At 67.7% G+C, this 57,671-nt stretch carries 35 protein-coding genes (2 of these 35 running past the window's edge); 22 read left to right on the top strand and 13 right to left on the bottom strand.

Translation table 11 applies throughout. From position 1 onward, the window contains the following. The 7 genes from R5W23_RS22155 to R5W23_RS22185 form a co-directional block, all read left to right on the top strand. On the top strand, positions 1 to 946 hold the 3' portion of the coding sequence (locus tag R5W23_RS22155; protein ID WP_320688168.1) for an AAA family ATPase. Its footprint begins 35 nt before the window's first position; 946 of the gene's 981 nt are visible here — the last part of the coding sequence; the start codon falls outside the window, past its left edge; it ends in the stop codon at positions 944 to 946. A gap of 94 nt (positions 947 to 1,040) precedes the next feature. Then, on the top strand, positions 1,041 to 1,397 hold the full coding sequence (locus tag R5W23_RS22160) for a four helix bundle protein (protein WP_320688169.1): 357 nt from the start codon (positions 1,041 to 1,043) through the stop codon (positions 1,395 to 1,397). 57 nt (positions 1,398 to 1,454) lie between these two features. After that, the gene (locus tag R5W23_RS22165; protein ID WP_320688170.1) at positions 1,455 to 2,825 is read left to right on the top strand and encodes a DUF58 domain-containing protein; all 1,371 of its coding nucleotides are present in this window, start codon (positions 1,455 to 1,457) and stop codon (positions 2,823 to 2,825) included. 72 nt (positions 2,826 to 2,897) lie between these two features. Continuing rightward, entirely contained in the window at positions 2,898 to 3,827 is a 930-nt protein-coding gene (locus tag R5W23_RS22170) for a UbiA family prenyltransferase (RefSeq protein ID WP_320688171.1), read from the top strand. 128 nt (positions 3,828 to 3,955) lie between these two features. Further along, positions 3,956 to 5,611: a M2 family metallopeptidase gene (locus tag R5W23_RS22175; RefSeq protein ID WP_320688172.1), complete on the top strand. Its 1,656-nt coding sequence runs from the start codon at positions 3,956 to 3,958 to the stop codon at positions 5,609 to 5,611. 195 nt (positions 5,612 to 5,806) lie between these two features. Next, positions 5,807 to 6,523, top strand: a complete 717-nt coding sequence (locus R5W23_RS22180) for a DUF1264 domain-containing protein (RefSeq protein ID WP_320688173.1) — start codon at positions 5,807 to 5,809, stop codon at positions 6,521 to 6,523. A gap of 157 nt (positions 6,524 to 6,680) precedes the next feature. Beyond that, positions 6,681 to 8,426: an SMP-30/gluconolactonase/LRE family protein gene (locus tag R5W23_RS22185; protein ID WP_320688174.1), complete on the top strand. Its 1,746-nt coding sequence runs from the start codon at positions 6,681 to 6,683 to the stop codon at positions 8,424 to 8,426. A 302-nt stretch (positions 8,427 to 8,728) separates the two neighbouring features. On the opposite strand, the gene R5W23_RS22190 is transcribed toward R5W23_RS22185, so the two are convergent. Beyond that, a complete protein-coding gene (locus R5W23_RS22190) occupies positions 8,729 to 9,031 on the bottom strand; it encodes a YciI-like protein (protein ID WP_320688175.1) in 303 nt (100 codons plus the stop codon). Positions 9,032 to 9,715: 684 nt separating this feature from the next. Here R5W23_RS22190 and R5W23_RS22195 point away from each other — a divergent pair. Then, on the top strand, positions 9,716 to 11,704 hold the full coding sequence (locus R5W23_RS22195; RefSeq protein ID WP_320688176.1) for a protein kinase domain-containing protein: 1,989 nt from the start codon (positions 9,716 to 9,718) through the stop codon (positions 11,702 to 11,704). 189 nt (positions 11,705 to 11,893) lie between these two features. On the opposite strand, the gene R5W23_RS22200 is transcribed toward R5W23_RS22195, so the two are convergent. Then, the gene (locus R5W23_RS22200; RefSeq protein WP_320688177.1) at positions 11,894 to 13,699 is read right to left on the bottom strand and encodes a hypothetical protein; all 1,806 of its coding nucleotides are present in this window, start codon (positions 13,697 to 13,699) and stop codon (positions 11,894 to 11,896) included. 464 nt (positions 13,700 to 14,163) lie between these two features. Between R5W23_RS22200 and R5W23_RS22205 the strand changes: the two genes are divergently transcribed. Then, positions 14,164 to 14,571 carry a VOC family protein gene (locus R5W23_RS22205; RefSeq protein WP_320688178.1) on the top strand — a complete coding sequence of 136 codons (408 nt, stop codon included), beginning with the start codon at positions 14,164 to 14,166 and terminating at the stop codon, positions 14,569 to 14,571. Positions 14,572 to 15,904: 1,333 nt separating this feature from the next. Beyond that, entirely contained in the window at positions 15,905 to 17,251 is a 1,347-nt protein-coding gene (locus tag R5W23_RS22210; RefSeq protein ID WP_261186602.1) for an excinuclease ABC subunit UvrC, read from the top strand. A 466-nt stretch (positions 17,252 to 17,717) separates the two neighbouring features. On the opposite strand, the gene R5W23_RS22215 is transcribed toward R5W23_RS22210, so the two are convergent. Then, on the bottom strand, positions 17,718 to 18,185 hold the full coding sequence (locus R5W23_RS22215; protein WP_320688179.1) for a macro domain-containing protein: 468 nt from the start codon (positions 18,183 to 18,185) through the stop codon (positions 17,718 to 17,720). 277 nt (positions 18,186 to 18,462) lie between these two features. On the opposite strand from R5W23_RS22215, the gene R5W23_RS22220 reads away from it, so the two are divergent. Further along, positions 18,463 to 20,283 carry an efflux RND transporter permease subunit gene (locus tag R5W23_RS22220; RefSeq protein WP_320688181.1) on the top strand — a complete coding sequence of 607 codons (1,821 nt, stop codon included), beginning with the start codon at positions 18,463 to 18,465 and terminating at the stop codon, positions 20,281 to 20,283. 179 nt (positions 20,284 to 20,462) lie between these two features. Further along, positions 20,463 to 21,095, top strand: a complete 633-nt coding sequence (locus R5W23_RS22225) for a hypothetical protein (RefSeq protein WP_320688182.1) — start codon at positions 20,463 to 20,465, stop codon at positions 21,093 to 21,095. An 85-nt stretch (positions 21,096 to 21,180) separates the two neighbouring features. Here the strand turns inward: R5W23_RS22225 and R5W23_RS22230 are convergent, their stop codons facing one another. The 3 genes from R5W23_RS22230 to R5W23_RS22240 form a co-directional block, all read right to left on the bottom strand. Then, complete coding sequence (locus R5W23_RS22230; RefSeq protein WP_320688183.1) at positions 21,181 to 24,480, bottom strand: hybrid sensor histidine kinase/response regulator; 3,300 nt, start codon at positions 24,478 to 24,480, stop codon at positions 21,181 to 21,183. 141 nt (positions 24,481 to 24,621) lie between these two features. Beyond that, entirely contained in the window at positions 24,622 to 28,509 is a 3,888-nt protein-coding gene (locus R5W23_RS22235) for a PAS domain S-box protein (RefSeq protein ID WP_320688184.1), read from the bottom strand. A 271-nt stretch (positions 28,510 to 28,780) separates the two neighbouring features. Further along, positions 28,781 to 29,548 (bottom strand): TIGR02996 domain-containing protein, encoded by a 768-nt coding sequence (locus R5W23_RS22240; RefSeq protein ID WP_320688185.1) that lies wholly within the window; start codon positions 29,546 to 29,548, stop codon positions 28,781 to 28,783. A 97-nt stretch (positions 29,549 to 29,645) separates the two neighbouring features. On the opposite strand from R5W23_RS22240, the gene R5W23_RS22245 reads away from it, so the two are divergent. The 4 genes from R5W23_RS22245 to R5W23_RS22260 all read left to right on the top strand — a co-directional run bounded on the left by R5W23_RS22245 (position 29,646) and on the right by R5W23_RS22260 (position 34,859). Further along, positions 29,646 to 29,990, top strand: a complete 345-nt coding sequence (locus R5W23_RS22245; protein WP_010036333.1) for a hypothetical protein — start codon at positions 29,646 to 29,648, stop codon at positions 29,988 to 29,990. 531 nt (positions 29,991 to 30,521) lie between these two features. Next, complete coding sequence (locus R5W23_RS22250) at positions 30,522 to 32,312, top strand: serine/threonine-protein kinase (RefSeq protein ID WP_320688186.1); 1,791 nt, start codon at positions 30,522 to 30,524, stop codon at positions 32,310 to 32,312. Between the two features lie 372 nt (positions 32,313 to 32,684). Further along, complete coding sequence (locus R5W23_RS22255; protein ID WP_320688187.1) at positions 32,685 to 32,837, top strand: hypothetical protein; 153 nt, start codon at positions 32,685 to 32,687, stop codon at positions 32,835 to 32,837. 36 nt (positions 32,838 to 32,873) lie between these two features. Further along, positions 32,874 to 34,859: a class I SAM-dependent methyltransferase gene (locus R5W23_RS22260; RefSeq protein WP_320688188.1), complete on the top strand. Its 1,986-nt coding sequence runs from the start codon at positions 32,874 to 32,876 to the stop codon at positions 34,857 to 34,859. A 184-nt stretch (positions 34,860 to 35,043) separates the two neighbouring features. Here R5W23_RS22260 and R5W23_RS22265 read toward each other — a convergent pair whose 3' ends face one another. The 4 genes from R5W23_RS22265 to R5W23_RS22280 all read right to left on the bottom strand — a co-directional run bounded on the left by R5W23_RS22265 (position 35,044) and on the right by R5W23_RS22280 (position 41,590). Beyond that, complete coding sequence (locus R5W23_RS22265) at positions 35,044 to 35,706, bottom strand: response regulator transcription factor (protein WP_320688189.1); 663 nt, start codon at positions 35,704 to 35,706, stop codon at positions 35,044 to 35,046. 5 nt (positions 35,707 to 35,711) lie between these two features. Then, on the bottom strand, positions 35,712 to 37,085 hold the full coding sequence (locus tag R5W23_RS22270; RefSeq protein WP_320688190.1) for a response regulator: 1,374 nt from the start codon (positions 37,083 to 37,085) through the stop codon (positions 35,712 to 35,714). A 384-nt stretch (positions 37,086 to 37,469) separates the two neighbouring features. Next, positions 37,470 to 40,967: a WD40 repeat domain-containing serine/threonine protein kinase gene (locus R5W23_RS22275; protein ID WP_320688191.1), complete on the bottom strand. Its 3,498-nt coding sequence runs from the start codon at positions 40,965 to 40,967 to the stop codon at positions 37,470 to 37,472. A 23-nt stretch (positions 40,968 to 40,990) separates the two neighbouring features. Next, complete coding sequence (locus R5W23_RS22280) at positions 40,991 to 41,590, bottom strand: RNA polymerase sigma factor (protein WP_320688192.1); 600 nt, start codon at positions 41,588 to 41,590, stop codon at positions 40,991 to 40,993. Between the two features lie 335 nt (positions 41,591 to 41,925). Between R5W23_RS22280 and R5W23_RS22285 the strand changes: the two genes are divergently transcribed. Continuing rightward, entirely contained in the window at positions 41,926 to 42,882 is a 957-nt protein-coding gene (locus tag R5W23_RS22285) for a DUF1559 domain-containing protein (RefSeq protein WP_320688193.1), read from the top strand. 494 nt (positions 42,883 to 43,376) lie between these two features. Next, positions 43,377 to 43,832 (top strand): hypothetical protein, encoded by a 456-nt coding sequence (locus R5W23_RS22290; RefSeq protein WP_320688194.1) that lies wholly within the window; start codon positions 43,377 to 43,379, stop codon positions 43,830 to 43,832. Between the two features lie 39 nt (positions 43,833 to 43,871). On the opposite strand, the gene R5W23_RS22295 is transcribed toward R5W23_RS22290, so the two are convergent. From R5W23_RS22295 to R5W23_RS22305, 3 genes are all read right to left on the bottom strand, one after another. Continuing rightward, complete coding sequence (locus R5W23_RS22295) at positions 43,872 to 47,282, bottom strand: efflux RND transporter permease subunit (RefSeq protein WP_320688195.1); 3,411 nt, start codon at positions 47,280 to 47,282, stop codon at positions 43,872 to 43,874. 322 nt (positions 47,283 to 47,604) lie between these two features. Beyond that, complete coding sequence (locus tag R5W23_RS22300; RefSeq protein ID WP_320688196.1) at positions 47,605 to 49,860, bottom strand: efflux RND transporter periplasmic adaptor subunit; 2,256 nt, start codon at positions 49,858 to 49,860, stop codon at positions 47,605 to 47,607. 69 nt (positions 49,861 to 49,929) lie between these two features. After that, complete coding sequence (locus R5W23_RS22305) at positions 49,930 to 50,775, bottom strand: hypothetical protein (RefSeq protein WP_320688197.1); 846 nt, start codon at positions 50,773 to 50,775, stop codon at positions 49,930 to 49,932. 1,371 nt (positions 50,776 to 52,146) lie between these two features. On the opposite strand from R5W23_RS22305, the gene R5W23_RS22310 reads away from it, so the two are divergent. The 4 genes from R5W23_RS22310 to R5W23_RS22325 all read left to right on the top strand — a co-directional run. Next, positions 52,147 to 54,447, top strand: a complete 2,301-nt coding sequence (locus tag R5W23_RS22310; RefSeq protein ID WP_320688198.1) for a HAMP domain-containing methyl-accepting chemotaxis protein — start codon at positions 52,147 to 52,149, stop codon at positions 54,445 to 54,447. A gap of 237 nt (positions 54,448 to 54,684) precedes the next feature. Beyond that, the gene (gene purU / locus R5W23_RS22315) at positions 54,685 to 55,539 is read left to right on the top strand and encodes a formyltetrahydrofolate deformylase (protein WP_320688199.1); all 855 of its coding nucleotides are present in this window, start codon (positions 54,685 to 54,687) and stop codon (positions 55,537 to 55,539) included. A gap of 74 nt (positions 55,540 to 55,613) precedes the next feature. After that, complete coding sequence (locus R5W23_RS22320; protein ID WP_320688200.1) at positions 55,614 to 57,116, top strand: APC family permease; 1,503 nt, start codon at positions 55,614 to 55,616, stop codon at positions 57,114 to 57,116. Further along, positions 57,113 to 57,671: the 5' portion of a phytanoyl-CoA dioxygenase family protein gene (locus R5W23_RS22325; RefSeq protein WP_320688201.1), read on the top strand. The gene runs 167 nt beyond the window's last position; 559 of the gene's 726 nt are visible here — the first part of the coding sequence; the start codon lies at positions 57,113 to 57,115; its stop codon lies off the right edge, out of view. Before R5W23_RS22320 ends, R5W23_RS22325 begins: the two co-directional genes overlap by 4 nt.

Raw genomic sequence — 57,671 nt, forward strand, 5'->3', positions numbered from 1 at the left:
CATCGCCAACATCGAGAAAGTCATCATCGGCAAGCGCCCGCAGCTCACGCTGGCCCTGGCGGCGTACTTTTCGGAAGGGCACATCCTCCTCGAAGACGTGCCAGGGGTGGCGAAAACGATGCTCGCCCGGGCACTGGCGCGGAGCGTGGGCTGCACGTTCAAGCGGCTCCAGTGTACGCCCGACTTGCTCCCCAGCGACGTCACCGGGGTGAGCATCTTCAACCAGAAGACGAACGAGTTCGAGTTCCGCGCCGGTCCGGTGTTCGCGCAAACCCTTCTCGCCGACGAAATCAACCGCGCGACGCCCCGCACCCAGGCCGCCCTGCTGGAAGCGATGGGCGAACGGCGGGTGAGCGTGGACGGCCAGACCTACGTTCTGAAACCGCCGTTTCTGGTCATCGCGACGCAGAACCCGGTGGACCAGGAGGGGACGTTCCCGCTCCCCGAGGCGCAGCTCGACCGCTTCCTGGTGCGCCTGACCCTGGGGTACCCGAGCCTGGAAGAAGAGGGCAAGATGCTCTCGCGGCTCCAGATGGGCCACCCCATCGACGACCTCAAGCCGGTCGTCAGTGCCGAGGATGTCATGACCTGCCAGGAAGCGGTTCGCGGCGTCCACGTCGACGACAAGGTCAAAAAGTACATCCTCGAAGTCGTCCACGCGAGCCGCAGTCACGAGGACATTTTGCTCGGCGGCAGCCCGCGGGCGTCGATCGCACTGTTCCGCACGGCCCAGGCCCTCGCGGCGATCAGCGCCCGCGACTTCGTCCAACCGGACGACATCAAGCGCGTGGCCCAACCGGTGCTGGCGCACCGGATCATCTTGAAGCCCGAGAGCCGGTTGCGGAAGCGCACGCCCGCGGCAGTGGTGAAGGACCTGGTGGACGACGCCCGGGTGCCGATCACCGACAAGATGAAGGCGACTCAGGTCGATTACTTCGACGACTGACGATCAAGGTAAAAGTAAAAAGTCAAAAGGCAAACAAGAGAAGGCGCCGAACGTAAGCAATTAAATAGAAGGCACCATCTACGCGTGATCGCCCATGCCGCCATTCGACATCTGCGAGCGGACGTTCGATTTCGCTGTGCGGATTGTGAATTTGTGTTCGGCCCTCTGTGAGCACCCAGGCCCCTCGCGGCGTCTCGGGGATCAACTGCTTCGTGCGGGTACCTCGATCGGCGCGAACGTTGAGGAAGGGAGAGCAGGCCAAAGTCGTGCAGACTTCATCAGCAAGAACGCGATTGCGCTCAAGGAAGCTCGTGAAGCTGCCTATTGGTTGCGTCTGATCAGCGCGACCGTATTGCCGAACTCGGACGAGGTTCGCGATCTCCACGAAGAAGCCCAACATTTAAAGCGAATCATGGGCGCGATTGTGGCGCGATCAGTTGAGAGTTTTTGAGGGGCGTTGTTGCGTGCAGAGCTTTTGCCTTTCACCTTTTTACTTTTGCCTTGCTCTATGAAGTGGTTCCTCATCATCGCGTTGCTCATTGGCGCGGCACTCGCGCTTCAAGCGGGGCTCGTCGCGTTCGCGGGGTACGTCCTGCTGGGCGTCTACCTGCTGTCGCGGTACCTCGCGCGGCGGTGGGTCCACGATCTCGAAGCGACACGCGAATGCGACTCTTCGCCCCGTGAGGTCGGCGAATCGACCGCCGTGACCGTCACTCTGAGGAACGCCGGGGCCATCCCGATCGCGTGGGTGCTGGTCGAAGACCTGTTGCCGGACTTCGCGGTGAAAGCCCGAACCCCACGCATCACCGCGAAAGGCAAACGGGTGCAGGTCGTGACGCTCGGCAGTCGAGGAACGAAGACGATCAGGTACAAGGTCACGTTCCAGATGCGCGGGTACTACCCGCTCGGCCCGACGCTCCTCGAAACTGGCGACGTGTTCGGATTGCACCGCCGGCACCGTGTCATCGGCAGACCGGTGTACGTGATGGTCTACCCGAAGGTCGTCGCGCTCCCGAAGTACAACTTCGCGTCGGAGAGGCCCATCGGAGAAGTGCGGCTCCAGAACCGGCTGTTCGAGGACCCTACCCGGACGGCGGGCGTGCGGCAGTACGTTCAGGGCGACCCCCTCCAGCGGGTTCACTGGAAGGTGACCGCACGCACCGGGCAGCTCCACTGCCGCATCTACGAGCCGACCACGCTTGCGGGCGCCACGATCCTCGTGGACTTCCACCAGGACGGCTACCACAAGCGCGGCGAGCCGTTCCGGTCCGAACTCGCGATCACCACCGCGGCGAGCCTGGCCTACTTGGTGTCGGTCCTAAACGTACAGATCGGGTTCGCGAGCAACGGGCGCGACGCCGCGGACCGCATCCGCGAGGACGCGCTGGCCGCCGAATCAGAAGAAGCACAGCGTGAGGGGCACACCACCCGCGAGGAGGCCCGCGACCGGTTCGAGCTGGCCGACGGTTCCGACCGCGTCCGGCCCGTGGTGGTGGACACGCGCCGCGGGTTCGACCAGTACCAGCAGATCCGCGAGGCGCTCGCCCGGCTTGAACTGTCGGACGCGCTCACCTTCGGGCAGCTTGCGCTGGAGATGGCGGGACGGATGCCGCGCGACGCGACCGTCATCGCTGTCCTGCCGCGGGTGCCGGCCGAAACCGCGATTGCTCTGGGCACGTTGAAGCGCCAGGGCTTCGCCGTCAGCGCGATCCTGATCGGGCTGGACGAGAACCACAAACTCGAGGCCCACGGGCGGTTGCTCGCCGAGACGATCCGCGACATTCGCTACGTCAGCACCGAAGAGGAGTTGGCACACCTCGGCGAGAACACAGCCGCCAACGCGCCGGCCGCGTACTCGGTTGACATCCCGCTGGGATGAGCGCTCTCTACCAACCACGGGGCGCCAGCGATCCCCGAAGCCCCAGCAGGTGCCCGTCGCTACGTTACCTTCATGACCCGTGACCGCATTCTCGCCTTCGCGCAACTCCTGCGCCTGCCCAACGTGTTTACCGCGTTCGCCGACATCGCGCTGGGCGCGTGCGTCGGGGCCGCCGTGCTGTCGTCCGCCCCGTTCGCCTTCTGGGGCGCGTACTTGGTTCTCGCCCTCGCGTCGGGGTGTTTGTACCTCGCAGGGATGGTTTGGAACGATTACTTCGATCTTGCCGAGGACAAGAAGGCGCGGGCGTTTCGGCCCCTTCCGTCCGGTCGGGTGCGGGTGGGCACGGCCGTCGCGCTCGGTGTGGTACTGATGGCAACCGGCGTCGTGTTCGCAGCCCTCGCGGGGGCGCTCGCCACGCCGGAATGGAACCACGAGCCACTCGTCTACGCCATCGGGTTGGTGGCGGCGGTACTGATCTACGACGGCGGTGCGAAGTACACCCCCTTCGGGCCGGTCGCGATGGCGGCCTGTCGGTTCCTGAACGTGCTGCTCGGGCTGTCACTCATCCCCGAAGACGCCCTCGACATCGAGAAGCGCGTTCACCTCGCCGGCGTGGTCGGGGTGTACATCGTGGGGGTGACCTGGTTCGCTCGCACCGAGGAGGGCACGAGCCGCAAGCGGGACCTCTCACTTGCGGCCGGCGTCCTGTTCGTCGCGCTCGTCCTCGCACTCTTACTGCGGGCAAAAATCCCCGCCCCGCTCGGCACAGTCGCGTTCCCCTACCTGCTCGTCGCGTTCGGGTTCCTGATCGGGCTGCCGGTAGCGCACGCCATCGACGCCCCAGGGGCACGAAACGTCCAGCGCGCCGTCAAGCGGTGCGTACTCGGGCTGGTGGTCCTCGACGCCGTTCTGGCGACCATGTTCATCGGGTTGCCCGGGCTGCTACTCCTTTTGTTGTTGCCCACCGCGCTGTGGCTCGGAAAATGGGTCTACTCGACGTAGCCCGCGTTCGGTATCGGCGTTTCGCATTTAGCGGTTGCGACGCGCCAACCGTTCGACCCGAAACACCCAAACCAGGGACGCTCATGTCGTTCGACCGTCGCCAGTTCCTGATCGCCGGAGGCGCAACCGTGGCCGCATCATTAACCCCCGACGCGCTCCTCGGGGCCGACCCCAACGGCGAGGCCGCCGCGGTCATCAAGGAACACGTCGAAAAGCTGCACCCGCTGGAGGTCGCCAGCGGAATCGCGTGGTGGAACGCCAACATCACCGGCAAGGACGAGGACTTCAAGAAGAAGGAAGAGGCCCAGAACAAGATCGACGCGGCCCTCTCCGACAAGAAGATGTTCGACCGCGTGAAGGCCCTCAAAAACGCGGCTGACGCCGGCACGATTAAAGACCCCGCGGTCGCGCGCCAGATCCGGCTCTTGCACCTCCAATACCTCGAAAAGCAGGTCGCACCGGACCTCCTGAAGAAGATCACCGCGAAGGCCAACGCGGTCGAGCAAGGGTTCAACGTGTACCGCGCCAAGGTGGACGGCCAGGAACTGGCCGACAGCAAGGTGCGCAACACCCTCAAGGAGTCGAAGGACTCCGCGCTGCGGCAGAAGGTGTGGGAAGCCAGCAAGGGCGTCGGCGCCGCCGTGGCGGCCGACCTCGCGGAACTGGTCGGGTACCGGAACGAGGCGGCCAAACAACTCGGGTTCAAGAACTTCCACGAGTTGCAGCTCACGCTCAACGAGCAGGACGGCGCGGAACTCATCAAGCTGTTCGACGACCTCGACACGCTCACGAAGGGGCCGTTCACGAAAGCCAAGGCCGACATCGACGCGCGGCTCGCGAAGAAGCTCGACGTGAAGGCCGCGGACCTGATGCCGTGGCACTACCACGACCCGTTCTTCCAGGAAGCGCCAGCGGTCTACGAGGCGAGCATCGACGAGCCGTACACCAAGGCCGACATCCTGAAGCTGTGCAGCACGTTCTACGCCGGGATCGGGTTGCCCATCGACGACGTGATCGCACGCAGCGACCTCACGGAGAAGCCCGGCAAGTCGCCGCACGCGTTCTGCACCGACATCGACCGCGAGGGCGACGTGCGGGTGCTCGCCAACATCGTGCCGAACGAGTACTGGATGGGCACCATGCTCCACGAGTTGGGGCACGCGGTCTACTCGTCGAAGAACATCCCGCAGAAGGTGCCGTACCTGCTCCGGGGCGAGGCCCACATCCTCACCACCGAGGGCGTGGCGATGCAGTTCGAGCGGTTTTCGAAGTCGCGCGCGTGGCTCGAAAAGATGGGCGTGACGGTGGCCGGCGGCGCCGCCTTCGACGAGGCCGCCCGGACCATCCAGCGGAACCAGCTCCTGATCTTCTCGCGCTGGTGCCAGGTGATGCTCCGGTTCGAGAAGGCGATGTACGAGAACCCGACGCAAGACCTGAACGGGCTCTGGTGGGAGCTGGTGGAGCGGTACCAGCAGGTGAAGAAGCCGAAGGGGCGAAACGCGCCGGACTACGCGTCGAAGATCCACATTTGCAGCGCGCCGGTCTACTACCACAACTACATGATGGGGCAACTGTTCGCCTCGCAGGTCCACCATGCACTCGCGCGCGAGGTGTTCAACGCGGACCCGAAGGCCGTGCTCTACGTGGGCGAAAAGAAGGTCGGCGCGTTCATGAAAGAGAAGGTGTTCGAGCCCGGGCGGTCGAAGACCTGGAAGGAGCTGACCGCGTTCGCGACGGGCGAGGAGCTGAACCCGAAGGCGTTCGCGAAGGACTTCGAAGGCTAACGCACCCACGCTGGCTTGTGGGGAATGGGCTGACGGTTTCGTGCTGCCAGCCCTGTCGCGTTCGGACCGCACCGGGGCAACCGACGGTGCGAATCTTGAGGCGCGAAAGTTTCCATACCTGACATTATGTCCAGTTAATTATCACTCACCAAGTCATAATTCACCCCTGGTTTCCCATCACTCGGGGGTGAAAGTATGGATCGTCGCGAGTTGTTCGGGGCGCTCACCGCTCTGGGCGTGGTGCCGGCTTGTGGCGCCGGCTCGGAAGCGTCGGCCGCAGACCACGGGAAGGCCGGCGGGCCAATGTCCTCGCCGCACTTCCACTTCTGCGGGATCCACATGGCCAAGACGAACCCGAAGCTCCAGTTCATCACGCAGCACTTCTGCGCGGCGCACACCGGCGGCCCGGATGGCGACGTATTCCAATGCACCCTGTACGACGGCACCGGTAAGAACGCGAAGCTGATCGGCGTCGAGTACCTCATCTCCGACGCCGCGTACCGCAAGTTGCCCGAGGCTGAAAAGAAGTACTGGCACGCGCACACCTACGAGGTGCTGGGGGGCGGGCTCATCGCGCCCGAGATGAGCCCGGAGGAAGAAAAAACGTTCATGAAGGCGGTGATGACGCTGTGGGGTAAGGCGTGGCACACGTGGCCCGACCCCTCCACCGCAGTCCCGATGGGCGAGCCGCTGCTGATCTGGTCGCTGATGGGTCCAGGACAAGTCGATCCGGAACTGGAGGCCAAACGCGACAAAGAGTTCAAGGTCGACACGAAGAAGATCAGCGCGGCCCGCGTAAAGGAATTCGGGCAGCAACCGCCGAACGTGGCGGTCCCGAAAGACATCAACTCAATCGGCCGTCAGTGGACGAACGAGGGCGACGACAAGCCCTCTACCACCCCGAAGAAGTGAACCCGATTGGTCGCACAGGCCCCCTGCCCTGTGCGACCGACCACGGCACGCTAGCCGGCGCCGATCACATCAACGCATGTCGCATCCGGGAACATTTGACCCGGGGGAGCGTTCCGGGAACAATGGCGGCTCGTCCTTCCCCTCCCGGTGGTCACGCATGTTCCGCACCCGTTTACTCTCAGCGCTGGCGATCGCGCTGGTCGTTCCGCTCCTCGCACGGTCCGCTGAACTGCCCCCGGTGGTCACCGTGTGGCCCCAGACGGCGCCGGGCGAGAAGGGAGACATTGGCGAAGAAAAGGCCACGCCCGCGAAAGGTCGCGACGCGATCACATCTGTCACCAACGTCTCGAAACCGACTCTGACCATCTATCGCCCGACGAAGGAGAAAAGCACCGGCGCGGCGGTCGTGGTGGCGCCCGGCGGCGGGTACAACGTGCTCGCGTGGGAGCACGAGGGCACGATGGTGGGCGAGTGGCTCCAATCGATCGGCGTGACCGGCGTCGTGCTGAAGTACCGCGTGCCGCGGCGCCCGGGCGCCGCGAAGGGCGCGCCGCCGCTCGGGGCGCTCCAGGACGCGCAGCGCGCGCTCAGCCTGACGCGGAGCAAAGCGAGCGAATGGAACATCGACCCGCAACGGGTGGGCATGCTCGGGTTCTCCGCTGGCGGGCACCTGACCTCGTGGGCCGCAACCAACGGCGACCGCCGCTCTTACGAGCCCGTTGACGGGGCCGACAAGCTAAGCTGCCGGCCCGACTTCGCGGTGCTGATCTACCCCGGCGGTGTGGTGGACCGTGAGAACAAGGAGCAACTGGCACCGGAGATCCGCGTTTCGAAGGACACGCCGCCGTGCTTCTTCGCGCTGGCGTACAACGACAACGGACCGCTCGACGGCAGCCTCAAGATGATTGCGGCGCTCAAGAAAGCGGGCGTTCCCGCCGAGTTGCACGTCTACTCAGCAGGGGGGCACGGGTTCGGGATGCGCGCGGCCGAAAAACCGCACGCGACTTGGCCCGCGCGGTGCGCGGAGTGGATGCGCGCCGAGGGCTTCTTGACGGCCAAAGCCGAGGGCGACTCACCGGTGGCCGCGGGCGCGAAGGTTGAGAAACTCGCCGGCGGGTTCAAGTTCACCGAAGGCCCGGCACCCGACGCCGACGGCAACGTCTACTTCACCGACCAGCCCAACGACCGCATTCTGAAGTGGAGCACGGACGGCAAACTGTCCACCTTCATGGAGCCGTGCGGGCGCTCGAACGGGCTCGCCTTCGATAAGGCGGGTGCGCTGTGGGCCTGCGCGGACGAGAAGAACGAACTGTGGAAGATCGATGTGAAGACAAAAGAAAAGACAGTGGTGGTGAAGGAGTTCGGCGGCAAACTCCTGAACGGCCCCAACGACATCTGGGTCCGTGACGACGGCAGCGCGTTCTTCACCGACCCGTACTATAAGCGCGGGTATTGGAAGCGCGGCCCGGCGGAACAGCCGACGCAAGGGGTGTTTTTCCTGTCCGCCGACGGGAAGCTCTCCCGAGCCGACGCCGGCGAACTGAAGCAGGCCAACGGCATCATCGGCACCCCGGACGGCAGCACCCTGTACGTTGCGGACATCGGCGGGAACAAGACCTACCGGTACGACGCCGCGAAGGACGGGGGGCTCAAGAACCGCGCCGTGTTCTGCGAGCAGGGCTCGGACGGGATGACTATCGACGAGCGGGGCAACGTTTACCTGACGGGAAGGGGCGTGACTGTTTACGACACGACCGGCAAGAAGGTCGCACAGATCGATATACCGGAGCAATGGACGGCTAACGTGTGTTTCGGCGGTAAGGACATGAAAACTCTGTTCATTACCGCCGGCACCGGGCTGTACAGCTTGAAGATGAATGTAAAGGGAACGGCACGGCAGTAAGACCGGTCGAGTGCCCGTGCGGTTACCCAACTCGGTTCGGGCGACCGAGCTGATGGTGTCGCCGCACTGCGGCGGCCGAGAGCCCGTGACCACCACCTCATCGCGCGCCCCGATGAACGGCCGCTGGGAGCATGACTTACCGTTCGTCTGAAGGAGCCCAAAAGCGGTTAGGGGCACGAGCCGTCGCCCTAACCGCAAAGATGCGAACCTCATACGGGCGTCCACAATCCGCAAGCGTGCCGCCATCGCGTCAGGTCAAATCCGTTGCACGCGCATAACCGTCGAGTCGGTTCGCACGGCGGCTACGTCGGGCGCAACGGGTTCGTAGCCCCTTCCCCGACCACGGTAGTCCACGCCCGCACGCGCCATCGGGTCACCAGCCCGTTGATCACATACGGGTCGGCTGCTGCGAACGCTTCCACCACGGCGGCCGAATCGGCTCGGAAAAGCAGCACCGCCCCGTCAACCGGATCGGCTAACGCACCGCCCAACAGCAGTTCCCCACGGTCCGCAGCGGCCCAAGCGTGTGCCAGATGGGCCGAGCGGTAGGCGCTGCGCCGCTCGGCGTACTCCGCAACCACTTCGTAGATCAGGAGGTAATGCACGGTCTCACCCGCATAATCGGAACCATCATCGCCGCCCGACCACCGGGGGCGTTTCTCGACGCGGAACGCGGTTCCCACACTTCACCGCACCCCAGCAACAGCCGATATCACACACTAGTTCCCGGCCGCGGTGCCGCGACGGGAACCGGCTCCGGCCACGACGGCCGGTCACACTCGCCCGCCACGGAAGGTACTCCTCATGCGCGCTCTCCTCATCGCTCTGATCATCGCCTCGGTTGCGTTCACCGGCGCCTCCGGCTGCCGCACCGCCTCGTCGGGGTGCAGCAGTTGCGGGAAGTAATAAGCCAGCCCGGCACGTTGTGTCTACTTCTTATGAGTCGAACGTTACTGCCGGTCTGACCCGGCGGACAATATCGTCCCGGTAAGAATGTCTAATCAACAAAGATTAGGCCACTAACAGACACTAATACCCGGGCGGAGCCCGTGTCCGTCACTCGGCGGTGCTGCGCGAAACGTCGTGCGGCACCGCCGAGTGACGGACACGGGCTCCGGGCACATGCCCCCTCGCCACGGCCGAAAACTACGCCCCCCGCCTGAATCACATCAACACGCTTCGGCACCGATCCGGTTCCGCCCGATCCGTCAGTTGACTCCACCCCGTTCGCACCGCACCGTTGCGGTAGAGTGGTTATCTGGCGCCCCGAACGGGCGTAAGGAGAATTTGTGTCCGCACCGCCCCTCGCTCCGGACACGCCCACCGCCATGCCACACAACCGCAAAACCGTCCTCGCCGCGGTCATGGACCCGCGCCGGCTCCCGACCCCTCCGGCGCTCGCGCTCCAGGTCGTCAACGCCGCAAGCCGCCCGAACTGCGATCCGGACGAAATCGTCTCGCTCCTGGGGCAAGACCCGGCCCTTTGCGCACGGCTGCTGAAGGTCGTGAACTCGTGCCTGTACGGCCGCAGCAAGCCGATCACCTCGCTGGACCGCGCCGTCACCGTACTCGGGTTGGGCACCGTGCGCTCGCTGGTGCTGAGCCTGTCGATGCCGGCCGCCAAAGGCGCCCAGTCGGACCCGCTCACCCGAGCGAACCAGATCAACTCGGTCGCCGGCGCGCTGATCGCTTACGAGCTCTCTGCGCTCCAGCCCAGAAGCAGTCCGGCCGACGACATGGTCGCCGGGTTGCTCCGCGACCTGGGCGCGGTCCTGCTCCAACAAACCTACCCCGACGACTGGGCCGATCTGACCGAGCGGTGGGGGGACCGGCTGCTGTCCGAAGCGTGCGAGGCCGAAACCGAGGTGTTCGGGATCAGCCACGCGGAGATCAGCGCCGAACTGCTCGCCGGCTGGAAACTGCCCCCAGAGGTCGTCGAGCCGATCCGCCACCACCATAACCCCGACCAACTCGCCGGCGGCCCCGTCATCCTCCGGCGCCGGGCCGAGTTGCTCTACTTCTCGGGCCTCCTCGCCAACCTGGACACCGTGATCCGGTACCCGGATCTCCTGGACTACGTCCTGCTCGTTGCCCGCACCCGGTACGACCTCCCGCAGCCGGCGCTGATCCGGTTCATGCGCGGGGTGGTGCCGAAGATCACCGAGTTCGGCGAACTGCTGAACCGGGACGTGCGTGACTGCCCGGACTTCGCCGAGGTGCTCTCGGCCGGCGCGCAGGAGATGGCCCACCTGCTCGGCGTCAACCGGTCGAACACGGCCCCCGGGTCGAAGTTCCGCCGCGCCCCCACACCCGCGCCCCCGCAGCGCCCGGCCCCGGCGACCCGCGTTGACGTGTGGGCCGCCGCCCGACACACGCCGTTCGTCGGCCACGAGGCGCCGACCCGCGTGAACGTGAGTTCGACACTACCCCAGTTCCAACCGAACTTCCTCAGCGAGCTGCCCGCGCGTGGGTGCCGGCTCGGTGAGTACGAGCTGCGGTCGGTCCTGGGCCGCGGGGCTATGGGGGTCGTGTTCAAAGCGTTCGAGCCGAGCTTGGCGCGGTGGGTGGCGGTCAAAATGATGGCCCCGGAGACCAGCGCCAATCCCATCGCCCGCGAGCGGTTCGCACGCGAGGCCCGGGCGTGCGCGGCGATCCGCCACGACAACGTCGTCACCGTGTACTCCGTCCGCGAGGCCGCCGGGGTCCCCTACCTGGCAATGGAATTCGTCGAAGGGGAACCGCTGGATCGGTACATCGAACAGCGGCACCCGATCCCGGTGCCGCAGATCGTGAACCTCGGTGCCCAGATCGCCTCCGGGCTCGCCGCCGCCCACCGGAAGGGGATCGTTCACCGGGACATCAAGCCCGCCAACGTGATTCTGGAGACCGAGACCGGGACGGCGAAACTGGCCGACTTCGGACTGGCGCGCAGCGGCGACGACGCCCAGATGTCGCACCCGGGGGCGATGGTCGGCACCCCGCACTTCATGTCCCCGGAGCAGGTCCACGGGCACCGCGTGACCGCGACATCGGACCTGTTCAGCCTCGGTGGGGTGCTCTACGCCCTCTGCACCGGGCAACCGCCGGTCCGCGGGAAAGCCCTGATGGCGATCCTGTACGCGGTGTGCTTCACGGCCCCGGTGCCGCCACGCCAACTGCGACCGGACATCCCCGAGTGGCTCGAAGAGGTCGTCCTTCGCCTCCTGGACAAGAACGCGGACCGGCGGTTCCAGTCGGCAGCGGAACTCGCCGCGCTACTCAACTCGAAGAAGGGCTGATCGGCCCCCACGGTCTTAGCGCCTGAGCCCGTCCGCCGCTGAGGCACAACCCCGCGCGTCCACACCCAACTGATTCCACCGAACGTTTGTACGTGCTGCATCGTCAGGCGGCCGGCTGAACTCCGCCGCTGTAACGAACGTCGGGCGGGCAGAACCGCACACCGATCCCGCCCGCCCAACGGAGCGCACTCAGCGCGAGCCTTCCGCGGTCCCTTGCACGTCGATCTGCGCGGCCTGGAGGATCTCCTTGGTCTTATCGTTCTGGACCAGCGCGACGACCCGCAGCCCCTTCAGGTCGAGCGGCCGGGCCGGGTTCGGGAACGCCCGCATCTGCGCGTACTCGTCCAGGTACGTGGTCAGGTCCTTGCGAACCGTGCCCAGGTCCACGGTCGCGCTGTGCGAGAACGCCTTGTCCTTGACCGCCACCCCGTCCGCACCGCCGGCCGTGGCCCGCACCACCTGATGGTGGAACCGGAGCTTGTTCCCGCCCACGTACTTGATGTTCTCTTCCACCACCAAGAGCCGCAGCCGGGTGTCCTCGCCCTCGGCCCCGGTCACCTCCACCGCGATGTCCAGCTTGTCGCCCGTCCGGGTCACCTTCCCGGCCACCTTCACCGCGGTCGTCTCTTCCAGCAGCGGCGCGATGATCCCGGCGTACTGCTTGTACTTGCTCTCGGCGTTCGCCATAGCGCCGCCGCCGCCGGCCAGCGGTTTACCGTTGAACAGGGTACTCGGGGTGCCCCGGATGTCGTCCGGGAACTCCTTACGGTAGTAGTCCCAGCGGGCGATCGTGGCCGGGTTGGTGAGCGGGTCGGGGCCGGGGATGTGCATGTGGTACTGGAGCAGTACCAGGTCCGTCGGCTTGTGCGACTTGAGCAGCGCGTCGAACGCCACGTCGGCGGCCACGCACGGCGGGCACTGGGCGCCGGTGAACAGTTCCAGCACCGCCACCCGGTTCGCGCTCTTGTCCTTGCGCCCGGCGAACGCCGTCGGCTTGAACGGCGGCACCTTGGCCAGGTACTCGGTGTCGATCTGCACCTCCAGCTTCGCGATCTCCCCGGCCACCGCCTTGGCGTCGTCGCCGCGGCCCAGGGCGTCCAGCGCGGTCTTGCGTGCCGTCAGGGCGCGCGCCCGGAACTCGGCCGACGCCCCAGGCGCCTTCGACAGCCGCTCGGCGGCCCCTTCAGCGGTGCCCGCGAGGGACTTCTGAGCGACCACCGCCTCGACCGCCGCGATCGTTTGCAGTTGCGCATACCGCGGACCGTACCCGCTCGTACGCTGCTCGATCAGGGTCAGCAACTGACCGGCCTCTTCGGCGGTCAGCTTGGACTTGGCCCCGCCCCGTACCAGTTCCAGTGCGGCGTCGAGCGCGAACAGAGTGTCCTTGTTGGCGGACAGCACCTCGCGCAGTAGCCCCGGTACCTTCTCGTCCGCCTCCTTCTGCGCGGCGGTGGCCTTCGCCATCAGATCGCTCCGCTTCTGGGCGTCCTTCTCTCCTACGGCTTGGTTCCGCAGCGACAGCGGCGCGGCGCGGAGCTTCTGGGCTTCTGCAGCCGGCGCCGGTACGTCCGTCTTGGAGATGGCCTCGTCGGCGGTCAACTCCGTCTTGTCGGTGCGGGTCAGCTTCGCCCGGTTGGGGAGTTGCTCGGAACCGAAGCTGCCGACGGCGAGCTTAGCGCCCCGGTCCAGCGACCCCTCAAATGTCCAGCCGATGCTGGTGTCGAATGTGATCGTGGTGCCGCTGACGGCGAACTTGCTCACGCTCAGCTTCAGCCCCTTGAGCGGCGAGTGCAGCACCGAGGCCTGCGGCTTGCCGTCCTTTGATTCCACCTTGATGATGGCGTACGCCTGCTCGATCCCCGCCCGGGGCGAAGTGGTGAGGAGCCAGTTGCCGGCGACTTCGGGTTCCGCGGCCGACGCCCGCGGGAGCCGGTCTGCGGCGACGAGCGCGCCCACGGCCACAACGGCCAGGGCGAACGTGATCCGACGGTGCATGAGTGCGAACCTCTGCGAATGTGGGTCAACGGATATCGGGCGGCGCGGGCGTGGGCGACGTTCACCACTTGGTGGCACGCACCCGGGGCCGCGAGCACGCCGCAGGAGAGGTTCGGCGGCACCAAGCGAGTGTACCAATTTGAACCCCTACGCGGTGAGCAGAAATTGCGATCGCCCCAATTCGACCCATTCGGTGTCAGTTCGCACGCGGTCCTGTCGCGGTCGAGGGGCGCCGAATCGAGCGCCTGTCGCTCTTTCGGCTGATGGCAGCGCCCCTACTCCGCGCGGCTGACCCGCCCCCTTTCCCGCGCCCCACCAAACTTACTGGTTGAACTTGCCAGAGGCCGAACTTGGAAACCAACTGCGCCCGACTGTCTCAAGGGACCGCGCCCTGAAGTAAAGGCGCTGACTGCCGCCGAGCGTACGATAACCACAACAACGACCGCCCGAATCGGAGCCCCGCGATGCCCGGCCTGACCGTGACTCACATTGACCACGTCTCCGTTATCATCACCGACGTGGCTCGGAGCCGGCAGTTCTACAACGGCGTGCTGGGCCTGAAAGAGATCCCGAAGCCCAAAACCTTCGACTTCGTTGCCCTGTGGTACGACCTCGGCGGCGGGCACACCCTCCACCTCCTATTGAAAAACGAACCGGACACCCGCAGCCCGCGTCACTTCTGCCTCCGTGTCACCGACGCCCAAGCCGCTCGCCGCCACTTCGCCGAGCACGGTACCCCTATCCACGAAACGACGCTCATCCACGGCGCCGACCGCTTTTTCGTCTCCGACCCGGATGGCAACCGCATCGAAGTGCTCCAGTGGCTTGTGCCATATGACCCCGCGACTGCCGGGGCCGCTGCCCTCGACTAGTCCGACCGTCTCAGAGCCGGCTAAATCATCCGACCAACGGGCCGGCAACAACGAATGCGATCGGCACAACCACTACAATCTGACGAATCATCACTTTCATGTCGATTGACTCAATCGGTAGGGGCACGCCCTCATTTCTCTTCCCAGGTAGTTCCGGACTTCTGAACATCGCCCGCAGCACCACAGGGTGATTCGAGTGGCACCAAGGTTCAGCACGAACGAAGCACGTGCCCACCGAGACTGGCTGAACGCAAACCAATCCTCGACAACACATTACACCTAGCATTTCGGCTCTATCGATCGGTGATGCCGCCAGCTTTGTGAACTGTAATCGCGTCGTCTGGCTTGTGATTTGTGGGTAGCGACGCCCCAGCGAATCGCCAGTCCGCGACCAGTCCGCCGCCAGCGAATGTACTTCGGATGGCCAGTCGGTTGCGAGCGGCGGGGCGGTGTAACGGGGGTTACGCCGCCCCGCCGCTCGCAACGAAGTTTCGGTCACGGGCTACCGACCCCTTCCGGGAACAGACTGACCCTGCCGGCGCACCTGAAACGTCGCTCAACACAGTTGGCACATTCATGCGGTTACAAATCACCAAAACAATATATAGATTGACCTTATTTCACCTACCGTCTGTACGGTGCGGTATTGCGATGAATCGTGCGGCGAGCCGCAATTTGCAATCTGATTCTGATAGTTTACGGCACATCTGTTGCTGCTATCAATCTTACGCCCTGAAGACTCACTGAGTTTAGGTGCCGCGATACTTTTGCGCTGCGGCGTGAAGCGAGCGGGCCGGGTTGAGAAGGGGACTACGCAATGCTGCCACATCACCTGCGCAACTCGTGCGGTGTGCTGTCCGACCTGATCCGGGTGTGCTGCCACTGCCGGCGGGAACGAACCACACACGACGAATGGCGCGAACACGTTCCGGTCGCCGGGGAACAGCTCACGCATGGTATTTGCCCGGACTGCATCGAAATGCTCTATCCGGATCTCGCGCCGACGCTTCTTGCCCGGGTCTAAAGTCAGCCCTCTTCATGGACGCGAAGTCACGACCCGTCAGCCGAACCCGGCACGCCCGCCTCGGGCAAGAGCATTCTGTTACCAGCTACAATCGCCCGAACTCATTCCGCCCGTCCAACCGGCAATTGAGCCGCCGCAACAAAGACCCACACTTTTCTGATGGCACGCGAACGCCACCGTTACTCGGGGGCATCGTTCACGGTCTCGTTCTGGGAGTACAGAACGTCACATCACCCCGGGACGCTCTCGTGGGGTGAGAATGTGCGCTGATGCTGCTACAATGGGGAACTGAACGCGAGGACACCTCTCATGATCGAAGACCCGGTTCCCCCGGTCAGCCAGCAGACGCCAGACCCTCGCGACCCGGCCGCGAAGGTGCGCGAGTTCCCCACCACGTCGGGCGTCTACCTCATGAAGGACGCCGCCGCGAACGTCATTTACGTCGGCAAGGCCAAGAACCTCCGCAACCGCGCCTCGTCGTACTTCAGCAAGGAGGCCGCCAACGACCCGCGCATCAAGGACTGGATGCCGCTGGTCCGGGACGTGGACTACATCGAGACGAGCGACGCCATCCAGGCCGTGTTCACCGAGGCCCGGATGATTAAGGACCTTCGGCCGAAATTCAACAAAGACCTCAAGGACGACAAGACCTTTCCGTATCTGCAAATTCGCACCCGGGAGGAATTCCCACGGGTCGAGATCACGCGCAAACCGCGGCGGAAGGGCGTGCGTCTCTACGGCCCCTTCACCAGCACCAAGCCGCTCCGCATTGCTGTGGACGTACTCCAACGGTTGTTGCAGTTCCGCACCTGCACGCTCGACATCAAATCGGGCGAGGACCGCTGGAAGTGGTTCCGCCCCTGTCTGCTCCACAGCATCCGTCGCTGCACAGGGCCGTGCAACTTCCGCGTCTCGCGCGACGACTACCGCGCACAAATTAAGAAGCTGATCTTCATCCTGGAAGGCAAAACGGCCAAGCTGGTGCGGCGGATGGAGAAGCAGATGCACGCCGCGGCCGACGAGCTGAACTTCGAGAAGGCCCGCCGGATCCGCGACGAGATCACGGCCGTTCAGAAGCTCGACATGCGCGGCGACGCAGCGAAAGACGTTCAACCGGAGGTGTTCCCGATCGACCCGAAGAAGGGGTTGGTCGGGTTGCGTAAGGTGCTCGGGCTTGAAAGCACCCCACGCACCATCGAGGGAATGGACATCGCGCACCTCAGCGGGCAGGACACCGTTGCGTCGCTCGTGTCGTTCCTCGACGGCATCCCGTTCAAACCGGGCTACCGACGGTTCAAGATCAAGAGCGTTGCGGGCGTTGACGACTTCGCCAGTATGCGCGAGGTCGTTACGCGCCGGTTCCGGCGGCTCCGCGACGAGGACGAGGTGTTCCCCGACATCCTGCTCATCGACGGCGGAAAGGGGCAGTTGAACGCCGCGGTCGAAGCGTTTCAGGCGCTCGGCATCACCCCGCCGTGCCTCATTTCGCTGGCGAAGCAGGAAGAAGAGATTTTCCGCCCGGGCGTCGAAGAGTCGATCAAACTCAGTCGGCACTCGGCCGCTCTGCGGTTGCTTCAGTACGTGCGCGACGAGTCGCACCGGTTCGCTCAGCACTACCACCACATGCTGCGTCGCAAGCGGTTCACAGACGATTAGATTTGTTCTGCTGAACCAAGGGTCGGGAGTGACATCCGGCACATGAAAACAGAACCGCCCGGATCGGGGAAGCGAAGGCGCAAGGGCGGCCTCAACCCAATCCGGGCGGCGTCCCGAGGGCGAGCCGGGACAAGTCTGTTATTCGGGAGAGTGGAGCGAAAGGTATCGCTGGTGTTGTTGGAGATCTTAGTCAGGAAGACTGCATTTAGCTAGACCGACGGTCGGTTATTGTCGGGAGAAAACAAAGAGTGTCGGAAAATCGGGCGCACCTATCGATAATCGATAATTTCTCTCGCTAGGTCTTGGTCGTGGCGCCTTTGACCGGGTATAGTACCTACGAGCCGGCCGCAATCGACGAGGTGAATGGGCGACACCTCGAAGATCTGCGGCCGGTTCTTTTTGCATTCTTCGGCACCATATCACATCCGTTAGCACAATCACGGCACCGGTGATCGTCAGACAGCGGCTACATCCCAGGCTGGTACTCTTCGTATACCCAAAGCAAACCGGGCCAGTTCGCGAAGGCCGTTTCGATCAGCACCCGGACTTTCTTCCACGAAAGCCCACCGTATCCCGCGGCGATCCGCGGCATCGCCAGTGAACGAATTCCGGCTTCGTCAACGACCTCGCATAGCGCCTTCAGCACGCCCTCAACGACGGGGTACGTTGCCCCACGCCCCGGTCTCGGTTGGGTTCCCAGGTTGAACACCGCCGGCTTGCCCTCTTCGCGCCAGAGGAACACGCCCCCGAGGGCGAACTCCGGCGGCTTCGCTTTGCATCTCCGCCGGAACTCCTCGAACATCGCCGGGTAGCGCTCCTTGAACCCGATCGCGATCCCGGCTCCCATCGACCCGACGCAGTTGCACCCGTGGGCGAACGCCTCCGCATTCACCCGGTTCACGAACAAGTCCCCGGTTACGAACTCGACAGGCATGGCGTTCCTCGGGGTACAGTTTGGGCAATCGTGGCCCGCACCGTAGATCACCATGAGCACCGCCGCGAGTCGAAGTCAGTAGGAGAAAGCGAGGCCGCAAGGCCGCAGGCGTAGGGCTTACCGTTGTGGCTGGGCGTTCCGAACGGCTCCAAGCGTTGCCGCGTCGCCACCGGCAGTGGCGACGCCTTTACGCCATCCGAGCCACTGTCTTCACGCTCCGGCCGGCACATCGTGCCCCACATCATTTCACGACGATCTTACCCGCGGCCGGGTTATCATGAGCTCATCCCCCAGAGGTGACGTCGTGCGAACCACCCCTCGCCTGCTCCCTGTTCTCCTGCTTGCCGTATCGGCCTGCGGCAGCCCAACTTTACCGGCTCCCCCGGACGCACCCGATCCTCCTGCGACCAAGAGAGCCGGGCCAACCGTCCGCGTCGATGCCGTTTACCCCGGCGGGAGCGCGCATGTCATCTGCGACACGGTGGCGGTACCGATTGAGCACCAGATGAAAGATTTGGAGGAAATCACGTCTCTGGAATCGGAATGCCGCAACGACGGATCGTACAGGCTCACCGTGCGGTTCAAGTCCGGCACAGATGTCAACGTAGCGACCGCCCTGGTCCGAGAACGCGTGGCCCTCATCAATGCGCGGCTTCCACCTCTCGTCTGCCGTGAGGGTGTGACCGTGCGGAACGACGACCCGGGCCGTTTCCCGACTCTCTGGGTTGCCGCTGCCAGCCCCAACGGCACGTATGACGCCATGTTTCTGAACAATTACGCTGCACAGCGGGTGAAAGATGAACTCACACGGGTGCCCGGGGTCGCCGATGTTCGTGCTGTGAGTCGCTCCGAGATCGCCATTCGGGTTTGGCCCGACCCGGACAAACTTGCCGCCAGCCAAATCACAATCCGGGACATCGTGCAAATGGTAGAACTGCATAATATCCGTATGGAGGCGGGGCAACCCGGCCGTGCCCTTGCAAAGAAGATTCCTCCGCTCACCTTCACCTTCCTGGGACGTCGCCCCGACGTTGAACAACTACACCGGACCTTTCTGAAAGAGACTTCCGACGAGAAAATCATCTGCCTCGGAGACGTGAGCCGAGTCGAACTCGCCCCGAAATCCGATGGATTCACCCGCGTGGGCGGCAAACCAGCGGCCCTGCAGGCAGTTCGCGTCGATGACACGAAGTCCGTGATCGGCGAGTTACGGAAGAGGTTCGCCGAGTTCGAGAAGACTAATCCCAAGGATCTGACGACGGGGTTGGTCGCCGACCTATCCGCGGATCGGTGCGCGGTGATCGAACTGTGGCTCCCCGCTGCGGCGTCTTCGGCCCGCACACAGGATACGGTCGCTCGCGTTGAAAAGCTGATCCGCGGTTTACCCGAAAGTCCGGACTGTCTGGCGTTCTCTGAACGTGAGACGGATGCGGTAACCTTCCTCGTGAAGCTCCCCCCGGGAGTCGGCCCCGCCGACCTTCGCAAGGCGCTTGCGGAGATCCGTGAGGTCTCGGTCCGGGTGTCCGACCTGTCGTCCGACCGACCGTTCCCGGTCCGCGTCGCGATCCTTGACAAGGGCAGACACGGGTGGGCGAAACTCCGGGAGGTGGGTGACACCGCGATGAAGCGACTCGCGAAGGACGGTCTCGCCCTCGATCCCGCTCTCACACCCGCCCCCGGCGCACCCCACCTTTCGATCACCCTCGACCGCAAGAAGTTGAAAGAACTGGGACTGAACCCGGAGGATGTCGTGAAAGCCATCGGCTTCGAGATCGGCGACCCGGACTTTACCGATGCGATACTCGAATCGCGGTCGATGCGCCACACGCTCGGCGAGCAATTCCGCGGGGCCGGCGAACTCAAGAAAGTTGCGTTGAAGGCACCGGCCGGTAAGACGATCCCGCTCGGTGCAGTTGCTGAGGTTCATGAATTCGTCCCCGAGACGACAATCCTCCGCGTGAACCTGCACCCTGCCTTGGTTGTGACGGCCGATGTACCGCCCGGAAAGACGGTCACCGAGGTGACCGCAGAGTGCGTAAGGGCGGCGAAGGCCGTCGTGCCGCGGGGGTTCGAGGTGTGCGAGATGTCGGCCGCCTAACCGCGGTAGGCAAGTTCGCCCGACCCCAGCGCATCCATCGCCGATCCACGGCATCGCGCGAGCGAATCGGGCGGTGCTTGCGGCCGTGCAGTGCTCCTCCGGGTACGGTTTGGGCGATCGTGGCCCGCACCGTAGATCACATGAACACTGCCGTGAGTCGAAGTCAGTAGGAGAACGTCATGCCGCCCCTCGACACGCACCAGATCGTTTTGCCGATCGCCGCGTGCGTTCTGCTCGCCGTCGTGGCGGGGCGCATCCCTCGCTACCGGTTCGCCCTCCTCGGATTCGTCGCAATCGTGGGCTACGCGGTTCTTCAGGATCAGTTGTCGGCACGGCTGTGCCCCGAATACTTCACGGTGCTGCACCGCCCCGTCCCGGGCGTCACGGATCCGACACTGCTCGGGGTCTGCTGGGGGTTCTTGGGTGGGTGGTGGGGCGGGGTGCTGCTCGGATACACCGCAGGACTCACTGCGACCCTCGGTTCACATCCCAAACTCGCCCCGCGGGAGATCCTCAAACCCCTCGCGTTCCTTGTTAGCGGGGTCGCCGTCGCAACCGCGCTGACGGGCTTTAGCGTGTGGCGCCACAGCGAGGCGCTCGGCGTCGTTCTCGACCCGGGGATGGCAGAAGCCGTTCCACCGCAGCGCCACCGCGCACTGTTTACGGTCGCCTGTTACCACTTTGTCGCCTATGCGAGTTCCATTTTCGGCGGCGTGTTGCTGTGCGTCTGGGTGGCGTCCGAGCGCCGCTCACGCGCGAAGCAGGAGAAGGAAACGCGACCGCCGGGATTGCCGGGCGACGCGGCGCGGTGAGGAGAGATACCGAATCCGACTAATCCGGATCTCCGCTGTATTCTGTAACCGGCTTCTGTCAGCGGGTTCGATCCCGGTGCGGTAATCAGTGGGCCGGGGCCGCGGCCATCACGGTGTTGAGCACCTTGAGCAACTGGCCCTGTGAGTAAGGCTTGTTGAGCGTGTGCTCGACGCCGAGGGCGCGGAGTTCGGACAGTTCCGCCGCCCCCAGCAGCCCGCTGGCTACGACGATCGGCACGTGCGGGCGCTCCCGCCGCAACTCGGCGACGAGTTCGGCCCCGCTCACCCCCGGCATGTGGAAGTCGGTGACGATCGCGGCCAGTTGATCCCCGAGCGCCGCCGCCTCCGTGAGCGCCGCGGTCCCGTTCGCGGCGGTGCGGACGGCGAACCCCGCGCGACTCAGAAGCAGGCTCACGAGCTGGCGGATCGGGGCCTCGTCGTCCACCACGAGCACCGTTTGACCGGCACCCCGAACGGGCGCTTCGGCCCGCGGCAGGGTCCCGCTCCGGGACGGGTCCGAACTGGTCGGGAGGTACACCGCGAACGTCGTCCCCTGTCCCAGCGCCGACGCCACCCGGATGAAGCCGCCGTGGCTTTTCACGATCCCCAGCGCGCTGAACAGCCCCAGCCCGGTGCCCGTGTCCGCTCCCTTCGTGGTGTAGAACGGCTCGAAAATGTGTTCCGCCACCTCCGCAGGGATTCCGACGCCGGTGTCCGCGATCTTGAGCACGACGTAGCCGCCGGGGCGCGCGCCGAACTCGGCGAGCGCGTCCGCGGCGGCTTGGTCCAGCTCCGCGGCTTCGGCGGAGAGGGCCAGCGCGCCGCCGGCGGGCATCGCGTCGCGGGCGTTGACGCACATGTTCAGCAGCACTTGGTGCAGTTGCGTCGGGTTGGCCAGAAGGGCCGGCAGCCCGGGCGGTATGGCGACCGTCAGGGCGATGTTCTTCGGGAACGTCGAGTGGACGATTTTCTCCACCTCGGTCACCACCGTGCGGGCCGAAACGGTGATCCGGGCGTTTTCTTCGCCCCCCTTTGCGAACGTGAGGAGCTGTCGCACCATACCGGCGGCCCGCGCCGCGCCGGCCTCGAGTACGTCGAGCAACTCCGACTGGTCCGGACAACTGTGCTTGAGCGTCTGGAGCGCCATTGTGATGGGCGCCAGCGCGTTGTTCAGGTCGTGAGCGATGCCCCCGGCCAGCGTGCCGATCGCCTCGAGCCGGTGCGCGCGGTTGATCTGCCGCTCCAGCCGGTGCCGCTCGGTCACGTCGCGAACCGCCGCCGCGGTCACCCACACCCCGTCCACCTCCAGCGGGGCCGTCCGCACCTCGATGGGGAACACCGTGCCGTCCTTGCGGAGCGCGCGGAGGTCCGGGGTTTTAGGGCCGACCGGTAAGGGCGTGTCGGTGCCGGAGTGCCGGGCACGGTTCAGGACGTGCCGGTCCCGGTGCTCGGGCACCAGAAGCGTCTCGGCACGGCGCCCCAGCAGTTCGGCGCGCGGCCAGCCGAACAGCTCTTCGGCCTGGCGGTTGGCCAGGCGGATCGTGCCCTGGGGGTCGGTCATCACGATCGCGTCGGGGGCGAACTCGAACAGGTTGTGGAACATCCGCGCCCCGTGCTGGCGCTCGATCTCGGCCCCGACCCGGACCGCGAACAGTTGGAGGACCGGTTCGATCTCCTCGGCGTCGCGGAGCGGCCCGCGGCTCACGACCCCGAGGTGCCCGAGCGGCTTCCCGGACCGGTCCAGCAGCGCGACCGCGGCGTACCCGCGCGCGCCGAGCGCGGCGAGCCCGTGTTCGGCCGGGAACTGCTCCTGGACCCGGTCCGGGTACAGGACCACGTCCCGGTGCAGGACCGCCTCGCACGGGCTGCCGGTCAGGGCGCGCTCGTGCTCGGGCTGCGGCGCGCCGTCGACGCAGAGGCCGAGCGTTCGCACCCGCGGCGGGGACGTGTGCGGGAGCAGCTCGGCCACGAACCCCACCTCGGCGCCCAGCACGGCGGCCAACTGGCGGGCGACGGCGGTGAAAAACTCCGGCCCGGTGAGGCGGGCGAGTTCGGTCGAAAGGAAGCGGAGCACCGTCTCGGTGCGCTTGCGGGCGGTGACGTCGCGGAGCACCGCCTGCGTGCCGACGGTGCGCCCGTCCTCGGCGACCGGCGTGACATGGGCCTCGAGCCACACCCGGCTGCCGTCGGATCGTACCCCCTCGTACTCGAACCGGTCGGGCACGGCCTCGCCGCGCACCAGCCGGTCGTGCCGATCGCGCAGGGCGGCCCGCCACTTGGGGGCCGCGTGGTCCTCCAGCGCGGCGCCGCCGGCCGGGCGGTCGAGCTCCCCGAACCACTCCCGGAACCGCCGGTTGGCGTACACCAGCCGCCCGGCGACGTCGTCGCGGACCAGGGCGTCGTTGATGCGCTCCCCGAGGTCGCTGTACCGTTGCTCGCTGCGGAGCAGGGCCGCGGCGCGGCGCCGGGCCTCTTCTTCCAGCCCGGCGTTGAGGCGGGCGAGCTGGTCGCCGCTTTCCCGCAGCGCCTGCTCGGTCTCCTTCGCGGCGGTCACGTCGGTGGCCACGCCGTCGCGGACCTGGGACCCGTCCGGCAGCCGCTCCACGAGCCGCGACCGGAACTGGAACCACCGCACCCCGCCGTCGGCGTGCCGGAGCCGCGCCTCGACGACATCGTTGGCCCCGGTGCGGAGCGTCTCCGCGATCGACGCTCGCACCCGCGGCAGGTCCTCCGCGGTGACCAGGTCGAAGAACCGTTCGGGCTGTTCGAGCAGGGGATCGGTCGGGGCGCCGAGCAGGGCCGCGGCGTTCGGGCTGAGATAGGTGCAGCGCATACGCTCCGCCGGGTCGAACACGAGCCGGTACACCGCGGCGCCGACGAGGTTCGTGTTGATGCCGGAGAGGAGCAGCTCGCGGTCCCGCAGCCGCGCGTTGGCCCGCTCCAGTTCGGCGGTGCGCTCCCGCACCCGCTCCTCCAACTGGTTGTGCGCCGCGCGGGCCGCCCGGTCCAGCCGGTGCTTGGCGAGCGCCATCAGGATCGTGGCGTTCAGCTCGCGCTCGTCGAACGGCTTGACCAGGTACCCGAACGGGCGGGCGTCCGCCGCCCGGCTCAGCAGCTCGGCGTCCGAGAACGCGGTCAGGAACACGACCGGCGCGTCGCAGGCGGTCCGGAGCCGGCACGCCGTTTCGATCCCGTCCATCCGCCCGGCCAGGCACACGTCCATCAGCACGAGGTCGGGGCCGGCCGGCGGGATCTGCTCGAGCGCGCGCTCGCCGTGCGCGGCCACCCCGCACACGTCGTGCCCGAGGCGCGTGAGGCGGTCCCGCAGCTCCATCGCGATGAGCGCTTCGTCCTCGACGATAAATACGCGCGGGTGGGCGTTCATGGGCGGTCGGTGGGTCCGGTGGTCATGGGCGGTCGGGCGAACGGTTCGTGCGCGGCCCGGTTGTCAGGGGGCGGGGCGTTGTGGCGCAGGCCGGAACGTTCGCGGCACAACGCAACACTCGCCGGCAACCGGACGGTGATGTCACTCGCCGGGCGTCCAGGGCACGGTGATGTCGATCCGGGTGCCGGGGGGCGGGGCAACGCGCAGCTCGGCCCCGAGTTGCCGGGTCAGGCTCTCGATGAGCTGCCAACCGAACCCCCCTTGCGTACCCGGGACGAAGCCGGCCGGCAGGCCGACCCCGTCGTCGGCAACCTCGAGTTCCGCCCGGCCGTCGGGGGCCGCGCGGAGGGACACCCGGACCCGGCCGGCGCGCCCGTCCGGGAACGCGTACTTGAGCGCGTTGGTGACCAGCTCGCACACCAGCATGCCCACCGGCAGGGCCGTCTCCGCCGGCAGCGGGAGCGGTTCGGCTCGCACCTCAAGGGACACCGTCGAGATTAGCACGGAATAAGAGGTTTGCAACTCACTGACTAGTGTCTTAATGTAATCAGCTGCGTCGACCCGGGACAGGTGGTCCGCCTGGTACAGCTTCTGGTGGAGCAGGATCATGGACCGGAGCCGGTCGCGGCACTCGCCGACGGCGGCCAGCGCGGCCGGGTCGCGGAGCTTCTGCCCCTGGAAGTAGAGCAGGCTGGCGATCACCTGGAGGTTGTTCTTGACCCGGTGGTGGACCTCGCGGAGCAGCGTCTCCTTTTCCCGCAGGGACGCGCGGAGCTGGCGGTCGGCCCGGTCCCGCTCGGTGGTGTCCCGCACGATCGCCTGGAGCAGTTGCCGGCCCCCGACGGTGACGGCGTTCAAACTCACATCGACGGTGAACGGGGTGCCGTCGAGCCGGGCGTGCGTCCAGGCGAACCGCTGCGGCGCGCCGGCGAGCGCGGCGCCGATCTTCTCCAGCGCGAGCGTGGTCGAGTCGCGCCCGCCCGGCTGTTGGGGCGGCGAGAACTCGTACGGCGGGCGGCCGACGATCTGCGCCCGCGAGTCGCACCCGAACATTTCCAGCGTGCGGGCGTTGCAGTCGGAGAACCGGTCCCCGTCCATCAGGAGGATGGCGTCGCCGGAGGACTCGAACAGCGCCCGGTACTTGGCCTCGCTCTCCCGGAGCGACTCCTCGGCCCGCTTCCGGTCGGTGATGTCGCGAACCACCGACAGGGCCACCCGCTCCCCGTCCAGGTGGAACGGGTTGATCCGCACCTCGACCGGGAACGTGCTCCCGTCCTTGCGCCGGTGGGCCGAGTCGAAGGACATGGAGCGGCCGGCGTCGAGCTGGGCGAGCACCGCCGCCAAAGTGCCGGGTCCCGCGGTGGGGTCGAAGTCGCGGACGGTCATACCCAGCAGCTCCGCGCGGGTGTACCCGAGGCTCTCGCACGCCCGCGGGTTGGCGTCCCGCACCGCGCCGTCGGGGCCGTGGAGGAAGATGCCGTCGGTGGCGTGCTCGACGAGCAGCCGGAACCGGGTCTCGCTGGCCCGGAGCCGGGCCTCCATCTCCTTCCGAGCGCTGATGTCGGTGATGGTCCCCACCACCCGGGTCGGCGCGCCGGCGCCGTCGCGGGACACGACCTTCCGGCGGTCCAGGACCCAGAGGTCGGTTCCGGCCTTGGTTCGCAGCCGGAGCTCGTGCTCTTCGGCCGGTGCGCCGTCTGCGAGCGGCCGTCCTACCAGGTGCGCGTCGTCCGGGTGGACGATGGCGCGGAGGAACTCCGCCCGCCCCGGGGCGTCGTACGGCTCGTACCCGAGGAGCCGGAGCCATTGCGGGCTGAACTCGATCCGCCCGGTCGGCAGGTCCCACTCCCAGTGCCCGTCGCTGGCCGCGTCGAGGGTCCGGGCGAGCCGCTGCTCGCTGCGGGACAGTTCGGCGGTGCGGTCCGCGACGCGGCGCTCCAGCTCCTCGTGCGAGCGGCGCAGGGCGCGCTCGGCCCGCTGGCGCCGGCCGCGCTCGAGCGCCAGCGCGACGACGTTCGCGACCGCCAGCACGAACGACTGCTCGTCGTCTTTCCACGTCCGGGCGCCCGCCTGCTGGCAGCACACGGCGCCCTCGAGCCGCGCGGAGAGCAGGACCGGCGCGTCCAGCACGGCCCCGGTTCCGCCCCAGGGGGCCGGGAGCGCCGGCGCGGGGGCGTTGCGGAGCCCGAGGGACGCCAGCGTGACGACGGAGCCTTCGCGCGTGGCGTCCTCCCCGCCTGCGGTGCCGGGGAAGGATTCGTAGAGCGCCCGGCACCGGAGCGCCCGCCGGTCCGGGGTGAGCAGCCACACCGCCACCCGCTCGGCGCCCAGGATCCGGGCGGCGGCGGCACAGTACCGCCGCAAAACGGCGTCCGGGTCGTCCGCCGCCGGGGGCTCGTCGCGGATCATCTCGGCGAGGGCCGCCTGCTGGGCGCGGAGCCGCTCGGCGCTCGCGCGCAGCTCGGCCTCGGTGCGGACCCGCGCGGTGACATCCCGGGCCACCCCGAGGACCTGCGTCGGTCGCCCGTCCGCGGCGCGCTCGAACACCGTGTCGCGGCTCCGGAACCAGCGGAACGAGCCGTCCCGCGCGCGCATCCGGTACTCGAACTCGGCCACCGCGCCCGTGCCGTCCGCGCCGAGCCGCCGCAGGTGCTCGTCGAGCCGGGGCCGGTCGTCGGGGTGCATGAGCCGTGGGATGAAGTCGTGCTCGTGTTGGCGCAGCTCGTCGAGGGTGTAGCCGAGGGTGCCGGCGTTCTGGGGGCTGAGGTACACCGGCTGCTGCGCGACCAAGTCGTAGATGTACACCGCGTCGGGGATCGTCTGGTTGATCGCGGTCGTGAGCCGGTGACTCTCGCGCAGCGCGTCCTCGGCCCGCTTGCGCTCGGTCACGTCACGCCAGTTGAGCACCACGCCCCCGATCGCCGGGTTGGCGGTGCAGTTCCGGGCCACCGCCTCGACCCACATCCAGGAGCCGTCCTTGTGCGCGACGCGCAGGGTGAGCCCGGTGGGGTGCTCAGAGCGGGCGAGCACCTCGGCCCAGGCGGCCCGGGCCGCCGGGCGGTCGTCGGGGTGGGCGTAGGAGAACGCGTCGGTGCCGAGCACCTCGTCGGGCGGGCGACCGTCCAGGCGGACGTTACTCGGGCTCGTGTACGTGACGCGGCCGTCGACCGAGCAGCAGGTGATCCCCTCGTACCCGCGCTCCACCAGCGCCCGGAACCGCTCCTCCGCGCGCTTCCGCTCCGCGACTTCGGCGTGCAGCTCCGCGGTGCGCGCGCGGAGCTCGTCGCGCACCAGCGCCTCGCGGCCCGTGGCGCGGAGCAGCCACCCGCCCAGCGCGCCGGTCAGCCCCAGGCTCACGGTCACCACCAGCCACAGCCGCTCGTCGCGCGGCCCGGTGTTCACGAGGTCGAGCTGGAACATCGCCGCGAACAGCCCGAACTGGGACAGCAGCGGTAGCGCGACCGTGGCAATGCGGGGCCGCCACACCTCACGGGGGTGCGCGAACAGCCCCAGCAGCAGGGGCGCGAACACGATCCCGCCGAGCGCGTCGCCGACCCACCAGGTGAACCAGTTGAGCGGCACCTCGGCGGGCGGCGTGACCCCGGCGAGGGCCAGCGCGCCAACGCTGACGGTGGCGTTGAGCAGGGCGTGGACCGGGCCGGCGATGAGCAGGAACGAGAGGACGTGGCGCCCGCGGGTGAGCGGGGCCGGGAGCCCGACCCAGCGGCGCACCAGCCACGCCCCGGTGAGCGCCTGGAGCGCCGCGCCGGTGGCGATCGCGGCGGCCAGCTCGGGGGCCGGTTCGCCCCGGCTTAACCAGACGTTGGCCCCGAACGACCCGAGCCACACCCCGGGCCACGCGCGCGGCCCGAGCACGAGTAAGCCGCCGAGCGCGATCCCGGCGGGCGGCCAGATCGGGGTGGCGTACCCCGGCGGGATGGCGACGAGGAGGCCCAACTTACCGGCGGTGCCGTAAGCCAGCGCCAGTAGCGCGACCGCCCCCAGGTGCCGCCCCCACCCCGCATGCATGATCGACTCCCGCCCGCCGACCCGGCTCCCCGGTCCCAGGCGACCCCGGCGTCCGCCGCATCGGCGCACGGTCCGTCACGTCGGTCGGGCTCGCCCCTCCACTATACCGTGCTTGCGGCTCGGGACCGCTGCCGAAACCTTCCGCCTGAGTTACGTGGCGCGTCGGGATCAAGGGGAAATTCATACCGCGACCGTGGGCCGTGGGCATCGGACCGCACGGCCGCCCACGCACAAAAGCGCCGCCGGAACACATCTGATACGCGGTTTGGTACTAACCTCTGGGCCAGCGGTCGCCGGCGTCGGTGCGCAGGTCGGCGAGGAGGTGGGTGAGAAACGGACCGCCCAGCACCTCGTCGAACACGGACCCGCGCCGGTCCGCCGGAATCGCGCCGACGGAGCACTCGCGGGCCAGGGTGAGGGCCGGCCGTGACCCGTCCGCCGCCGCGGGCAGGCGAAGCGATAACTCGACACGCCAGTCCGTCGCGTCGCCCCGCAATCGCACAACGAGGCCGGGCGTGTCCGTCAGCTCCGCGCGCTCGATCGGGCAGCGCGCCAGGTACGCGCCGCCTTCGGTGATCCACTCCCGGAGCGCGAGTCGCACGGCGGTGACGCACCCGCGCTCCCAGATCACCGCCGGCCCGAGGGTGCGGCGCCGGCGGCGGGTCTGGCGCTCGCGGGGGCTCTCGCCCGGGACCGGCTCCGGGACGCGGGTGACCGTCACCCGGTCCGGAGCGGCGGCGTCGTTGTCCCAGGCGCATTCGGGCCAGTCCCACCCCCGGAGCCGCTTCACCTGTGCGGCCAGCACCGGCGGGGCGCTCTCCGTTTGCTCGCGGACGGCGTCGAAGAACGTGCCGTCGGTGGCGGGCTCGGACCCGCGGTACCCGGCCAGAGTCACCCCCGCCCACAGGAACCGGCCGTGCTCCCGGTCGAACGGCCGCGGGCTCTCGCGCAGCGCGTCCGCGTACACCAGCCGGTGCGTGTCGTCCGCCGGGTGGTCCAGGATGGCCGCCAGAAACGCGGCGCGGTCGGTTTCGGTCACGGCTCCCTCGTTCAGCCGGCTCGCCGCCGGTCGGGGTTTTTGTACTCCCCAGGGCCAGATAAGATGTGCTCTTTCCATCAACCTGCGAAAGCGCGCCGTGACCAAAATCGCGTACTTCTACACCGACCCCGTCGCGGCCCTTTGGATGGCCAAGACGTACCGCCTGAAACTCGTGATCGGGACCTTCTGCCTCCAATCCGAGAGCCTCGACACGTTCATCGAGATGCTCGGCAAGGGCGCGCGCCCGGACCGCATCGCGGTCGCGGCCGAGAGCGTCCCTGTGCTGGACCCCAAACCCGGCGACGTGGTTGAAGAGACGGCCAATGGGAAAACGAAGGTGAAGCGGCTGGCGACCAAGGACTTCCCCCTCACCGGGTCCAACTACGACATCCTCCAGCGGTCCGGGAAGGCGTTCATCATGCCCGAACGCGCCCGCGGCTGAGGTTCCGAACCGGTACCGCTTCCGTCTGGAATGCGGTACCGCCGTGCCTCGGTGCGTGACGCACACTTGGTTTGTTTTGCGGGGCTCCGGCACAATATCGCTCGTGCCAGTCTTGAATCCCACTTCAAGCCGCCCAGATCGACTCGCCGGGCCGACCCGATCGACATAACATCAGCTTTGCACCGCAAACTACTTCCATATCTTCAGGTGTCGTGCGAGTGCAATTCGTTCGCCGAGCGGGTGAGAAGATTTCCGGATTGGAAAACGAGTGCGGCCGACGCCCGGCGTGGTAAACTGTCTGTCGTATCTCTTTACAAGGTGCTCGTCGGACGGGCAGATGGCTCGAAGTGCGAACCGCCGGCCCGGGGCTGCGGCCGTAAGGGACCGTTGATGAGTCACGAACACCACAGCACTAATCAGCCGTGCCCGTCCCGGGCCGAATTGGCCGCGTTTCTCTGCGCCGAACTCCCGGCCCCGGAGATGGACGCGATCGGGGCTCACGTGTCGCGCTGCACGGGGTGCGAGGCGGCGATGCTGCGGATGGACGGCGCGACCAGCATCACCCTTCAGGGGGACCTTAACCGGGAAAGCACCCCGCAACTCAACCGCTACTGGACGCCGAACCGAACCCGATCCGTCCCCGGACAACTGGGGCAGTACCGACTGGCCGAGCCGCTCGGACGCGGCGGGATGGGGACCGTGTACCGGGCCGAGCACGTGCGGCTCAAGAAGCCGGTGGCGGTCAAGGTGCTGGACCCGCGGCTGGTGCGGGACGACCGCGCGGTGGCACGCTTCCAGCGCGAGATGGAGATCGTCGGCGGCGTCGAGCACTCGAACTTGGTTCGGGCCACCGACGCGGGTGAAGCGGATGGGGTCCACTTCCTCGTGATGGAACTGATCGACGGGGTGACGTTTTCCGGGCTGTTGCACGCACGCGGGCCGCTGCCGGTGCCGGAGGCGTGCGAGCTGGTCCGGCAGGCCGCGCTCGGGCTCCAAGGTGCACACGACCACGGTCTGATCCATCGAGACATCAAGCCGTCCAACCTGATGCTGTCCGCGGCCGGGCAGGTGAAGGTGCTGGACCTGGGGCTGGCGCGGCTCCGGAGCGCCGGCCCCGACGAACTGACGCGGGTCGGCGAGGTGATGGGAACGGCCGAGTACATGGCCCCGGAGCAGTGGACGCAGACCCACGCGGTCGATATCCGCGCGGACATTTACAGCCTCGGTTGCACCCTGTTCGCTCTGCTCACCGCTGAGGCGCCGTTTCCCGGCTCGGGACCGGACTCGTTTTTGCGCCTGATGTGCGCGCACCAGCAAGACCCGCCGCCTGCGATCACCGACCGCCGCCCGGACGCACCGCCGGCGCTCTGCGACCTCATGCTCCGGATGCTGGCCAAGAACCCCGACCATCGTCCGGCAACGCCCGGTGAGGTCGCGGCCGAACTGGCTGAACTGGCCGCCGGGGCCGACCTCACCGCACTCACGACGGCCGGCGCGGTCACGGCGCCGAACGTTACCCCCGTGCGACCTCATCGCCGTCCGGCCCATCGGCGGCGGTGGATCTTGGCCGCGGTGATGCTTGCCGCCGTTGCGGGCGGCGTTGGCGCGTCCCTCTTGCGAGGCCCTTTCACAGCCGCCGCTTCACGCACCGACAAGCCGGAAAGCGACGCTCCAGAACGTGACATCCCGCTCGGCCCGAACAAGTGGCATAACCTACTAACCAGACCACCCGAAAAACGATTGTGGCAACCGTTGGATGTGTCTTCAGTTCGTCTCGATGCCGATAAGGAAGTGTTAACCATCGTCACGCAACGGCCGTCATTGTTGCGGCTTGGTGACGCGAATTCGCGTTGGTACAAGGTTCAAGTTGGGTTCCGGCCGGTCCTGTGGAACGGTGGTTGCGGCGTCTATTTTGGTGGGCAGTTTGACGCCGAGAAAAAATTCGTGTGCCAGCGAATTGACTTGCAGCATGTGAGACACGGACCGGGGCTCGAATATGCGTTGCTCTGGTCCCGCTACATGGTCAACCCGGTCAAACCGGCCAAACCGGCGATCACCATTCCCAGTTCGATGGGCTTCGGGACGGAGCATGTCTCTTCACCCGCTGTTGGCGAGCAACTCATTGAGCTTGAGGTGCGAACGCAGCCCGTGAGTCTCCAAATCCGCTGGAACGGGAACGAATGCAAAAAGCTAGTGAATGATTACACTTTTGCGCAGGCGATTAAGATGTTTTCGGGTGGCGACCATTTTGCAGGTGAGTTTGGGATTTTCTGTAGCGCAACCATGACGGTCACCACGGCGCGGTACTTCATTATCGAATAAAATGGGGGGATTGTGGAGATCCAGTGTCCGACAGGTTACCTCCACGTTGTGGTCTCGGGCTCGGGCTCGGGTTCCGGCTCTGGCGTCGGTGGAACAATTTGTGTTCGCGGCTCAACCGGTGTCTTGGGTGGTACGGACGAGTGCGTCGGTAGCGGGCTCAAACCGTTCGTCCGGGTTCGTGTCCTTTCGGGGCACGTGCCTCCGCCTCCGCTGCCGTCACCGGACCCGATTCAACCAGGCGATGTCGACGCCGAGCCGGTCAATATGTATTGGTGCGCGCATAATGTGCCGGTTCCCGGTTGGAATCCTGCCAGCCCGAGCGCCGATCTCCCGCTGACCGCCATCGCGTGGTTGTGGACCGGGCAGCAGTGGATGGATCCCGTTACTCAGCAGTTCTACGCGGGCGGCACGGGCGCGGTCGACTGTTGCGCCGGGTGCCTGCCGGGAGGTGGAACAGGGGCGGCGGATCGGGCCGTCGCGTTCGATGCGTGGCCGCCCCCGCCGCCCCCGCTCCCCGCGCTCTAATGATGTCGGTTGCCCTCTTTGTTGCCTGACCACCCGATGCTCACACTGCCCCATTTCGGCCTTTACGTCATTACCTGCCCCGGTCGCGAACGTGTGCTGGACCAGACGCTCGCGGCCCTCGCCGCCAGCGACTGGCCCTGCCCGCCGAAAGTGCTTCGCCAACCGGCCGACTGGCCGGTCGGGTGGTCCAGCACGTCCCGGATGTACCGGTCCGCGCTTCAGCGAGCATGGGACGACGGGTGCTGGTGGACCGTCCTCCTCGAAGACGACGTTCGCGTCGGTCGCTTCTTCTGGGAAAACCTGACCCGCTGGCACCCGATCACGACGGGGCAACTTCAGTGGGGCAGCTTGTTCATACCGGATACGATTCAAAACCCGTGGGCGCGGCGGTGCCCGGAACTCGGGTACCGGCTCGCCCGTCCGGATCTTGCGAACGGCCCGAACTGGCGGTGGCAGAAGGCCCGGTTGTGGGGCTCACAGGCCTACGTGTTGAGCCGGGGCGCGCTCGAGATCATGCTCGACCGCTGGGACCACCACACCGGCGGGCAGGACGCGCGGGCGCTCGGGGTCGCGAACGGGGCCGGTTGGCCGCTCTGGTACGCCGAGCCGTGCCTAGTCGAGCACACGCCGGTCATGAGCGCGTTCGGCACGCCGCCGGTGTACGCGCCCGACTTCGACCTCGAGTTCCGGTTACCGACTGCCGACAGCAGCACGTACCGACACCCGGAAGGGGTGCCGGGGTGGTTGACCTACGCCGAGGGCCGCGCCCTTTGGGATCTGGCCCGCGGCAAGCGGGTTCTCGAACTCGGCCGGTTCCGCGGTCGCAGCACCGTCGCTTTGGCGCAGTCGGCGCGCGAGCTGGTGTCGGTCGATGCTCTCGACCCCGCGCCCGCGTTGGACTGGCTCCAGAGGTTCGGCGTCGCCGACCGGGTGTCCCTCCTCCAGGGACAGTTCGCGGATGCCGTATCCGGGCGCGGGCCGTTCGAGCTGGTGTTTGTGGACGGGGAGCACGACGCGGCGAACGTCCGTGCCGATCTTGCGGTCGCGCTGGCCGCGCTCGAACCGGGCGGCGTGCTGGCGTGCCACGATTACCCGGACCCGGACTGGCCGGACGTGCGCAAGATCGTGGACGCGGTTGCGGCCGAGCGCGGGCTCGTGCGGTTCCGGCAAGCGGACTACGTGGCGGCGTTCCGGTACCCGGGGCCGGACGCGCAACGCGCCCCCGAACCGCTGATTCGGTACGAACGCGGTGCGGCAGACGAAACCGGCTCCGGCATCGTTCCCGGCACGCCCATACCCCGAACCGTGTGGGCGTACTGGGAAGGTCCGCTCCCGGGTTACATCGATCTCTGCCTACAAACGATCCGCAAGTACAACGCCCGGGTTGAAGTGCTGGACCGCGCCGGGTTCGACGCGCTGCACCGGAACGACCGCGACCTGCCCATTGACACGCTCCCCCTGGCACAAAAGGCGGACTTCATCCGCGCGTACCTCCTGAGGCATTACGGCGGTCTGTACGTGGACGCGGATTGCGTCGTACTGCGGAACCTGGATTTCGTGTTCGATGCGGCGGACGCGGCCGGGTTCGTGGGGTACCGCGAACCGCTCGGTTACATGAGCAACAGCTTCATGGCGACCGCGCCGGGCGGGGCCGTGATCGAGAGCCATTACCGGCACGTGTGCGACGCCATTCGGTCCCGCCGCCCGCTCGCGTGGCTCGATCTCGGCTCGGTGCCGCTGGAGCGGTCCGTTGCCGACCACCGCGGGCAGAGCCGGTTGCTCCCGACGGAACTCGTGATGCCGCTGTCGTGGCAGCACAGTGAGCGCTTGGCGGACCGCCGGTCGGACGAGGAACATGAGGCGTCGTTTCGCGCGGAGTCCGTTTGCTACATGCTCTCGAACAACACGATCAAGAACCGCCCGGCCACGGTCGGCTTGGCGTCACTGTCGCCCGCAGAACTCCTGGCCGATTCGTACTTCCTGTCGTTCCTGTTCCGCCGTGCCTTGGGGCCGCAAAGCTGAGAGAACTGTGGTAACACTACGCTACACCCGGTCGGCTCGACTATCACCGAAGCTAACCGGGACGCAGTGCGAAAGCGGAATGACTGATGTGCCGTTTGAAGCAAACGGACACAACTGCCCGTTCGTGTATCACACGCAGCGGCCGACCGCGCCGCGGGAGCTCGGGGGCAGCTCGTCGCACCGGTCACCCCTCGGTAGGTTTCGGGGCCTCGGTGCCCGCGGGGCCGAGGAGCCCCGCCTCGATCCCGTAGCGGACGTAGTCCGCACGTGTTTTCAGGCCGGTCTTCTCGCGGAGCCGCGCCCGGTACGTCTCAACCGTTTTGACACTCAAGAACAACAGGTCGGCGATCTCCTGGTGCGTCAGCCCCTTGACGAGTAACTCGAGCACTTCCGTTTCTCGGCGGCTGAGCTGCGACCGCTCGGCGGGCGGGGGCGGGCCGTCCAGAACGTCGCCGAGGGCCGGGTCGATGACCTGCGCGCCGGTCGCGACGGCGCGGATCGCGGCGAGCAAGTCCGGGAACGGGGTGGTTTTGAGGAAGTAACCGGCGGCGCCGGCCGCGAGCGCGCTGCGCACGTAGGCGGGGTCGTTGTGCATGGTGAGCACCAGCACCCGCGTGCGCGGCGCGAGCTGGGTCACACGGTTGATGGTCGTGGCGCTACCCCACCCGGGCATCGACAGGTCCAGGCAGAGCACGCGCGGCTCGGTGGCCTGAACGCACTCGACCGTCTCCGCGCCGGACGCGGCCTCGCCGACCACCTCGAGATCGGGCTGGGCGCTGATCAGCGCGCGCAGCCCCTCCCTCAGGATGACGTGGTCGTCGGCCAGGACGATACGTGTTCGGGGCACTGGAGTCACTCCGGTAACGGGAGCCGCACGTCGAGCGCGGTGCCGCGGCCGACGGTCGAGTCGATTCGGCACGCGCCGCCGAGGACGGCGGCGCGCTCCTTGATTCCGGTCAGCCCGATGCCGCCCCCGGGTCCGGGCACGAACCCGACCCCGTCGTCGGTGACGGACGCCCGCGCCCACCCGGAGCCGGCCTCGAGCACCACGTCCACGGTTTGGGCGCGGGCGTGCTTGGCCACGTTGGCGAGCGCCTCTTGAACGATCCGGTAAAGCGCCGATTCGATCTCGACGGGCAGCCGGGGGAACGCCCCGTCGGGCACGAGCAGTTCCGCGCGCACGCCGTGAACGCGGGTGAACACTTCGGTGAGCCGCTCGAGCGCGGGCACCAGGCCCAGGTCGTCCAGCACCGCCGGGCGCAGCCCGTGGGCGAGCCGCCGGATCTCGTCCAGCGCGTCCGCCGCGACCCGCTGGAGCCGCGCCACCCGTTCGTCGCCGTCCAGCCCAGCCATCCCGACGGTCAGCGAGACGAGCGACTGACCGATCCCGTCGTGCAGGTCGCGGGCGATGCGCCGGCGCTCGTCCTCCTGGGCCGAAAGCACGCGCCGCAAAAGCTGCTTCCGCTCCTCCGCGCCGCGCACCAGTTCCGTCACGTCGCGGACGACGGCGATCCAGGCGCCCGGGCGGACCGGGTCAACGGTCGCAAGGAGGTGCAAATCTCGCACCGGGTCGTGCCCGCGCAGCGGCGCGGCGGGGCGCCCTTGCTGCTGCGCGCGGATGTCGCCCCCCAGGCCGCCCGGGAACACGTCGGTGACGTTCCGGCCCACGAGCACGTCGGGGCCGCTCCCGGCCGCCCGCGCAGCCGCACGGTTCGCCTTGAGCACGGTTCCGTCGGCGCCGAGGACGAGCAGCGCGTCGGGGCACGCGTTGAACGTGGTTGCCCACTCGGACGCGATCTTCTCCAGGGCGCGCTCGCGAACCCGGGTCCGCGCCGCTTTCAGGGCCCGGGCGACCGCCCACACGAGCGCGTCCGGCTCGACCGGCTTGGGCAGGTAGTCGAACGCGCCGCTCTTCATTGCGGCCACCGCCGCACCGACGTCGGTCGTCCCGGTGAGCAGGATCGGTAGCACCGGGTTCGCGTCGGCGACGATCGCCGCGATCAGGTCGAGCCCCGTGCGGCCGGGCATGTTCAGGTCGATCAGGGCGACATCGTAGGTGTCGCGCGCGAGGCGGTCGAGTGCCGCGCCCACACTGGCGACCGTGTCCACCGTGTGGCCGAGCGGCCGGAGCACCCTGGCCACGAGCCGGCAGATACCGTCTTCGTCGTCAACGGTGAGTATCCGACCGGTCGGCGATCCGGACGGGACGGGGAGCGGACCGGGCATCTCGGCACCTCGCCGCGGCCCGGTGCGGGCCGGCTCACCAAAGACAATATCCCAAGCGGCTCATGAGGTCAAACCGATGTCGTCGCGTGCGTGCCTGCGCGGGCGGTTTGCGGGCTTTCCCTGACGCCGCTGCGGCTGCGCACCGATGGTTCCGGCGTCGAGCGCGCCCCGCTTTCATACATGAACCCGTCTGCGGTGTCGCTTGTGTTGACGAGCCGCGACCGCCCGGGAACGGTGCCACGTAGCCCGCTCCCAGGCGGTCGCGGCTCGTCAACACAAGGGGCCGTATTACCGGGTACGTGTATCAGGCACATGGTAGCGCCCGAGAAAAATGCGCGATCAGACACCCAAACTGATGTCCCATACCGAAAGCCGCCACTGCGTCTACGGCATCGGTTCGTTGTCAGGGGATGATGGGAGGGCGGCGGAGCGACTGCTCGAGCCGATGGGGGGCACTCGCCACACGCGCAGGACCCGGTCCTGACCGACCGCTGCGACCGCGTAGCCGTCGGGCGCGAGTACAACTTTGTGGACGTTGCCCCCGCACGGTAACCGCGGGCCGACGGCCCGACCGGTTCGGGCGTCCCAGAGTCGGACGTCACCCTCCCAGCCGCCGGTCGCCAGCAGGTCACTTCCCGGCCGGCACCCGACCGCCCGGACGGCCGTTTGGTGCGGGAGCACCGCCACGAGCCCCGCGGTGGATGCGTCCCACAGGCGCACCGTGCATCGGTCCTCGAACGGCGGGCGCCCCGCGACCGTATACACCCGCGAACCGCCCGCCGCGAAACCAGCAAACCGAATCACCTCTCCGCCGTGATCGAGTTCCGGCCCGACCGGGCGCCCCGTGGCGAGGTCGTGAATCAGCGCGGAACCGCCGGGGCCGCGCTCGATCGCCGTGCGGCCGTCCGGACCGGTCAGCTTGTCCCAAGGGCGTTTCGGCCCATGTTCCCGGTCGGACACAACCCGCTGGCCGGTCGCCGCGCTCCACTGCCCGACGGGGCCGTTCGGGCTGAACAGGAACACGGTACGGCCGTCCGGGTCATACGTGATGTCGTGGATGCGGTCGCTGACCGCGATGGGGGCGCCGACCGGGGCGCCGCTGACGGTTTCATGAATTGTGGCGGCCCCGTTCGCGCAGCCGACCGTGTAAGAATCACCGCCGGGAGCGAACGTCGCCGCTGTGACCCGGTCGGTGTGCTTCAATTCGGGGCCGACGGAGCGACCGGTTGTGGCGTCCCAGATGCGGCTACGCCCGCCGTTGGGTCCAGGCACCGCACCGGCGGAGACGAGCCATCTCCCGTCCGGGCTATAGGCGACGACGGTCGGGGCCAACCCGAAGTGGGGCAGCTCGAGGTCCGGCCGGAGGTGGTCACACTTCCAGAGCCGCACCCGGCCGTCCCGGCACCCGGTCGCGAAGCCCCGCCCGTCCGGCCTGTACGCCACGGCTTGAACCGCGCCCGGGTGGGCCATTGCCGCGCCGAGCGGCCGGCTGCTGTACAGGTCCCACAACTGGGCGCAGTTCCCGCCGTGGTCCAACCCGCCCCCGCCGGTGAGTATGGTCCGGCCGTCCGGGCCGTGCGCCGCCCCCAGCACGACGTATGGGCACACCTGGGGCAGCCCGCGCCGTTGACCGGTCGCGCGGTCCCAGACCATCACCGTTTGGTTCTCGCCGCCGGTCACAAGGTGGGTACCGTCGGGGGCAAACGCGATCGTGCGAACCGCCGCCGCGTGCATGAGGGTCGGGCCGACTTGCTGGCCCGTTTTCGGGTCCCACAAGCACACCTGCCCCCCGACCGGTCCGGACGCGGACGGCGGAAGGACGCAGCCGGACGCGAGCCCGGTGCCGTCCGGACTGTAGGTGACCGCAGCCACGAGCCCGGGCTGACCGATCACGGGGGCGGCGGGGCGGCCGGTGCCGGTCTCCCAGATGCGGATTTCGCCGCGCTCGTTGGTGCCGTGAGCGCCGCCGCCGGCCGCGAACGTCCGCCCGTCTGGGGCGAACGCGACCGCATGGACCGTAGCCAGGTCGCGCAGCTTCGCGCCGATCGGGTTCCCGGTTCTGGCATCCCAGAGCTGGACCGTGCCGTCTTGACCGCCCGTCAGCAAGTGCGTCCCGTCCGGGCTCACGGCTACCGCGAGAACCGGGCTCCCGTGAACGAGTGGAGGACTTGCCGGGGTCCACCCGTCCGTGTCCCAGAGTTGTGCCTGTCCGGGCACGGGACCGGCGGGCGAGTTGGTCGACCAGCGGCCGACCAGCAGCCGGCGCCCGTCGGGCATGAACGCGATCGAGGTGACGGACGACCCGAGCGACGGGCTCACTTCCGGCGCGGCGTGCCGCGCGGACCAGGCGGCGATGTTCAGCCGGAAGGCCGGTTCGAGGGCGTCGAGCCCCGCGGCCGTCACGCGCTCAAGGCCCCGCCGCAGTCCCACGAGCCCCGCGGCCACGTTTCCGCGCTCGCACTGTTCGATGCTTTGGTCCAGGAGCAGTTCGGCGGCGGCCCGTTCCGCCTGCCGGCGCGCCGTAACCGCGGCGGCGTTCTGCTCGCGGGCGTCGGCCAGGGCGGCCACTTCGGACGCGGCCAGCGCTTCCGCCCGGTTTCGGGCGGCGACCGCCTCGCGCCACTGGGCGGCCACCAGGGCCACCCCCGCCACCGCGACGGCGGTCAGCGCCAGCAAGAGCCCGGCGATTGCGGGCCGCCGCACCGCCCAGCGGGCCGCGCGGCCGACCGGCCCGACCGGGCGCGCCCGAATCGGCTCGTGGTTCAGGAACCGCCGCAAGTCGGCCGCGAGCGCCGCGGCCGTGGGGTACCGGCGGGCCGGGTTCTTCTCCAGACATTTGCCGCAAATGGTGACGAGGTCGCGGGGCAGCCGGGGCTGCAACCGGGCCACCGACACCGGCTCGTCGTGGGCCACCTGGAGCAGCGTGTCCAGGGGCGTGGCCGCCCGGAACGGGGGGCGCCCGGCGAGCAGCTCGTACAGGATCGCGCCGAGCGAGTACACGTCGGCCGCGGGGCCGACCGGGTGCCCGGCCCCGCGGGCCTGCTCCGGGGACGTGTACGACGGCGTGCCGAGGAACATGCCGGACGCAGTCAGCGGCTCGTGCCGCGGATCGTGCGTCACCTTCGCGAGCCCGAAGTCCGAGACCTTCACCTCGGGTAACGCGGGATCGCCCGCGGACGGGTCGGAGGCGAGCAGCACGTTCGCGGGTTTGAGGTCGCGGTGCAGGATGCCGTTCTGGTGGGCGTACTCGACGGCCCGGGCGATGGCCGCCACGAGCCGGGCCGCGGTGCGCGAGGGCTGCGGGGTGCCGCTCGCCCAGGCGGCGAGCGTCGGCCCCTCGACCAGTTCGAGCGAGAAGAACGGGCGCCCGCCGTGCTCCCCGGTGTCGTGTATCTGGACGATGTTAGGGTGCCGGAGTCGGGCCAGCGCGCGCGCTTCCTGGAGGAGCCGCCCCCGCGCCTCTTTGTCCCCCCGCGGCAGCGCCAGCAGCATCTTCAGCGCGACCATCCGGTTCAGCGACCGCTGCCGCGCCTGGTACACGACCGCCGACCCGCCGCGGCCGAGTTCCTTGAGGATGTCGTACCCGGGGACCTCGGGCCAGACCTCGGGCTCCGGCGGGGGGGCGTTCCGACCGTCGGAAGGGTGCTCCCCGATCCGCGCGACGAGCGGGGCGACCGAGAGGACCGGGGTCGGGCAATTCAGGCCGGCGAGCAAGCGACCGACCGGGCCGCCCTCGGCTCGGGCGAGGCGATCGAGGGCGCGCTCGCAGGTCCGGCAGGTCTCGACGTGGGCCCCGACCGCCGCCGCCTCCTCCGCGCCGAGTTCCTCGCGCAGCATCCGTTCCAGGGTCTCGGCGCCGGGGCAGTTGGTGGTCTTGAGCATGTATCGGTTTCTGCCGTTGGCGGTCAGCCGGTGTCCAGCCGGGCGATCTCGTCGCGCAGGAGCCGCTGCACCTTGCTGCGCGCCACGTACACCGTGGCCAGTTTCATCCCGAGCCGCCGGGCCACGTCCGCGCCGGGCCGCTCCTCAAGCGCGAGCAACCGGAACGCCTCCCACGTCCGCGGCTCGACCCGGAGCCGCACCCGCGCCATCGCCTCGCGCAGCAGCTCTTCGTCGTAGGCGTCTTCCAGGCACCGGGTCAGGGTGCCCCGGGCCGCCACCTCGTCGAGTTGCTCGCACGTGGCGCTGTCGCCGGACCCGCGCCCGGGGCGCCGGTTCTTTAAATCGACGTCGTACCAGACGTGGTGGGTGATCGTCTTGAGCCACGCCCGGAAGCTCTGGGCCGGGTCGTACTCGAAGTCCGGCAGCCGGGTGGCCATTTTCATCAGCACGGTCTGCGCCACGTCCTGGGCGTCCGCGTCCTGGAGCCCCCACCCGCGGCACCACGTCAGCACCTTCGGCCCGTAGTGCGCGACGAACTCGGCCCACGCGTCCGGGTCGCCCGGGCGCCGGCGGAGGCGCCCGAGGAGCGTCACCCGCGTGAGTGATTCCGGGCTCCCGCTCATGGATGATTACTCGCCGAACGGCCGAAACCTAATTCCCACATTTATACCCCCGCCCCGCGGGCCACACAATCAGGCCAGGCGACGTGAGCCGTTGGCTGCGGCACCCGAACCGAAACGGCCGTTCGGAGAAAAAATGTTGAAGGGCGTATTAGGTTCCGGGGGCACAGCCAGTAATCTCCCTGACGCCGGATCCGCCCGTAGCACCTTCTCTCCTTATCTCCTCCGGGCCGCAACGTCCGTGAACGGCCGCTCGCACCGGCCGTTGGATCCGTTGCCGCGACCGAAACCGGTCACGGCACCCGCCGATACGCGATTCATTCTAGAGGGAGGATGCCGTGGCACAGCTCAGGCGCCGGGCCGGGTTTACGCTGATCGAGTTGCTGGTCGTCATCGCCATCATTGCCATCTTGATCGGGCTGTTGCTGCCGGCCGTCCAGAAGGTGCGCGAAGCGGCCGCACGCATGAAGTGTCAGAACAACCTCAAACAGATCGCGCTCGGGCTCCACAACTATCACGACTCGAACGCCGCGTTCCCCAACCTGTACCGGATCAGCAGCGGCGGGTACACGTCCTTCATGCTGGTGCTGCTGCCGTACCTGGAGCAGCAGAACTTGTACCAGGCGGTTGTGAACAAGGCGGTGACGCCCGCGAACCAAACGGTCGGCATGAACCTGACGGACATGTCCTCGTCGACGGGGGTGTCGGCGACACCGGTTTCCGTGCTTTTGTGCCCGTCGGACGACGTCAACCCCGCGGTCGAGCCGTACAAGCCCGGATCGGTCACCATCTATCAAGCGACGACCAGTTACAAGGGCAGCAGTGGCACCGGAACGTCCGGCGCCGACGGCGCGCTGCCCCCTCCGGGCGATGCCTCTTTTAAGCCCGTGGGGCCGGTGAAAATCGAGGCTATTACCGACGGGACATCCTCGACCCTCCTCGTCGGTGAGTTTTCCAACCGCGACCCCAACTGGTCGAAATCGTTCTGGGGCGGATTCGGGTACCCGCTGAAGTCGTGGGGCAGCGCGTGGTCCGGAACGGGCACCTCGTGGAGCTTTGCCGGAGCCACCGGAACGTACCCGCTCAACTACCGAGTGCCCGCCGCCGGGTCGGGGGCCGCAGCCCTTTGGGACCGAATCGTTGCGTTCGGTAGCTCGCACACCGGCGGGGCAAACATGGCCTATGCCGATGGCTCGGTCCGGTTCCTCGCGGACGGGATCAACAACTTCTCCGGCGGCCTCGTTGCACTCGGTACTCGCGCCGGCGGTGAAACGCTGGCCGGGCTGGACTACTGATACCGGACCGAACGGATAAAGCGTGTTCGGTCGGTGGAGTCGGTTGAGGGATTCACCCTGCTCGTTACCTACTTGCGCGATCAGGACTGATTGTAACGTTCTTGACGAGCCGCGACCGCCACGGAGCGGGATACGTACCCCGCTCCGTGGCGGTCGCGGCTCGTAAAAAAGCGCAGGTAACAACGGGTCGCTTGTTTAGTAAGGACGGTCGCTCCGTAACAGCGCCAAGCGAACGCAATGTGTGGCGCGGTTCCCCGCGCCTTGCTTTCCTTCCAGCAAGGGAGGGAAGTGAGTGGCTTCGCAACCAACGGACGGTGTTGATTTCAAGCTCGTGCAGCGCTGTACGCCGAGGTTGCACCCGCTTGGCTCCGCAGGCGGGGCACGTGATTGATAGAAGGAGACAGCTGGCTCTGACCACCTCTCGTCTCCCGCGCGGTCACCCGTTCATTCTCCACCCCGCCCCAAGACATCATTCTACCCGAGGAAGTGCTCTCATGTTCCGTCGCTTGGCCTTGCTCACGGTCGGCGTTGTCACGACCGCGTTCACGGCGTGCCAGGGCCAACAGTTTCCGATGGTTCCGGTCGAGGGGGTCGTCCTCAAGGACGGCAAGCCGCTGGACAACGTGAAGGTGGAGTTCCACCCAGACCGCGAGTCCGGAGTGGTCGGCCCCCGGTCGATCGGGCTCACCGACGCGTCCGGCCGGTTCCGGTTGCAGACCGACGCCGGGGACGACGGCGCGGTCGTCGGCACTCACCGCGTCATTCTGGTAGATGTTGACTATCTGGAGCGCACCGCCCCGATCCCGGCGGACCACCCCATCAAGCTGAAGCACAAGGACAAAGGGCCGCTCGTCAAGCGGATCAAGGACGACTGCTCCGAGTACTACCGCACCCCCCTGCGTCAGGAAGCCAAGAAGCCGAATTCGACGGTGACGATCGAAATCAAGTAGCTCGGCGGTCCAAAATCAGTTCCGCGGACGGTGGGGCGCTCATGGCGCCCCGCTCGACGGTTCGGTTTGCGCTTCGGGCCGGCACGTCGGCTTCGTATCCGCACCGTTCGTCAACCACGCATCGTCCCAGAGTTCGGCCGCCCCGGTTCCGTCACTCGCGCGCGGGGCGTACACCTTCGACCCGAACAGCAGGAATACCGCCGGGGTCACCACCTGATCCATGACGGTGGAAGTGACGAGCCCACCGATGACGACCACTGCGAGCGGGTGAAGGATCTCTTTGCCCGGCTGCCCGCCGCCGAGCGCGAGCGGCACGAGCCCGATCACCGCGACGCCGGCCGTCATGAGCACCGGCGCGAGGCGCTCTAGACTGCCCCGGACGATCACCGCCTCACCGAACGTCTCGCCCTCCTCCTTCATGAGGTGGATGTAGTGGGCGATCATCATGATGCCGTTCCGGGACACGATCCCGATGAGGGTGATGAACCCGACCCAGTGGGCCACCGAGAGCGTCGTCGCTTGCGCCCACACGGCGGGCCGGCGCCACCACGGCGCGGCGTCGAGGGCGGCACCTTCCGGCCGGTTGAGCAACAGCAGTGCGACAACGGCCCCGAGCGCCGCCAGCGGGACGTTCACCCCGAGCACCATGAGCGCGCCGCGCCACGAGCCGAGGCAGCGGGTGAGGAGCACGAACACCCCGAACACCGCGAGCGTCCCGAGCACCAGGAGCCGCGTGTTCGCCTCCTGTTGCGCGCGGTACTGGCCGTCGTCCTCGATGCGGTAGTCGGCGCCCTTCGCGCGGAGCGCTTGCTCGACGGGCTTCACGGCCCGCTGGATGTCGGCGACCACGTCCCCGAGGCTCCGCCCCTGGACGTTGCACGACACGACGATGCGGCGGGCGATGTTCTCGTGGTTGAGCGTGTTGGGGCCGGTGGTGTCGGCCACCTCGGCCACCTGATCGAGCGCCACCCGCCGGCCCGACGGGGTGTCGAGGATGGTGCTCCCGATGACAGCCGGCGCGCTGCGGGCCGCGTCGTCGTACCAGACGACGAGGTCGAAGAACCGTTCCCGGTCGAGCACCGTGGAGACCGCGCGGCCCTTGTAGGCGGTTTCCAGCAACCGGGCGACGTCGCCGGGGGCGAGGCCGTACCGGGCGGCCTCCTGGCGCTTCACCCGGAGCCGCACCTGCGAGATTTCCACCTGCGGCTCGACCTGTAGGTCCACCACGCCGGGGACGCCGCGCATCGCCGCCTCAATGTCCCCGGCCGCCGCCCGGAGTTCCTGGAGGTCGGGGCCGAACACCTTCACCGCCACCTGGGCGCGGACGCCGCTCATGACGTGGTCGAGGCGGTGGCTGATGGGCTGGCCCACGTTGGGTTTCACGTTCGGGATGCTGCTGACGCGGTCGCGGATGTCGGCCAGAACGGCTTCGTGTGGTCGGCCTGCCGTATCAATGCCCAACCGGTGCAGCCCGGGGACCGCGCGGGCGGCGGCGGCCCAGAACCCCGGCCGGGGCCGCTCGTGCGGGGCCAGTCGCACATCGAGTTCGGAGACGTTCACCCCTTCGGCGTGCTCGTCCTGCTCGGCGCGCCCGGTGCGCCGGGACACCGACACCACCTCGGGGATTTCGAGCAACCGGCCCTCGGCCAGTGCCGCCACGCGACCGCTCTCGGCGAGGCTGGTGCCCGGCGGGGTCTGAAGGTTCACCGTGACGGTGCCCTCGTTGAACGGCGGGAGAAATTCCGATCCCATCCCGAGCACAAATGCGGCGCTCGCCAGTGACAATAGCAGTGACGCGGCGAGGATCGGTCTGGGGTGCCGCAGCGTGAACCGGAGCAGCCGCGCGTCGAGCCACTTGAGCGCACGCAAGAGGAGCGGGTCGCGGTGCTTCCGCGCCGGCCCACGGGCCAGCAAGAACGACGACAGCACCGGCGTCACCGTGAGAGACACCGCCAGGGACGCCAGGAGCGACACGAGGTACGCGAGCCCGAGCGGCGCGAACATGCGGCCTTCGAGACCCGAAAGCGCGAACAGCGGGAGCACCACGAGGCACACCACGAGCGTCGCGTAGACGATGGAGTTCCGCACTTCACTGGACGCTTTGAAAATTACTTTGAGTGAAGGCTCGGGGCGCTCCCGCGCGCGGTTCTCGTTCAGCCGGCGGAAGATGTTCTCCACGTCCACGATGGCGTCATCGACCAGTTCGCCCACGGCGACCGCGAGGCCGCCGAGCGTCATGGTGTTAACGGTCGCGCCGAAGGTGCCGAATACGAGTACCGTCACCAGGACCGAGAGCGGAATTGCGGTAAGCGTGATGACGCTGGTTCGCACGCTCGCCAGAAACAGAACCAGCACCACGAACACCCAGATGGTGCCGTCCCGGATGGCCTCAATGACGTTGTCAACAGCGGTGCGAATGAAGTCCGCCTGGCGGAACACGCGGGACTCGATCACCGTGCCGGGCGGGGCGTCCTGCCGGAGGTCCGCGAGCGCCTGGTCGAGTTTCGGGGTGAGGTCGAGGGTGTTCGCGCTCGGCTGCTTCTGAACCGCAAGGATGACGGCGGGGCCGCCGGTCACGGCGTCGCCTTCTTTGACCCGGACGCTGCCGTCGCCGCGGCGCACCGGCCCGGAGAACCGCACGTCGGCCACGTCCCGCACCCGGATGGCGCGGTTGTCGCGCCACACGACGGGCGTGTCCTCGATCTCGTCCGGGGCGAGGCTCTGCCCGCTGATGCGGATGAGCGACTCCTTCGGCCCGCGCTCCATCACCCCGCCGCCCGCGAGTACGTTCGCCTTCCGGGCCGCCTCGGTTAGTTGTTCGAGGGTCACGTTCTGGGCCGCGAGCCGCTCGGGCGACGTGACGACCTGGTACTGCTTCAGGTGCCCGCCCATCACCGTCACCTGCGACACCCCGTCCACGGCGAGGAGCCGGTTCCGCACGGCGAACTCGCCGAACGTCCTCAACTCCATCCCCTGTTGCAGCCGTTCGGCGTCCGTCGCGGGGGGCTGGGCCGGCCGCAACCCCACGAGCATCACCTCGCCCATGATGGAGGAGATCGGGGCCATGACCGGGTTCACCCCCTCGGGGAGCCGGGACCGGACGAGTTGGAGCCGCTCGGAGACGATCTGGCGGTCCCGGTAGATGTCCGTGCCCCAGTCGAACTCGACCCACACGACGGACAGCCCAATGCCCGACGCCGAGCGCACGCGCCGCACGTCCGTCGCGCCGTTCAGTTGGTACTCGAGCGGGCGGGTGACGAGCGCTTCCACCTCTTCGGGCGCGAGGCCCGGGGCCTCGGTCAGTACCGTGACCGTGGGGCGGTTCAGGTCCGGGAACACATCGACCGGCGTGCGCGCGAGCTGGTACGCCCCCGCCGCCGCGACCGCGACCGCGCACAGCAGCACCAGGAACCGGTTCTTGAGCGAGAGCGCGATCACGCGGTCGAGCACGGACGGGTCCCCTTCGCTTCGTGAAGTCTCAGGTCGTACCGTTTGAACTCGCTTGAGCCTGTGCGATACGAATTCGACGGTAGCGCAACGGACGGCTGCGCTTCGTTTCGGCCCACGCGGCCTCGCGTTTATGAAGGCAATTTTTGACAGGATCGACAGGATAAACAGGATGAAGAAACCTCAGTTCTAAATCCTGTTTATCCTGTCGATCCTGTCAAAAATTGCCTTGGCTCCGTCACGCGTTACTGTCACATGGCGATCGCTCCGCGCCCGCCGCGGCGCGGAGTTCATTCCGCCGCGCCGCGCGTTCTTACACGTGGGGCTAGCGGAGCGACGCGAAGGCGGTCATGAGTTCGGCGGCGCCCGCGGTCGCGACCGGGTCGCCGGCCGCCAAGCCGCGCGTGACGGTCACGAATTGGTCGTCGGCCGGGCCGGTCTCGACCGCGCGGCGCTCGAACCGGCCGCCCGACTGCTGTACAAACACGAACGCCGTCGCACCGTCGGACACCACGGCGGCTCGGGGCACACGAACGCCCGGCGGGCGGGCGCCGACCGTGACCGCCAGTGAGGCGAGCTGGTTGTGCAGGAGCGTGGCGCCCGATCGGTCGGAGAGTTCGACCCAGACGGAGAGGGTGCGGGCGTCAACGGTCACGTTCCGGGCGCTTCGGACCACGGTCCCGGCGAGGACCGTTTCGGGGTCGGCGACGAGCCGCACCCGGACCGGTTGGCCGATGCGCACCCGGCCCACGTCGCGCTCGGAGAGGTAGCCGCGGACCTGGGGCCGCCGGAGGTCGTGGACCTCGAACAGCGGCTCGTGTGCGGCCACCGCCTGCCCCAGCACCTTGTCGAATCCCACCACCGCGCCGGACAGCGGGGCGCGGACCGGCACGGTCGCGACCAGTTCGCGCTTCGCAACGACGCCCTCCACCTGTTCGGCCGTGAGGCCCGCGGTGGTGAGCTGGCGCCGGAGGGCGCCGGCCCGCGCGCGGAGCGCGGTGACCTGACTTTCCAGTTCCCACAGCCGCCGGGCCGCGACGCCCGGCGCGGCTTTCAGGCTCTTGAGGGTCTGAGCGGTCAGGGTCGCTTCAAGTTCGGTCCGAAGAAACTCCTGCTGGGTGGTGAGAAGTTCGGGGCTGAACACTTCTGCCAGCACCTCCCCGGCTCGTACCTCCTGGCCGCGATCGACGCGGACCGACCGGACGGTGCCCGCCAGTTGCGACGACGCCGAACCGCGGGCCGCCGGCTCGACCTCAACCGCCCCGTCCAGGAGCGCCACCTCATCGACCGGCCCCACGGCCGCCGGTTCCACCTTTAGTCGCATGCTCCGGCTCGCCTCGGCGGAGGGGACCAGTACCGTGGGCGCGAAGAACGGCCCGAGCAGCGTCGTGCCGCGCGTGACGACCCGGTCGCCCGGGTAGACGGTGCCGGCGAGGAGTTCGACGGCGCCGCTCTCTTCCCGCCCCGAGACGACGGGCACCCGCCGGTACTCCGACGACCGACCGGCGCGCGCCTCCTCAACCAGAACGAACCGCTCCGCCCCTTCGCGCACGACGGCCGCGGCGGGCACGACCGGCCGCGGCCTGTCGCCGGGCACAAGGACGCGGGCACGGCCCGCCATTCCTGGCTGAAAAAGCGGTTCGCCGGAATCGGAGTTGGAAAGTTCCGTCCAAACCGTGTAGACGTTCGTGACCGGGTCCAGGGCCGGGCTTACGGCTCGCACCTCCGTGCGGAAGGTGCGGCCCGGGTACGCCACGAGTTCCACCTCAACCGGCTGGCCGATCCTCACCTTCCGGAGGTCCCGTTCCAGCACGCCCACCTTGACCCACACCACAGAAAGGTCCACCACCTCGGCCAGGTGTTCCGCCGGCTCGACCACCTTACCCGCGGTCAGTTCGGCGTGGGCGACGACTCCCGGCACCGGCGACACGACCGGGAGCGTGAGCCCGGGGCGCGGCGCCCCGGTGGCGAGCAGGTCGTCGAACTGGGACCGGGGCAGCCCCAGGCCCGTCCATCGCGCGCGGGTCACCTCAAGCGCGTTCCGGTTTTGGGCGTGCTTCGTTTCGGCGTCGAGGACCGTTTGGCCCGCGACGGCGCCGGCGTCGGCCGACTTCCCGAGTTCGGTGACGAGCTTTTCTGAGAGCCGGACCTCGCTCTGCGCGGTGAGCACCTCCTGCTGAAGGGTGTCGAGTTCGGGGCTCTCGACCTCGGCCAGCACCTCTCCGGTCCGCACCGCTTGCCCCGGCACGATGTGGACTTTGACCACGCGCCCGGGGAGCACCGCGGTGGCGAAGCCGTGGTTCCGCCACGGGGCGACGACGCTGGCATACGCCAGCACCCGCTCGCCCAGTGTCCGAAGTTCGACGGGTTCGGTGGCGACGTCAATGCTTCGGCGGGCGTCGTCCGTTAGCAGCAGGTGCCCGGTCACCGTGTCGGCCACCGCTCCTTTCGTGGGAAGCGGGGCGTGCCCTTCGTGTGCCGCGAGGAAGGTGGCCGCGACGGTGAGTAGAGCCCCAGCCGCCCAGCGAACCTGGCGCGCGAACGTGGGCCACACAGACGGCCGTTCGGAGTCACTCGGCATCGCCGGCACCTCACTCGGGGTATGGTCGTGATGAACCGGCGCGAGGCGTCGGCCCCGCGCCAGGGCCGCTCACTTCTTCACGTACTCCGACGGGTCTTTGATCTCGGCCGGCTTTTCCTTGGCCGTGGTCAGGAACTCTTCGATGCACGGGATGCAGCAGAACTCGTACGTTTTGCCGCCGATGACCCAGGTGAACTTCGGGTTGGACGCGGTTCGCGAGATGGGGCAGATTTTCTGTCCGGGTGTGGGGTTCGCTTGGTGGGTCGGGCGGATGCCGCGGTACTTCACCGCCGGAATGGTGTCGCCGTTGGCCTTGATGTCGGCCGCGGTGTACAACCCGCCCGGCGTGAGGAACAGCTTCTGCTCCTCGGCGGTCGCCTTCTTCGCCGGCATCGCGTCGCCGTGCGCCTCGTTGCCGAAGCCGATGCGGAACCGTTCGCCGCCCACGTTGATGTTGTTAATGGTGACTTGCACCTTCTTGCCCGCGAGCCCTTCGGGCAGCGCCGCAACGAACAGCGAGGTCGTTCCCGCGGCGTCCCCTTGCTGCGGTTCCGGCTTAAACGCCACCGGCACCGCGTCGGTCGAGCCCTCGGGGGTGACGAACGCGCTCAACGTCTGGGCCTCGACCTGTTGCACGCGGGTCTCTTCCTTACCCAGCATGTAGAGGCGGACCTTGCCCCCCTTCTCGAACACGGCCTCGGCGTGGTAGCTGTCCTTGCCGAGCGCGACGATGGTGCCGCCGTGTGTGCCCGGCTTGTGCGCGTGCTCGTCCCCTTTCGCCCCATCCGGCTTTGCCTCACCGCTTTGTGGTGCGGCTGCCTTCTGGGTCGGAACGGTGGAATTGTTGCTGCACCCGACGACGAGAGCCACGGCCGGGACGACCAGAACGCCGAAAAGAACCCATTTACGGTTCATGGATAAGCTCCTCAGAATCCGCAGCGCACCGGAGCGACCCGGGCCGAGCGGACCTTGCGCGTGAACACGGAACGGGACGGGCCACAACACGCCGGGAACCGGCTAGTTATGACAACGAGGGTACGGCTAAACGGAAGCGGCACACCGGTCGCCCCGGCGGAGCGCTACAAGGGACGGTGCACGCCCACGGGGGCGCGTCGCAGGGTGAGAGGTTGTGAGGCGCTAACAGCGCAGATTGTGATGCGCGTAGAGGATTTGATCTGCCGGTGAGGAAACGTGCTCCGCACACGTGGGTGAAAGCCTAGCCGCGGGTTCGGAAACAAACGCCGTCACCGCCAGCGAAACGAACGAAAGAGAGGCATCGAAACCGAGCACGCGCAGAAACTGGGACAAATCTGCCTGTGCCACTTCGGCGTGGGTCAGTTCTGCTTTCCCCGCCGTGTCTTTACACGGGCACTTTCCACAGGGAGCACCAGGTTTCGTCGGGGCGGGCAACTTCTCGTGAGCCGGTTCCTGTGTGACACGTTTGTGCGCGCAACACGCGTGGGGAGCGGACTCAACTAGGACGTGTTGCGCAGCGGATTTCGAGGCGTGCGGTGCCACGGGCGCGCTCGCCAACGTCTTCCCGGCCGAGCAGCAGCAGAGCATCGGCCCCACCGCCACAGCGAGAACGAGTTGGTACGTCAGCGCCGCGCGAAACATCGACTCTCGCTCCTCAAACTGTATGCCGCCAACGGAACCGTTTGACTTATAGTATTGGTCCGGTCAAGCCTCAAGTCCAACCCGTTCACGAACCCTGTGCCCGTTGGGGCAACGTGCCTCTCGTAGGTCCTGCCAGTAGTGAGGGTTACGCGGTCCCGGCCCCGCGTCTGCGCGATGGAAACCGGGACGTGGGGCTACCGAGTTTGCTTCTCGACCGGAGCGCACCGTCATTCCAGGATGCTTCAGTCACTTCAGAGCACGACCGAGGGGTGCTTTGAGCTGCCGGTGCAGTCGCGATACCCCCAAAGGCAAATTTTGCAAGCCAGTCACGATTAGTATTGTTGCGACACTTTGACGATTCGGCGCGCATCGATGTGTGCGGCATCGGATTGTTAAAACGCAGTCCGTGCTTCCTCTGGTCCCGGTACGCATCGGACCAACGCGCCGACGGAGCCCGGTCCGGAAGCGAAGGCCGACCAACAGAGTCCCCTGAGATCGTCGAGCCGCGTGACCTCCCGGCCGCCAGCGGCCCTGACATGACGCTCGCCGCGCAACGCCTGCGAGTCGGCACGCGGGCCACCGGCGCGAACCGTTCGATCACGCGGCAACCCGTCTGGCCCCACCTCCGCGGCCTACGGCCCCGCGGGGCTTTACCAGGACTGCTGCCCTATGACCAAGTTCAACGACCTCCCGATCGGCACCCGGCTCATCGGAGCGTTTTTGCTGCTGGCTGTTGTGTGCGCCGGCGTCGGGTACTTCGGGCTCCGCGCCACGAGTGAAGTGAACCACGCTCTGGAAAACGCCAACCGGAACCTGATCCCGTCGCTCCGCTCGCTGGGCGACCTGCGGGCGGCCCTGCTCACCATCCAGCGGTCCGAGCGGTCCGTGCTGATCGCCGCCCAGAGCAAGGACGAGGCGACGCGGCAGCGGGCCTCGAAGACGCTCGAAACGACCTGGCCCAAGGTCCGCGACGCGGCACAGCGGTACCAGGCGCTGCCGATGGAGGACAAGGAGAAGGCGACGTGGGCGGCGACGCAACCGCACCTGGAGCAGTTCCGCCGCGACCACGAGGCCGCGATGGCCGCGCTGGGTGCGGGGGAGATCGAGCGGGCCGAGAAGCTTTGCGCCGCCTCGGTCCCCAACACGAACAAGATGAACGGCTTTTTGAACGAACTCTGCGACCTCCAGACGGCAGGGGCCGAACAGGAGGCGGCCTCCGCCCAGGCCCTATACGCCTCGACCCGGACGACGATGTTCGTGGTCATCGGCGGCGCCGTCGTGATCGCCGTGGCCGTGGGCCTGTTCTTCCGGCGGCTGATCGTCCGGCCGCTCGACGCGACCGGTAACATTTTGCGGGCCGTGGCCGTCGGGGACCTGTCACTGGTCGCCGACGAAACGTCGATGGACGAGTTCGGGCAACTGGCGGCATCACTCAACGCCACCCTCCAAGGCATTCGGGGCGCCCTGAAGCAGGACCGGGTGATTTGGGAAGAGGTCGGCATACAGCGGGAGCGGAACGACGACTACGCGGGCCAGATGCTGGCGGTCGGCAAGGTACAGGCGGTGATCGAGTTCAACCTCGACGGCACGATCATGACGGCCAACGAGAACTTCCTGAACACAATGGGCTACCGGCTGGACGAGATCCAGGGTCAGCACCACCGCATGTTCGTCGAGCCCGCGGAGGTCGCGAGCCCCGAGTACCGCGAGTTCTGGGCCAAGTTGAACCGGGGCGAGTTCGTCTTCAACGACTTCAAGCGGATCGGCAAAGGGGGGAAGGAGGTGTGGATCCGCGCCTCATACAACCCGATCCTCGACTCCCTCACCGGCAAGGCATACAAGGTGGTGAAGTTCGCCACGGATGTCACCGCCCAGAAGAAGCTGGAAGAGCGCGTGAAGGCCGACACGATCGAACTCCAGCGGAAGGTGGAAGAGATCATCAAGGCCGTGACCGCACTGGCGGCGGGTGACTTCACGGTGGTGGTCCCGGACCTGGGGACCGACAACGTGGGCCAGATGGCGCGGTCGCTGAACACGGCGGTGCTCTCGGTACGGACCGCACTGGAAGGGGTGCGGGAGGTGTCCGAGCAGTTGGCCGACGCGTCCGGTCAACTGTCGGCGGCCAGCAACGAGATCTCCACCGGCGCTCAAGAGCAAGCGTCCAGCCTGGAGGAGACCGCCAGCGCCCTGCAAGAGATCACTTCGACCGTCAAACATAGCACGGACAACGCCCAGCAGGCCCGGCAACTGGCCAGCGGGTCCAAGGAGATCGCCGAGAAGGGGCGGCAGGTGGTGACCAGCGCGGTGGAAGCGATGAGTGAAATCAACGGCTCGTCGAAGAAAATAGCGGAGATCATTACGACCATTGATGAAATCGCATTCCAGACCAATCTGCTGGCCCTCAACGCCGCCGTCGAAGCGGCCCGCGCCGGAGAACAGGGGCGCGGGTTCGCCGTCGTCGCCACCGAGGTGCGAAACCTGGCCCAGCGCAGTGCCACCGCCGCCAAGGAAATCAAGAGCCTGATCCAGGACTCGGTCAAGAAGGTGGAAGCGGGCACCGAGCTGGTGAACAAGTCGGGCGACACGCTGACCGAGATTGTCATCAGCGTGAAGCGGGTCACCGACATCGTGGCCGAGATCGCGGGCGCCAGTAAGGAGCAGTCCGGGGGGATCGAGCAGGTGAACAAGGCGGTGAGCCAGATGGACACCGTGACCCAGCGGAACGCCTCCCAGACCGAGGAGATGAGCGCCACCGCGCAGACGTTGACCGATCAGGCGAACCAGCTCCGCGACCTCGTCGCCCGCTTCAAAGTGTCCTCCGAACCCGGCCCCACGCGCCGCGTCTCCGTCGCGGCGCCAGCGGGCCGTCCGAAAGCCCGGGCCGCTGCACCAAAGGCCTTTTCACACGGGCGCGCGAGCAAGGGGCACGAGCTGGATTCGATCGGCAGCGACGGCTTCAGCGATTTCTGAGCGACCCGCGGTGCCGGTCCGGGCGCAACGCGCGCCCGGACCGGCACCGCGGTTTTGCGCCGCACCGGTTCCACAGCTCAAAATCCCTTCGAGCGAATCACATTGCGGCTCGCGCTAGGCCTTGCTCGTCGGTTTGGCGCTGTGGGGCTGTGTGCCGTAAATCTGTCGGAGAAGGGTCGGTGGGGTGCGGGTCTCTAGATTGACCACTGGCAACCGACCCACCGACAGCTCCTCCCCATGAAGAACACCGCCGTCCTGCTCATCACCTGCCCGGACCGCAAGGGGATCGTCGCGGCGGTCGCGGAGTTCCTGTACAAGCACGACGCCAACATCCTCCACGCGGACCAGCACCAGGACGCGGAGGGGCGACTGTTCTTCATGCGCGTCGAGTGGGACCTCAGCGGGTTCGCGCTGGACCTCGCGGAGTTCTCCCGCCGGTTCTCGCCGCTCGCCGACCGGTTCGAAATGCGCTGGCGGCTCGAAGACTCCCGCAACCCGCTCCGGGTGGCGCTGTTCGTCTCGAAGTACGACCACTGCCTGATGGACCTGCTGTACCGCCACAAAACCGGTGAACTGCTCTGCGAAATTCCGCTCATCGTTGCGAACCACCCCGACGCGCAGAAGTGGGGCGACTTCTACGGCGTCCCGTTCCACGTGGTCCCGGTTCCTTCGGGCGAGAAGGAGGCCGCCGAGCGGAAGCAGTTGGACCTGCTCGCGGCGGAGAAGATCGACCTCGTGGTGATGGCCCGGTACATGCAGATCTTGTCGAGCGAGTTCGTGGCCCGGTACCCGCAGCGGGTGATCAACGTCCACCACTCGTTCCTGCCGGCGTTCATGGGCGCGCGGCCGTACCACCGGGCGTTCGAGCGCGGGGTGAAGCTGATCGGCGCCACCAGCCACTACGCGACGGAGGACCTGGACGAGGGGCCGATCATCGAGCAGGACGTGGTGCGGATCTCGCACCGCGACGGCCTCGAAGACCTGCTGGAGAAGGGCCGCGACCTGGAAAAGGTGGTGCTGTCGCGGGCCGTGCGGTGGCACCTCGACCACCGCATCCTCGTTTACAACCACAAATCCGTGATCTTCGATTGAGGCGGACCGGCGGCCCGCGCCGCCCCGCGAAATTGCCTCCCGCCGCGTCGGCCGGTCCGGTATCATCTTGCCTCATGCACCAAACACCCCCGCAGTCCTTGCCCCGGGTCATCGGCCCGTGGATCGCGACCGCCGTTATTATCGGCACCGTCATCGGGTCCGGCGTGTTCAAGAAGGGCCGGAACGTCGCGGACAACGTCCCCGAGTTCGGCCTCATCATGGCCGTCTGGGTGCTCGGCGGCGTACTCGCCCTGCTCGGCGCGCTCGCGCTCGCCGAAGTCGCCGTGCTCTTTCCCAGGGCCGGCGGGAACTACGTCTTCCTCCGCGAAGGGTACGGCCGCTGCGCGGGCTTCCTGTGGGGCTGGGTCGATTTCTGGATCCTCCGCGCCGCCAGCATCGCCGCGCTGGCCACGATGTTCACCGAGTCGTTTCACGACGTGCTGAAGCAGTCCATTGCGCCGGGGCAAAAAGTCGATGTGCTCAGCTTCTGGCCCCGGCAACTGCTCACCACCCTCGTCATCGGCGGGCTGACCGTCGTGAACGTCCGCGGCACGCGGCTGAGCGGCGGGGTCCAGTTCGCGATCACCGTCCTGAAAGTCGCGTCGCTGCTGTTCCTGATCACGGTGCCGTTCGTGGTGCTGGCCGCGGTGTCCGAGCCGACGCACCCGCCGAAGGTGGCGCACCTCAGCCCGGCCGTGCCGTCGAACCTGTTCGGGATCAACTGGAGCGGGTTCGGCGTCGCGCTGGTCGGCGTGCTGTGGGCGTACAACGGGTGGATGAACATCGCCCCCATCGCCGAAGAGGTGAAGGAGCCGCAGCGCAACATCCCGCTCTCGCTGCTGCTGGCGGTGTTCACCCTGATCGCCCTCTACTGCGGGGCCAACCTCGCGTACCACCTCGTGCTGCCGCGGGACCAGATCGTCGCCAAGGACGCCAACGGGCACCTCTCTTCCACCCCGATCGCGACCGAGTTCTGCGGCGAGTTGCTCGGCCCGGTCGGGGTGGTGCTGGCGTCGGCGATCGTGATGACCAGCGTGTTCGGGGCGCTCAACGGGAACCTGCTGGTCGGCCCGCGGCTGCTGTACGCGATGGGCCGCGACCGGCTCGCGCCGCCCGCCTTCGCGCGGCTGCACCCGCAGTACCACACGCCCGCGATCGCGACCCTGGCGATGGCCGGGTGGTCGGTGCTGCTGGTGCTGTGCGTCGGGGCGCTAACTCAGTATCAGGTGCCGACCGTGCCGCTCGGGTTCGCGGAACTCGACCTGAACGTGCCGCGCGGCAAGTCGCCGTTCGACATCATGACCGACTTCGTGATCTTCGGGTCGGTGACGTTCGAAACCCTCGCCGTGGCCAGCATCTTCGTGTTCCGGTGGAAGTACCCGGCCACGCCCGGCAACCGCGCGTACCGCTGTTGGGGGTACCCGGTCGTCCCGGCCCTCTACATTCTCATTATGGCGCTGGTGCTGGTGAACTTCTTCGTGAACCCGGAGTCGCGCACCGAGGCGCTGGTCGGGCTGGGGTTCATCGCGAGCGGGGGTGTGGTGTACGCGCTGTTCTTCGGGATGCGGCGGGCATGACCTGGGCCGAACAGCTCGAGCGTGACGGCTACGCTCTGCTTCCCGCCGCGATTGCGCCAGCCGCCGTCGCAGAGGCGGTGCGCACGTGGTCGGAAATCACGGCCGCCAACGCCGAAGCCGATGCGGTGCTCACGGGCTCGGCGGGGCCGGCATACGGCGCCCGTAACGTGCTCGATCTGTGGCCCGGCGTGGTGAGCCTCGTCCGCACGGGACCGGTTCGCAACGCACTGCGCGTAACCCTCGGGCCGGGGGCCGGCGTGGTGCGGGGGCTGTACTTCGACAAGCCGCCGGGGCACTCGTGGGCGCTGCCGTGGCACAAGGATTACAGCCTCGCCGTTAAGGAGCGCCGCCCGTCGTCACACTTTACGAAGCCGACCGTGAAGGCCGGCGTGCCGCACGTCATCGCCCCGCAATCGGTCCTCGATCGAATGCTGACGGTGCGCATCCACCTCGACCCCATGACGCCCGACAACGGCCCCCTTCGGGTGATTCCCGGCTCGCACCGGTTCTACGACCAGCGCAACGACGAGCCGCGCGACGCCGTCACCCTGGAGT

Source organism: Gemmata algarum, assembly GCF_034097035.1.
Taxonomy (GTDB): Bacteria; Planctomycetota; Planctomycetia; order Gemmatales; family Gemmataceae; genus Gemmata; species Gemmata algarum.

Coding starts and splice junctions, on each gene's coding strand:
- R5W23_RS22160 (WP_320688169.1), top strand. CDS start 1,041: ATGCCGCCATTCGACATCTGCGAGCGGACGTTCGATTTCGCTGTGCGG.
- R5W23_RS22165 (WP_320688170.1), top strand. CDS start 1,455: ATGAAGTGGTTCCTCATCATCGCGTTGCTCATTGGCGCGGCACTCGCG.
- R5W23_RS22170 (WP_320688171.1), top strand. CDS start 2,898: ATGACCCGTGACCGCATTCTCGCCTTCGCGCAACTCCTGCGCCTGCCC.
- R5W23_RS22180 (WP_320688173.1), top strand. CDS start 5,807: ATGGATCGTCGCGAGTTGTTCGGGGCGCTCACCGCTCTGGGCGTGGTG.
- R5W23_RS22185 (WP_320688174.1), top strand. CDS start 6,681: ATGTTCCGCACCCGTTTACTCTCAGCGCTGGCGATCGCGCTGGTCGTT.
- R5W23_RS22200 (WP_320688177.1), bottom strand. CDS start 13,699: ATGCACCGTCGGATCACGTTCGCCCTGGCCGTTGTGGCCGTGGGCGCG.
- R5W23_RS22205 (WP_320688178.1), top strand. CDS start 14,164: ATGCCCGGCCTGACCGTGACTCACATTGACCACGTCTCCGTTATCATC.
- R5W23_RS22210 (WP_261186602.1), top strand. CDS start 15,905: ATGATCGAAGACCCGGTTCCCCCGGTCAGCCAGCAGACGCCAGACCCT.
- R5W23_RS22215 (WP_320688179.1), bottom strand. CDS start 18,185: ATGCCTGTCGAGTTCGTAACCGGGGACTTGTTCGTGAACCGGGTGAAT.
- R5W23_RS22220 (WP_320688181.1), top strand. CDS start 18,463: ATGAGCTCATCCCCCAGAGGTGACGTCGTGCGAACCACCCCTCGCCTG.
- R5W23_RS22225 (WP_320688182.1), top strand. CDS start 20,463: ATGCCGCCCCTCGACACGCACCAGATCGTTTTGCCGATCGCCGCGTGC.
- R5W23_RS22230 (WP_320688183.1), bottom strand. CDS start 24,480: ATGAACGCCCACCCGCGCGTATTTATCGTCGAGGACGAAGCGCTCATC.
- R5W23_RS22235 (WP_320688184.1), bottom strand. CDS start 28,509: ATGCATGCGGGGTGGGGGCGGCACCTGGGGGCGGTCGCGCTACTGGCG.
- R5W23_RS22250 (WP_320688186.1), top strand. CDS start 30,522: ATGCTGCGGATGGACGGCGCGACCAGCATCACCCTTCAGGGGGACCTT.
- R5W23_RS22255 (WP_320688187.1), top strand. CDS start 32,685: ATGGATCCCGTTACTCAGCAGTTCTACGCGGGCGGCACGGGCGCGGTC.
- R5W23_RS22260 (WP_320688188.1), top strand. CDS start 32,874: ATGCTCACACTGCCCCATTTCGGCCTTTACGTCATTACCTGCCCCGGT.
- R5W23_RS22270 (WP_320688190.1), bottom strand. CDS start 37,085: ATGCCCGGTCCGCTCCCCGTCCCGTCCGGATCGCCGACCGGTCGGATA.
- R5W23_RS22275 (WP_320688191.1), bottom strand. CDS start 40,967: ATGCTCAAGACCACCAACTGCCCCGGCGCCGAGACCCTGGAACGGATG.
- R5W23_RS22280 (WP_320688192.1), bottom strand. CDS start 41,590: ATGAGCGGGAGCCCGGAATCACTCACGCGGGTGACGCTCCTCGGGCGC.
- R5W23_RS22290 (WP_320688194.1), top strand. CDS start 43,377: ATGTTCCGTCGCTTGGCCTTGCTCACGGTCGGCGTTGTCACGACCGCG.
- R5W23_RS22300 (WP_320688196.1), bottom strand. CDS start 49,860: ATGCCGAGTGACTCCGAACGGCCGTCTGTGTGGCCCACGTTCGCGCGC.
- R5W23_RS22305 (WP_320688197.1), bottom strand. CDS start 50,775: ATGAACCGTAAATGGGTTCTTTTCGGCGTTCTGGTCGTCCCGGCCGTG.
- R5W23_RS22310 (WP_320688198.1), top strand. CDS start 52,147: ATGACCAAGTTCAACGACCTCCCGATCGGCACCCGGCTCATCGGAGCG.
- purU (WP_320688199.1), top strand. CDS start 54,685: ATGAAGAACACCGCCGTCCTGCTCATCACCTGCCCGGACCGCAAGGGG.
- R5W23_RS22320 (WP_320688200.1), top strand. CDS start 55,614: ATGCACCAAACACCCCCGCAGTCCTTGCCCCGGGTCATCGGCCCGTGG.